The 57671-nt window shown below is 34.0% G+C and carries 63 protein-coding genes (1 of these 63 running past the window's edge); 7 read left to right on the top strand and 56 right to left on the bottom strand.

Annotated features, from left to right (window positions below; genetic code table 11):
• The 6 genes from GX308_06630 to GX308_06605 form a co-directional block, all read right to left on the bottom strand.
• Nucleotides 1-296: the 5' end (the start) of a protein-glutamate O-methyltransferase CheR gene (locus tag GX308_06630; GenBank protein NLK21750.1), read on the bottom strand. The gene continues 487 nt to the left of window position 1, outside the view; 296 of the gene's 783 nt are visible here — the first part of the coding sequence; it begins with the start codon at nucleotides 294-296; its stop codon lies beyond the left edge, outside the window.
• 62 nt (nucleotides 297-358) lie between these two features.
• The gene (rpsA, locus tag GX308_06625) at nucleotides 359-1453 is read right to left on the bottom strand and encodes a 30S ribosomal protein S1 (protein NLK21749.1); all 1095 of its coding nucleotides are present in this window, start codon (nucleotides 1451-1453) and stop codon (nucleotides 359-361) included.
• Between the two features lie 115 nt (nucleotides 1454-1568).
• Nucleotides 1569-2237, bottom strand: a complete 669-nt coding sequence (locus GX308_06620; protein ID NLK21748.1) for a (d)CMP kinase — start codon at nucleotides 2235-2237, stop codon at nucleotides 1569-1571.
• Nucleotides 2238-2322: 85 nt separating this feature from the next.
• Nucleotides 2323-2685: a chorismate mutase gene (gene aroH, locus GX308_06615; protein NLK21747.1), complete on the bottom strand. Its 363-nt coding sequence runs from the start codon at nucleotides 2683-2685 to the stop codon at nucleotides 2323-2325.
• An 11-nt stretch (nucleotides 2686-2696) separates the two neighbouring features.
• On the bottom strand, nucleotides 2697-3338 hold the full coding sequence (locus GX308_06610; GenBank protein ID NLK21746.1) for a histidine phosphatase family protein: 642 nt from the start codon (nucleotides 3336-3338) through the stop codon (nucleotides 2697-2699).
• 11 nt (nucleotides 3339-3349) lie between these two features.
• The gene (locus GX308_06605) at nucleotides 3350-4252 is read right to left on the bottom strand and encodes a MurR/RpiR family transcriptional regulator (GenBank protein NLK21745.1); all 903 of its coding nucleotides are present in this window, start codon (nucleotides 4250-4252) and stop codon (nucleotides 3350-3352) included.
• A 235-nt stretch (nucleotides 4253-4487) separates the two neighbouring features.
• On the opposite strand from GX308_06605, the gene GX308_06600 reads away from it, so the two are divergent.
• Nucleotides 4488-5129 carry a hypothetical protein gene (locus GX308_06600; protein ID NLK21744.1) on the top strand — a complete coding sequence of 214 codons (642 nt, stop codon included), beginning with the start codon at nucleotides 4488-4490 and terminating at the stop codon, nucleotides 5127-5129.
• A gap of 37 nt (nucleotides 5130-5166) precedes the next feature.
• On the opposite strand, the gene GX308_06595 is transcribed toward GX308_06600, so the two are convergent.
• The 20 genes from GX308_06595 to GX308_06500 form a co-directional block, all read right to left on the bottom strand.
• Nucleotides 5167-6582, bottom strand: coding sequence for an oxaloacetate decarboxylase subunit alpha (locus GX308_06595; GenBank protein NLK21743.1), 1416 nt, complete (start codon nucleotides 6580-6582; stop codon nucleotides 5167-5169).
• Nucleotides 6583-6605: 23 nt separating this feature from the next.
• Nucleotides 6606-7775, bottom strand: a complete 1170-nt coding sequence (locus GX308_06590) for a sodium ion-translocating decarboxylase subunit beta (GenBank protein ID NLK21742.1) — start codon at nucleotides 7773-7775, stop codon at nucleotides 6606-6608.
• 37 nt (nucleotides 7776-7812) lie between these two features.
• Nucleotides 7813-8181 carry a biotin/lipoyl-binding protein gene (locus tag GX308_06585; GenBank protein NLK21741.1) on the bottom strand — a complete coding sequence of 123 codons (369 nt, stop codon included), beginning with the start codon at nucleotides 8179-8181 and terminating at the stop codon, nucleotides 7813-7815.
• Between the two features lie 30 nt (nucleotides 8182-8211).
• Complete coding sequence (locus tag GX308_06580) at nucleotides 8212-8562, bottom strand: OadG family protein (GenBank protein ID NLK21740.1); 351 nt, start codon at nucleotides 8560-8562, stop codon at nucleotides 8212-8214.
• 19 nt (nucleotides 8563-8581) lie between these two features.
• On the bottom strand, nucleotides 8582-10126 hold the full coding sequence (locus GX308_06575) for an acyl-CoA carboxylase subunit beta (GenBank protein NLK21739.1): 1545 nt from the start codon (nucleotides 10124-10126) through the stop codon (nucleotides 8582-8584).
• A 119-nt stretch (nucleotides 10127-10245) separates the two neighbouring features.
• Nucleotides 10246-10809, bottom strand: coding sequence for a methyltransferase domain-containing protein (locus GX308_06570; GenBank protein ID NLK21738.1), 564 nt, complete (start codon nucleotides 10807-10809; stop codon nucleotides 10246-10248).
• An 8-nt stretch (nucleotides 10810-10817) separates the two neighbouring features.
• Nucleotides 10818-11690, bottom strand: a complete 873-nt coding sequence (gene speB / locus GX308_06565) for an agmatinase (protein ID NLK21737.1) — start codon at nucleotides 11688-11690, stop codon at nucleotides 10818-10820.
• A gap of 132 nt (nucleotides 11691-11822) precedes the next feature.
• Complete coding sequence (locus tag GX308_06560; protein NLK21736.1) at nucleotides 11823-12536, bottom strand: rRNA pseudouridine synthase; 714 nt, start codon at nucleotides 12534-12536, stop codon at nucleotides 11823-11825.
• Nucleotides 12537-12631: 95 nt separating this feature from the next.
• Nucleotides 12632-13795: a D-alanyl-D-alanine carboxypeptidase gene (locus tag GX308_06555; GenBank protein ID NLK21735.1), complete on the bottom strand. Its 1164-nt coding sequence runs from the start codon at nucleotides 13793-13795 to the stop codon at nucleotides 12632-12634.
• An 87-nt stretch (nucleotides 13796-13882) separates the two neighbouring features.
• Entirely contained in the window at nucleotides 13883-14368 is a 486-nt protein-coding gene (gene ytfJ / locus GX308_06550) for a sporulation protein YtfJ (protein NLK21734.1), read from the bottom strand.
• On the bottom strand, nucleotides 14295-14867 hold the full coding sequence (locus tag GX308_06545; GenBank protein NLK21733.1) for a hypothetical protein: 573 nt from the start codon (nucleotides 14865-14867) through the stop codon (nucleotides 14295-14297). Before GX308_06545 ends, ytfJ begins: the two co-directional genes overlap by 74 nt.
• 110 nt (nucleotides 14868-14977) lie before the next feature.
• Nucleotides 14978-15562 (bottom strand): SMC-Scp complex subunit ScpB, encoded by a 585-nt coding sequence (scpB, locus tag GX308_06540; protein NLK21732.1) that lies wholly within the window; start codon nucleotides 15560-15562, stop codon nucleotides 14978-14980.
• On the bottom strand, nucleotides 15543-16322 hold the full coding sequence (locus GX308_06535) for a segregation/condensation protein A (GenBank protein NLK21731.1): 780 nt from the start codon (nucleotides 16320-16322) through the stop codon (nucleotides 15543-15545). Before GX308_06535 ends, scpB begins: the two co-directional genes overlap by 20 nt.
• 29 nt (nucleotides 16323-16351) lie before the next feature.
• Entirely contained in the window at nucleotides 16352-16978 is a 627-nt protein-coding gene (locus GX308_06530) for a site-2 protease family protein (protein ID NLK21730.1), read from the bottom strand.
• A 218-nt stretch (nucleotides 16979-17196) separates the two neighbouring features.
• Nucleotides 17197-18387 (bottom strand): D-alanyl-D-alanine carboxypeptidase, encoded by a 1191-nt coding sequence (locus GX308_06525; GenBank protein ID NLK21729.1) that lies wholly within the window; start codon nucleotides 18385-18387, stop codon nucleotides 17197-17199.
• A gap of 333 nt (nucleotides 18388-18720) precedes the next feature.
• Complete coding sequence (locus tag GX308_06520) at nucleotides 18721-20022, bottom strand: pyrimidine-nucleoside phosphorylase (GenBank protein NLK21728.1); 1302 nt, start codon at nucleotides 20020-20022, stop codon at nucleotides 18721-18723.
• Nucleotides 20023-20090: 68 nt separating this feature from the next.
• On the bottom strand, nucleotides 20091-21266 hold the full coding sequence (locus GX308_06515) for a phosphopentomutase (GenBank protein NLK21727.1): 1176 nt from the start codon (nucleotides 21264-21266) through the stop codon (nucleotides 20091-20093).
• Nucleotides 21267-21371: 105 nt separating this feature from the next.
• Nucleotides 21372-22262, bottom strand: a complete 891-nt coding sequence (xerD, locus tag GX308_06510; protein ID NLK21726.1) for a site-specific tyrosine recombinase XerD — start codon at nucleotides 22260-22262, stop codon at nucleotides 21372-21374.
• 126 nt (nucleotides 22263-22388) lie between these two features.
• A complete protein-coding gene (gene spoIIM / locus GX308_06505; GenBank protein ID NLK21725.1) occupies nucleotides 22389-23006 on the bottom strand; it encodes a stage II sporulation protein M in 618 nt (205 codons plus the stop codon).
• A gap of 79 nt (nucleotides 23007-23085) precedes the next feature.
• Nucleotides 23086-23625: an NUDIX hydrolase gene (locus GX308_06500; GenBank protein NLK21724.1), complete on the bottom strand. Its 540-nt coding sequence runs from the start codon at nucleotides 23623-23625 to the stop codon at nucleotides 23086-23088.
• Nucleotides 23626-23749: 124 nt separating this feature from the next.
• On the opposite strand from GX308_06500, the gene GX308_06495 reads away from it, so the two are divergent.
• Nucleotides 23750-23902 (top strand): hypothetical protein, encoded by a 153-nt coding sequence (locus GX308_06495; protein NLK21723.1) that lies wholly within the window; start codon nucleotides 23750-23752, stop codon nucleotides 23900-23902.
• Here the strand turns inward: GX308_06495 and GX308_06490 are convergent.
• From GX308_06490 to proC, 4 genes are read right to left on the bottom strand one after another with little or no spacing between them, the layout of a single operon-like run.
• Nucleotides 23879-24430, bottom strand: coding sequence for a DUF3866 family protein (locus GX308_06490; GenBank protein ID NLK21722.1), 552 nt, complete (start codon nucleotides 24428-24430; stop codon nucleotides 23879-23881). The genes GX308_06495 and GX308_06490 overlap by 24 nt on opposite strands.
• Nucleotides 24427-24939 (bottom strand): DUF3866 family protein, encoded by a 513-nt coding sequence (locus GX308_06485; protein NLK21721.1) that lies wholly within the window; start codon nucleotides 24937-24939, stop codon nucleotides 24427-24429. The genes GX308_06490 and GX308_06485 overlap by 4 nt, the downstream gene beginning before the upstream one ends.
• A 55-nt stretch (nucleotides 24940-24994) precedes the next feature.
• A complete protein-coding gene (locus GX308_06480) occupies nucleotides 24995-25579 on the bottom strand; it encodes a ribonuclease HI (protein NLK21720.1) in 585 nt (194 codons plus the stop codon).
• A 10-nt stretch (nucleotides 25580-25589) separates the two neighbouring features.
• Nucleotides 25590-26390 (bottom strand): pyrroline-5-carboxylate reductase, encoded by an 801-nt coding sequence (proC, locus tag GX308_06475; GenBank protein ID NLK21719.1) that lies wholly within the window; start codon nucleotides 26388-26390, stop codon nucleotides 25590-25592.
• A gap of 269 nt (nucleotides 26391-26659) precedes the next feature.
• Between proC and GX308_06470 the strand changes: the two genes are divergently transcribed.
• Both GX308_06470 and GX308_06465 read left to right on the top strand, forming a co-directional pair.
• Nucleotides 26660-27103 carry an NfeD family protein gene (locus tag GX308_06470; GenBank protein NLK21718.1) on the top strand — a complete coding sequence of 148 codons (444 nt, stop codon included), beginning with the start codon at nucleotides 26660-26662 and terminating at the stop codon, nucleotides 27101-27103.
• A gap of 57 nt (nucleotides 27104-27160) precedes the next feature.
• Entirely contained in the window at nucleotides 27161-28114 is a 954-nt protein-coding gene (locus tag GX308_06465) for an SPFH/Band 7/PHB domain protein (GenBank protein NLK21717.1), read from the top strand.
• Nucleotides 28115-28139: 25 nt separating this feature from the next.
• Here the strand turns inward: GX308_06465 and GX308_06460 are convergent, their stop codons facing one another.
• A complete protein-coding gene (locus GX308_06460; GenBank protein NLK21716.1) occupies nucleotides 28140-29333 on the bottom strand; it encodes a pyridoxal phosphate-dependent aminotransferase in 1194 nt (397 codons plus the stop codon).
• 85 nt (nucleotides 29334-29418) lie between these two features.
• Nucleotides 29419-30357 carry a membrane dipeptidase gene (locus tag GX308_06455; GenBank protein ID NLK21715.1) on the bottom strand — a complete coding sequence of 313 codons (939 nt, stop codon included), beginning with the start codon at nucleotides 30355-30357 and terminating at the stop codon, nucleotides 29419-29421.
• Nucleotides 30358-30480: 123 nt separating this feature from the next.
• Between GX308_06455 and GX308_06450 the strand changes: the two genes are divergently transcribed.
• Nucleotides 30481-30657: a DUF1540 domain-containing protein gene (locus tag GX308_06450; protein ID NLK21714.1), complete on the top strand. Its 177-nt coding sequence runs from the start codon at nucleotides 30481-30483 to the stop codon at nucleotides 30655-30657.
• Nucleotides 30658-30674: 17 nt separating this feature from the next.
• On the opposite strand, the gene GX308_06445 is transcribed toward GX308_06450, so the two are convergent.
• The 10 genes from GX308_06445 to GX308_06400 form a co-directional block, all read right to left on the bottom strand.
• Nucleotides 30675-30935 carry a stage V sporulation protein S gene (locus GX308_06445; protein NLK21713.1) on the bottom strand — a complete coding sequence of 87 codons (261 nt, stop codon included), beginning with the start codon at nucleotides 30933-30935 and terminating at the stop codon, nucleotides 30675-30677.
• A 192-nt stretch (nucleotides 30936-31127) separates the two neighbouring features.
• Entirely contained in the window at nucleotides 31128-32639 is a 1512-nt protein-coding gene (gene rny, locus GX308_06440; protein ID NLK21712.1) for a ribonuclease Y, read from the bottom strand.
• 182 nt (nucleotides 32640-32821) lie between these two features.
• Complete coding sequence (locus GX308_06435; GenBank protein ID NLK21711.1) at nucleotides 32822-33289, bottom strand: regulatory protein RecX; 468 nt, start codon at nucleotides 33287-33289, stop codon at nucleotides 32822-32824.
• A 52-nt stretch (nucleotides 33290-33341) separates the two neighbouring features.
• The gene (gene recA, locus GX308_06430; GenBank protein NLK21710.1) at nucleotides 33342-34394 is read right to left on the bottom strand and encodes a recombinase RecA; all 1053 of its coding nucleotides are present in this window, start codon (nucleotides 34392-34394) and stop codon (nucleotides 33342-33344) included.
• Nucleotides 34395-34556: 162 nt separating this feature from the next.
• On the bottom strand, nucleotides 34557-35798 hold the full coding sequence (locus GX308_06425; GenBank protein ID NLK21709.1) for a competence/damage-inducible protein A: 1242 nt from the start codon (nucleotides 35796-35798) through the stop codon (nucleotides 34557-34559).
• A gap of 112 nt (nucleotides 35799-35910) precedes the next feature.
• Nucleotides 35911-37362, bottom strand: a complete 1452-nt coding sequence (locus GX308_06420) for a flotillin family protein (GenBank protein ID NLK21708.1) — start codon at nucleotides 37360-37362, stop codon at nucleotides 35911-35913.
• A gap of 18 nt (nucleotides 37363-37380) precedes the next feature.
• A complete protein-coding gene (locus GX308_06415) occupies nucleotides 37381-37911 on the bottom strand; it encodes a hypothetical protein (protein NLK21707.1) in 531 nt (176 codons plus the stop codon).
• A 129-nt stretch (nucleotides 37912-38040) separates the two neighbouring features.
• Nucleotides 38041-39138, bottom strand: a complete 1098-nt coding sequence (locus tag GX308_06410; protein ID NLK21706.1) for a rhomboid family intramembrane serine protease — start codon at nucleotides 39136-39138, stop codon at nucleotides 38041-38043.
• Nucleotides 39139-39255: 117 nt separating this feature from the next.
• Nucleotides 39256-39630: a superoxide reductase gene (locus GX308_06405; protein ID NLK21705.1), complete on the bottom strand. Its 375-nt coding sequence runs from the start codon at nucleotides 39628-39630 to the stop codon at nucleotides 39256-39258.
• A gap of 680 nt (nucleotides 39631-40310) precedes the next feature.
• The gene (locus GX308_06400; protein NLK21704.1) at nucleotides 40311-40943 is read right to left on the bottom strand and encodes a DNA-3-methyladenine glycosylase; all 633 of its coding nucleotides are present in this window, start codon (nucleotides 40941-40943) and stop codon (nucleotides 40311-40313) included.
• A 415-nt stretch (nucleotides 40944-41358) separates the two neighbouring features.
• On the opposite strand from GX308_06400, the gene GX308_06395 reads away from it, so the two are divergent.
• A complete protein-coding gene (locus tag GX308_06395; protein ID NLK21703.1) occupies nucleotides 41359-43125 on the top strand; it encodes a M3 family oligoendopeptidase in 1767 nt (588 codons plus the stop codon).
• Between the two features lie 29 nt (nucleotides 43126-43154).
• Here the strand turns inward: GX308_06395 and GX308_06390 are convergent, their stop codons facing one another.
• The 6 genes from GX308_06390 to GX308_06365 form a co-directional block, all read right to left on the bottom strand.
• The gene (locus tag GX308_06390; GenBank protein ID NLK21702.1) at nucleotides 43155-44504 is read right to left on the bottom strand and encodes a beta-glucosidase; all 1350 of its coding nucleotides are present in this window, start codon (nucleotides 44502-44504) and stop codon (nucleotides 43155-43157) included.
• 48 nt (nucleotides 44505-44552) lie between these two features.
• Complete coding sequence (locus GX308_06385) at nucleotides 44553-45563, bottom strand: LacI family transcriptional regulator (GenBank protein ID NLK21701.1); 1011 nt, start codon at nucleotides 45561-45563, stop codon at nucleotides 44553-44555.
• Nucleotides 45564-45677: 114 nt separating this feature from the next.
• Nucleotides 45678-46721, bottom strand: coding sequence for a hypothetical protein (locus tag GX308_06380; protein NLK21700.1), 1044 nt, complete (start codon nucleotides 46719-46721; stop codon nucleotides 45678-45680).
• A 52-nt stretch (nucleotides 46722-46773) separates the two neighbouring features.
• Nucleotides 46774-47328, bottom strand: coding sequence for a hypothetical protein (locus GX308_06375; GenBank protein NLK21699.1), 555 nt, complete (start codon nucleotides 47326-47328; stop codon nucleotides 46774-46776).
• 100 nt (nucleotides 47329-47428) lie between these two features.
• Nucleotides 47429-48790: an NOL1/NOP2/sun family putative RNA methylase gene (locus GX308_06370; GenBank protein ID NLK21698.1), complete on the bottom strand. Its 1362-nt coding sequence runs from the start codon at nucleotides 48788-48790 to the stop codon at nucleotides 47429-47431.
• Nucleotides 48791-48909: 119 nt separating this feature from the next.
• Nucleotides 48910-49191, bottom strand: a complete 282-nt coding sequence (locus tag GX308_06365; GenBank protein ID NLK21697.1) for a PilZ domain-containing protein — start codon at nucleotides 49189-49191, stop codon at nucleotides 48910-48912.
• 199 nt (nucleotides 49192-49390) lie between these two features.
• On the opposite strand from GX308_06365, the gene GX308_06360 reads away from it, so the two are divergent.
• Complete coding sequence (locus GX308_06360; protein NLK21696.1) at nucleotides 49391-49627, top strand: hypothetical protein; 237 nt, start codon at nucleotides 49391-49393, stop codon at nucleotides 49625-49627.
• A 39-nt stretch (nucleotides 49628-49666) separates the two neighbouring features.
• On the opposite strand, the gene GX308_06355 is transcribed toward GX308_06360, so the two are convergent.
• From GX308_06355 to GX308_06320, 8 genes are all read right to left on the bottom strand, one after another.
• A complete protein-coding gene (locus GX308_06355) occupies nucleotides 49667-50353 on the bottom strand; it encodes a serine/threonine protein phosphatase (GenBank protein NLK21695.1) in 687 nt (228 codons plus the stop codon).
• 228 nt (nucleotides 50354-50581) lie between these two features.
• Entirely contained in the window at nucleotides 50582-51118 is a 537-nt protein-coding gene (locus tag GX308_06350; protein NLK21694.1) for a M23 family metallopeptidase, read from the bottom strand.
• 469 nt (nucleotides 51119-51587) lie between these two features.
• Entirely contained in the window at nucleotides 51588-52556 is a 969-nt protein-coding gene (locus tag GX308_06345) for a TIGR01212 family radical SAM protein (protein NLK21693.1), read from the bottom strand.
• A 17-nt stretch (nucleotides 52557-52573) separates the two neighbouring features.
• Nucleotides 52574-53383 carry a TPM domain-containing protein gene (locus tag GX308_06340; GenBank protein NLK21692.1) on the bottom strand — a complete coding sequence of 270 codons (810 nt, stop codon included), beginning with the start codon at nucleotides 53381-53383 and terminating at the stop codon, nucleotides 52574-52576.
• Nucleotides 53376-54407, bottom strand: coding sequence for a zinc ribbon domain-containing protein (locus GX308_06335; protein NLK21691.1), 1032 nt, complete (start codon nucleotides 54405-54407; stop codon nucleotides 53376-53378). The genes GX308_06340 and GX308_06335 overlap by 8 nt, the downstream gene beginning before the upstream one ends.
• A 180-nt stretch (nucleotides 54408-54587) precedes the next feature.
• On the bottom strand, nucleotides 54588-55472 hold the full coding sequence (locus tag GX308_06330; GenBank protein ID NLK21690.1) for a carbohydrate ABC transporter permease: 885 nt from the start codon (nucleotides 55470-55472) through the stop codon (nucleotides 54588-54590).
• A 15-nt stretch (nucleotides 55473-55487) separates the two neighbouring features.
• On the bottom strand, nucleotides 55488-56393 hold the full coding sequence (locus tag GX308_06325; GenBank protein ID NLK21689.1) for a sugar ABC transporter permease: 906 nt from the start codon (nucleotides 56391-56393) through the stop codon (nucleotides 55488-55490).
• An 83-nt stretch (nucleotides 56394-56476) separates the two neighbouring features.
• A complete protein-coding gene (locus GX308_06320; GenBank protein NLK21688.1) occupies nucleotides 56477-57475 on the bottom strand; it encodes an extracellular solute-binding protein in 999 nt (332 codons plus the stop codon).
• Nucleotides 57476-57671 lie beyond the last annotated feature (196 nt).

Below are 57671 nucleotides of genomic sequence, written 5' to 3'. Positions count from 1 at the left end.
ATTTTTAATGTAGGGGACTTTTCTAATAAATATGGGAGAACATCTCTTTCTAATACCTCCCACTGAGCTGGATTCCTAAAAAATTCAGAAACATTAATAGTAAGATAATTTATAAATTCTGTATATAACTTCCTATCATCTTTTAGTGCATTGAGATATGAAGAATAATCCTCATAATTATTTTTTTTGATTAGAGCATCTATTCGTCTTTTCATTTGTCTTTCTTTATAACTATGCAAGTCAATTCCCGACATAATTAATACTTCTTTTTTAAAATCCTCATATGTTTTAGTCATGTATACCTCCCCGCATAAAGTATTATAGCTTTTTATATAATAAATGTGGCTATCGCCGCATTTTATTCTTCCTCAAAAGCACTTTGCTCCACTTGTTTTTTACTAAGACTAATCTTCTTTTTATCTATATCAATGTCAAGCACTTTTACTTCAACAATCTCTCCTATTTTTAGTTCATCCTCTGGTTTAACCACATGTTTATTAGCAATTTGAGATATATGGATTAATCCATCAACCCCTTCTTCTAATTCAACAAATGCCCCAAAAGGCGCCATCCTTACGATTTTACCTTTTATTACTGAGTCTACTGGATATTTCTCCACTACCTTTTCCCAAGGATTATCTTCATTTTTTTTCATAGATAAGGAAATTTTATTATTTTCTTTGTTTATTTCTGTTACGATTACTTCTACCTCTTGCCCTATCTTAAGAACATCCCCTGGTTTCTTTATCTTTTTCCATGATATTTGTGAAACGTGAACCAGTCCATCTATTCCACCTAAATCAACAAAAGCTCCAAAATCAGTTAAATTGCTTATAATTCCCTTTACCTTTTGCCCCACTTCAAGGGTGCTTAGTACCTCTTCTTTTTTCTTTTCTCTTTCTTTTAGGGAAATTTGCTTATGATCCCCTACTATCTTGCGTCTTCGCTTATCAAGTTCAATTATTTTGTATTCAATTACTTCTCCTAAGAATTGATTTAAATCTTGTATATATCTCGGTCCCATTAAAGAGGCAGGAATAAAGACTCTTACTTCATTGCTCATAACTATTACTCCGCCATTAACTACTTCAATAACTTTACCCTTTAATGCGGTCCCTTCTTCAAAAGATTTTTGTATCATATCCCAACCTTTTTGAGCATCTACTCGTTTTTTAGATAACTCTACAATGCCTTCTCCATCATTTACCCTCAGAATGTATACATCTATTTCATCCCCAATTTTAAATTCATCTTTAGGATTAATATTAGGGTCATTAGAAAGTTCAGTTTTAGTAATAATTCCGTCGGATTTATAACCAAGATTAACAGATACTTCTGTATCAGTTACATTAATAATAGTCCCTTTTACAATCTCTCCACTTCTTAATGTTATCAAAGATTGATTTAACAATTCTTCAAAATTTTCACTAGTGTGATTTTCCAAATCATTCATGCTGTAATAACCTCCTTTATTATACAAGCAGGAGCATACGCACCTACAATTATACCAATTTTATCACTAGATATGAAATTATTCAACTCTAAATTAGCAACCCTTTAAATAGTATTCATTGCACTGATTCTATGATTTTAATAATTTTATTGGCGACTTCTCCTATGGTGTAATGTGTTGTATCTATTTCAATAGCATCTTCTGCTTTAGTTAGGGGTGAAAATTTTCTTGTCGAATCGTTTTTATCCCTAGCTTCTATTTCACTTTTAATCTGTCCTTTAGTACATTCTATACCTTTTTGACATAGTTCTTTATATCTCCTTTGCGCTCTTTCTTCTACACTGGCAGTAAGAAATATTTTAATATTTGCATTGGGTAACACACAAGTGCCAATATCCCTACCATCCATAACAACAGATGTATCCTTAGCTATATCTCTTTGGAATTCTACCATTTTTATACGCACAGCATGGATTGTTGCAACCGTCGAAGCTGCCTTTGTAACTTCTTGTGTACGAATTTCTTCTGTTATATCCTTATTATTTAATAAAATTATTTGGTTATCTTCTTTGTATTCTATCTTAATGTTAATTTCATCTAATATTTTTTTAACTTCCTCTTGGTCATTATAATTAATTCCATATTGAATGCAGTATAAAGCAACTGCCCTATACATTGCTCCTGTATCAACGTATACAATATTTAGATGGTTTGCTACTTGTTTTGCAATTGTACTCTTTCCGGCTCCTGCCGGCCCATCTATTGCAATGGCATAATGCCTCATAAATCTACCTCCCTTTTATATAATACTGCTTAATAGGATAGGCCTTTATCCTGTCTAATTTTAAAGTCCAACCATAGCCTAATCCCTACAAAGATAAATCCGGTCTTAAAGATGATGCTCTTTTTAGATAGATATGTTTCATTTCTTGTTGGGATTTGACTGTTTTAATCTGAAGCATAACCCGTATGCACATTCTAAGACTTCCCATTACATTCATTTCCTGAAAACATAATAGGGCTGCATGGGTAATATTAAGATTTCTTGCAGCTACTGCTGGATAAGCTGCATCAATATCATTTGTTGCTGTAAATGTTATGGAAATAATATCATCTATGTTTATATTGTTCTTAGATATAATTTCTTTAAGAAGTATAACCGTGTTTCCTAGAATTTCTTCTCTAGTATTTTCTTCGATTGTTATTGCACCTCTTATGGCACCTATTGACATAAACTATTCTCCTAACTAATTGAAGGTTGTTTAGAAGGACTAGAAATTTGTAAGTGATTGCTATCATTCAAAAGACTTAGCACCCAGTTTCCAGTATCCTTTCTGTCTATAATGGATAAGGAAGTATTCCCTAACCAAAAACTTTTATAAAAGCCTAAATCCATATTTAGCAAGGTCAAAATCAATATTTTTAATACCCCTCCATGGGAGACAACCGCAATATTCCCTCTACAATGCTTATCTGTTATAATTTCAATTGCCTTTTTCATTCTCGCTTGAACAGCCTGCATGCTTCCTTCCCCCGGAAAATTATATTTATGGGGTTGAATTAAAAACCGTTCATAATCTTCACCATATAGTTTTTTTAATTCCCCTGTAGTATGACCTTCCCATTCTCCAAAATTAATTTCCCTAAGCTGTGGAATTATTCCCAAAGGTATATTCCCTGTTTTTGAAATATTTTCTGCTGTTTCGTAAGCCCTCAATAGATTCGAAGAAAAAACAGCATCTATTTTGTAGTTTTTCATCCTATCAGCCAGTAGTTTTGCCTGCTTAATTCCCGTACAACTTAAAGGGATATCCCGTGTTCCCTGGTACTTATTTAGGGAGTTCCATTCGGTCTCTCCATGTCTTATAAGAAATAACCTCAACATATTTAGCCACCTTATTTTTTATTTAATGAATAAGTTAAATTTAAATCCTCATCTTGATTATCGTATACTTGGTATTCTGTCCATATATTTTCTAATTTGCTTAATGTATCTGATATCTCCTCTTTTTTTCTTAGACTTAGGGCTACAATCAATGCATTAAGTACACTCATTGGGGCTACTAGAGAATCCACAAAGGATGCCATATCACTTCTAGCTAATAAACTATAATCGGCATACTGTGTCATTGGGGAAAGAGGACTATCGGTAATTGTAATAACAGCTGCTCCTTGGGTTTTAGCAAACTCCATTGCCTTTATAGTTCTTTTTGAATATCTGGGAAAACTAATTCCTATTACCACATCATCAGATTTAATCTTATAAATTTGCTCAAACATTTCACTTACACTGTTTGTATGAATTAATTTTATATTGTCAAACAAAAGATTAAAATAAAATCCAAGAAAACTGGCTAATGCAGCAGAACTTCTAACCCCTAGAATATAAATCTGGCGGGCATTTAATATGATATCTACAGATTTATCGAAGGTTTCTTCATCAATCTCTTCTAAAGTGCATTTGATTTTTTCCGCATCAGACTGAAGTACATGTTTTAAAACATGTTGCTGCTCTAGCCTATCAGATGCGACCTCCATTCTTTGAACAGAAGTAAGCCTGTTTTTTACCAATTCCTCTAATGCCCTTTGCAATTTAGGATAACCATCATATCCCAACTCGTTTGCAAAGCGAACCACTGTCGATTCACTAACTCCTACTATATTCCCTAGTTTTGCAGCAGTTAAGAAAACCGCCTTTTCATAATGATTTAGGATATAGTTTGCAATAAGCCTCTGTCCCTTACTTAATTTAGGCAGGCTATTATGAATCCGTTGAATTAAATCATTCTTTTTGTGCATATTGACCCCTCGCATACAATAATTAATTTTTATACATTTGAATCCTTGTTTGAAAATTATTTCATATTAATTATTATATATAAAAAATAAATTTTTACAAATAATATTATAAGAAATAAGAATTCTTTAATTGAAATTGTCATATTTTTATATAATAACTAGATTATTATTATGGTGTTTTGTATGATCTTCCAAATTAATCTTTATAATTGCCTGAAAAATGGAGTTGATTTCTTTGATTGAAATAGATGATGCCGGTAGTGGAAGCTTTATTGGTGGCACAATTATCGGAGTTTATCGTATCGAAACAAAAGAATATACCGATGAAATTATACCTCTTAATTACTATTCAAAAACAAATATGAAAAAGAAGGCCTATTTAAATTATGTTGTTAAAATAATCCAAAGAAGTTTTAAAAAATTAGATGTAAAAGAGAATGAATCCATAAAGATATGCCGTGGCTATATGTTTGATGGACTTAGAAAATGGCTTGATAAAGAAAACTATATATGGTCTAACACAGTTATCGACGGCCCCCTTCAAGAAAGAGTTGAAAAACGTTTCGAGGAATACGTTATTTCTTTAGGCTTTCCCGAAGCATTTATAAAGTATACCAAATACCCATTTCATTTTCATAGAATATTAAAATGGGTCTATGCAGATTACGACAAAAGAACAAAATTATGTAAAATAGGATGGAGAAGCTGGGATAAGTATGGAAATCTCCCTATAGAAGTAAGCTACGACTATCTCCCGCTAACACGAGAATACCATTGCCTTAAATGTGGCAAAAAAATGAATCCTTCTGAAAAAAGTAAGATATTAAGATTCAAAAGTAACCGGGTAAATGAGGTATACCTTCATAAAAATTGCTAAAAAGAACAAGCAAATTTGCTTGTTCTTTTTAATCTTTCTATACCGGATAAACCTTATTTTCTGCATCTGCTAAAATAGGATCGATTTTTGTTTTTTGTGCTTGACGGTATTTGAAAAAGTCTTCTCCAACCTGTGGGAATAATGCATAAGATAAAATGTCCTCATCTTGCTCTTTATATTGTTTCATTTCTGCTTCGATTTTCTTTAATTCAGGTTCTAGTAAATCTGCAGGTCTGCAAGTAATAGGCTCTTCGTCACCAATAATCTTCTTTCTTATTTCATCAGAAATCGAAACTGGTGTCCTACCATATTCTCCACGGACTATTGCCTTAGATTCCTTTGTAACCATCTTATATCTTTCACCCATTAATACATTAAGAACCGCCTGGGTACCAACAATCTGGCTAGAGGGAGTAACTAGTGGAGGATACCCAAAGTCTGCCCTTACCCTTGGAATTTCTTTTAATACATCATAAAAACGGTCTTCAGCATTTTGGTTCTTAAGCTGAGAAACTAGATTAGACAGCATTCCACCAGGTACTTGATACAGTAATGTTTGGATATCTACTCCTAAAACCTTTGGATTTAGAAGACCTTCATCCATAGATTTTTCCCTAAGCGGTCTGAAGTAATCGGCGATTTCTGCCAATATTTCTTGACCAAGACCCGAATCATATGGTGTCCCTCTAAAAGTCTCGACCATAACTTCGGTAGCGGGTTGTGCAGTTCCCATCGCAAAAGGAGACATAGCTGTATCAATTATATCAGCTCCTGCTTCTACTGCTTTAAGGTATGACATTCCGGCAACACCACTGGTATAATGACTGTGAATTTGCACAGGTATTTTAATAGCGCTCTTTAAGGCAGAAACCAATTCAAAAGCTGCATATGGAACTAATAATCCTGCCATATCTTTAATACAGATAGAGTCTGCCCCCATGTTTTCAAATTGCTTAGCAAGCTTAACATAATACTCTAGGGTATGAACTTCACTTAATGTATAAGAAATTGCAACTTGGGCATGGCCTTTTTCTTTATTTGCTGATCTAATAGCAGTTTCTAAATTTCTCGGATCATTTAAAGCATCAAATATACGAATAATGTCTATCCCATTAGCGATACTCTTTTGAACAAAATATTCTACAACATCATCGGCATAATGACGGTATCCCAGTAGGTTTTGTCCCCTAAGAAGCATTTGAAGCTTGGTATTTTTAATAGTAGCTCTTAGCCTTCTAAGACGTTCCCAGGGATCTTCCTTTAAGAAACGTAGGGAAGCATCAAAAGTTGCTCCTCCCCATACTTCCATAGAATAAAAGCCTACCTTATCCATTTTTTCTGCTATCTGAAGCATATCTTCAGTTTTCATCCTTGTTGCAATTAAAGATTGATGGGCATCACGAAATGTGGTATCCGTAATCTTTACCGGCCTATTTTTAAGTTGTTCTGACATCTTTCTACCTCCTTCTTAATTAATTAACCATATATCGATAATAACACTCCTGCAGCCACTGCAGAACCAATTACTCCTGCAACGTTTGGACCCATAGCATGCATAAGAAGAAAGTTCGATGGATTTTCTTCTTTTCCTACTTTTTGAACTACCCTAGCTGCCATAGGTACTGCAGAAACTCCGGCAGCACCGATTAAAGGATTAACCTTTCCTCCTGATAATTTGTGCATAATCCTTCCAAAAATCACACCAGTTGCCGTCCCTATTGAAAAGGCTATAAGACCTAGAGCTAAAATACCCAATGTCTTAGGATTTAAGAAGTTTTCTGCACTGGCTGTAGCCCCAACGGTAGTCCCTAAGAAAATAGTAATTATATACATCAACGCATTGGATGCTGTGTCTACTAACTTACTCACAACACCGCTTTCTTTTAGTAGATTACCAAACATAAGCATTCCTATAAGGGGTGCTGCTGATGGAAGTAATAGGGAAACTAAAATTGTAACGATAATTGGGAATAAAATCTTTTCATTTTGTGAAACCGGCCTTAACTGCTCCATTTTAACTTTTCTTTGTTCCTTAGTTGTTAATGCTTTCATAATTGGTGGCTGAATAATTGGTACTAAGGCCATATATGAGTAAGCTGCCACTGCAATAGGTCCTAACAAATGCGGAGCTAATTTTGATGTTAGGTATATTGCTGTAGGACCATCAGCCCCCCCAATAATCCCGATACTCGCCGCTTCTGCACCAGTAAAATGAATAGCCGGAATAATATATTTCAATACTAATGCTCCTAAAAAAGCAAAGAAAATACCAAATTGTGCTGCAGCCCCTAATAAAATACTTCTTGGGTTTGCAATAAGTGGTCCGAAGTCAGTCATTGCTCCTACCCCTAAGAAGATAAGCGGTGGGAAAATCCCTAACTTAACCCCTTGATATAAGTAATAAAGAATACCGCCTATCTCACCATTTTTCGGTCCTGCCATTAACCCTGCCAAAGGTAAATTAGTAAGTAGCATTCCAAAGGCAATAGGTAATAAAAGTAAAGGCTCATATTCTTTTTTAATTGCAAGATATAAAAGTATTAGTGAGACGCCTATCATAATTACATTGCTTATAGTTAAGCCGGCAAATCCCGAAGTAGAATATAATTCGCTTAATGATTCTACTATCATATTTATAAAGTCCATTTGATTTGCTCCCTCCTTTTCAAACGATGGTTGAATGTTAGCCGATGGTTGCGATTAAATCTCCTGTATTTACATTTGTTCCTTTAGAAACATTTATAGACGCAATTTTACCATTTTCTGTTGCTACGATTTCATTTTCCATCTTCATTGCTTCTAATATAACAATAGGATCTCCCTCTTTTACACTATCCCCCACATTAACTCTGATATCTAAAATGGTTCCAGGCATAGGGGAGGTTACTTTAATACCTCCTGCCGTTGTCGGTGCAGCAGCTGGTGCCGGTGCCGGTGCTGCTGCTGGTGCTGGCGCTGCTGGTGCTGGTGCTGCTGGTGCTTGTCCGCCTTGTAACTCTTCTACTTCTACTTCATATGAATTACCGTTTATAGTAACTTGAAATTTTTTCATTTTAACTCCTCCTTTAATATTCAAACTTGATTAAAATATTCTTTCGGTTTGATTTATACGTCCTACCTTCTTCCATTCCGAAACATTGGAATGAATTTTCCTAAAGGAACGAACCTTTAGGTTATCGACTGTAGTATCTAGACTAGCCGCTATTGCTGCAGTAATTACAGCAACTAATTCTAGATCTTCTTCCTTAGCTTCTTCATGGGTCCTTTTCTCAATAACTGCCTCTTCTTGTTCGGGCCCTTCTACCTTTTTTGGGGAAGAACCCTCAGCAATAATGCGGAATAAATCAAGAATATATGATAAAGCTGTTAATGCAAGAAATGTGATGCCCATACCAATGACTGTTACCATTAGGCCTTTCATAAGCTCATCCATTTTATCACCCCAAATTTATTTAAACGGTACTGTGTTTTTTTGCAGGTCGTTCTTCCCTCTTGCTATAAAGCATTTCTAATGCTGCAATTACACGTTTTCTTGTCGCTGCTGGCTCAATTATATCATCAATATATCCTCTGGTAGCTATAGCATAAGGGCTAGCTTGCATATTAGAAAATTCCTCTATTTTTGAACTCCTTAAGGCATTTGGATCTGGGGAAGTTTTTAATTCCTCAGCATACATTATGTTTACTGCCCCTTCCGGATTCATTACAGAAATCTGAGCAGTAGGCCATGCAAAAACAATATCGGCTCCTATATGTTTACTATTCATTGCTATATAAGCACTACCAAAAGCCTTTCTAACTATGATGTTTACCTTTGGAACTGTTGCATTAGCAAAGGCATATACTAGCTTGCTCCCACTTCTTAGTATTCCCCTTTGTTCTTCTTCGACGGAAGACTTAAATCCTCCCACGTCGGTAATAGAAACTATAGGGATATTAAATGCATTGCAAAAATTGACAAATCTTGCCCCTTTTTCTGCCGCATTACTATCTAATAGGCCTTCCTTTTCTTGGGATTGGTTTGCTATTATACCTACTGTGGCTCCATTAAGACGGATAAAACCAATTACTATATTCTTAGCATATTGAGCTTGAATTTCTATAAGTTCCCTCTCGTCTGCTAAAGATGCAATAATTGTTTTTATATCAAAGGAAATGTTTATATCATCTGGTATGATAGAATTCAGAACTGAATCTATACGATTTAAATCATCTGTAACTTCATAAAAGGGAGCATCCTCCATATTATTTGTTGGAAGATAGCTAAGGAACTTTCTTGCATTTTCAATGCTGTCTTGTTCATTGTCGTATTGAAAATGTACCATTCCGCTTTTTTCGGTATGTATATTAGTGCTACCGATAGTTTCAAAAGTGACACCTTTGCTTCCTGACTCTTCTATCGTGTTTGGACTATTCATAAATAATCTTGCATTTTTTGTGATCATAAAAGTAAAATCTGAAAGTCCAACTATACAGCCTGCTCCACCTGCGCACTCTCCCATTACTATGGTGATTTGTGGAATCACCCCAGAAGCTAGGGATTGTTTCACAAATAAATTACCATAGCCATTTAGGCCATCTACACTTTCTTGCAGTCTTAATCCCGCAGAATCCAAAAATCCAACAATAGGTGCCCCCATTTTAATTGCCTGGTCGTAAAGGGAACAAATTTTTTGTGCATGCATCTCACCAACTGAGCCACCAAGTACTGTAGGATCCTGACTATACACATATACTAATCTGCCTTCTACTGTACCATACCCTGTAACCACTCCATCCGCTGGGGTATCCTTTTGTGCCAAATTGAAATCTGTAGAACGATGATTCACAAATGCGCCTACTTCTACAAAACTACTTTCATCAAGAAATCTTTCAATGCGTTCTCTAGCTGTTAGTTTTCCAGCGCTGTGAAGTTTTTTAATCTTTTCTTCACCGCCGCCCATAACTATAGCAGAGCGACGCGCATTGAGTTCATTTACCTTAGACAATGTACTCATTTATAACCCTCCATTTTTAAATTTTAGGCTCTGTTAAAAACGCGACAATCGCCAAATATATTCTACATTATTCTATTACCCCGTGCAAGGGATTTGCCATAATAAAATAAATATAGAATTTAGATTCTTTCCAGAAAATATATAATAGGCGGATACCCCCCTCTATTAAGATAATTAAACTTAGCTGTTATAAATTTTTCACTTTCTAACTTACTTAAAAAATTTTCTACAGCCTCTTTTTCCTCTAATCCTCCTGGATGACCCCAGTAGCTTATAACACTTATAACTCCCCCAGGCATTAATAAAGAAGAAGCCTTTTCTAAAGCCTTCAGGGTTGAGTGTGCCTTAGTGATTACTTCCCCATCACCTTTAGGTAGATATCCCAAATTAAACATAGCCCCAGCAATAGGATTTGTAACATATTTATCTATATTACTATGGGAATCTTGAATCAGTTTTACTCTATCTAATAATCCCTCTTGCATTAATAAATCTTTGGTATTATAAATAGCCTTTTTTTGGATATCAAAACTTATTACCCTTCCCTTTTCCCCTACTGCCTTAGCTAGAAATATCGTATCAAAACCATTACCTGCTGTAGCGTCAATTACTGTATCCCCCATGTTAATCCTTGATTTTAATAATTCATGAACAATATCTGTTAATTTCGCCTTTAGGAACAAATTATCACCTACTTAGATACCATAAGCATTACTTCCCTAATAAGTTTTGCTGCTAAAAGTGAGGTTCTGTCAGCAACATCATATATGGGAGAAACTTCAACCAAATCAAAACCTACTATATCAAGGGAGGACATAAGTAAAATTGCATCTAACATTTCTTTAGAGGATATTCCTCCAGCCTCAGGTGTTCCAGTAGCAGGGGCATAAGCCGGGTCTAAGGCATCGATATCTAGGGTTATATGAATCGGCCTTTTTTGTAAATCTTTTATGCATTTTTTCAAGGGTTCTAATAGTTTAAAAGGATAAAAGTTAGTATTGCTTTTTGCATATAGATATTCTTCCTTCGTGCCGGAACGAATTCCAAACTGATATATGTTTTTGGAATTTATAAAATCACAACAGCGTCTTATGACTGTTGCGTGGGATCTGTTTTCACCAATATAGTCTTCCCTAAGATCTGCATGGGCATCGATATGTAGCAAAATTAAATCATCCCCATATTTGTTGTAAACTTCCTTTATGACAGGAAGGCTTATTAAATGTTCTCCGCCTATAACTATAGGAAACTTATTATCCCTTAAAACTTCAGCAGTGGCTTTGGATATCAATTCTAGACATTTGTCCACATTACCAATGGGAAGATCCAAATCTCCACCATCGTAATAGGAAATTTCTTCTAGGCTCTTGTTTTGATAAAAGCTGTATTCTTCTATTCCTATGGATACTTCCCTAATCTTCATAGGCCCTTGCCTTGTCCCAGGTCTAAAGCTAGTTGTAAAATCCATGGGCACCCCAAATAATATAATGTTTGCATCTTCGTACTTTTCCTTAGAACCTATAAAATTATAAAAGAGTGTTTGTTTAGTTTTTAATATATCCATACAACCTCCTACTTTGTTAATTATTCGACAGATTCCGATAGTATACAACTAGGTATACTATCACGTCAGATAGTCCCCAATAACATCTTTTTATCAAATTACAATCTTATTATTTTTTACCTTTTGGAAGTACTATAATGTTTTTAAGTAATGTACCTCTTCTTTTGTTAATCTCCTAAATTTACCAACAGGAACCTCCCCTAAAGAAATACCTCCGATGGCTGTTCTCTTTAAAGTTATAACAGGGTGGCCAATAGCTTCGCACATTTTTCTCACCTGTCTATTCCTTCCTTCGTGAATTATTATCTGAAGAACCGAAGTATTGCTAGATTTAGTTAGAATTTTTACTTTAGTAGGTGCTGTTTTATAGCCCTCTATAATAATCCCTTCTCTGAGCTTCTCTAGAGAATCTTTTTTGGGGATACCCCTTACCGTAGCAACATACGTTTTATCTACATGGTGTTTCGGATGAGTTATCTTATAGGTTAAATCCCCGTCATTGGTAAGAAGAAGAAGTCCTGATGTGTTGTAATCTAATCTTCCAACTGGATAAACTCTCTCCTCTACCATATGAAGTAAATCCATAACCGTAGGTCTATTAAACTGATCTTCAACTGTTGTAACATAGTTTTCCGGCTTATTCAATAGAATATATACTTTGCTATTTTTTATTTCGACTATCCTATTATCAAAGTGAACCCTATCCCTATTTGGATTAACCTTAATGCCTAGGACCGTAATAACTTCGTTATTTACCTTTACCCTGCCTTGTTTTATATACTCTTCCGCTTTTCGCCTTGAAGCAATGCCGGCATCTGCCAAATACTTTTGGAGTCTAATATCCATGGTACCCTCCTTAGTACACAAGAGTTCTTCTTTTAAAAATGAATCTTATTTAAAAAAGAGATGGAAGAATAATATCTTCCATCTGCTATTATACCTTATTTAGTTATTTTTAACCAATTGTTTAGCACTTTTTTCAAGGAAGTGGGAAAGTCATGACGTTCAATATCTCTATCCGCAATAAGAGGTATGACTTTGCAAAGTTCATCCCCTATATATATTTTTGTAACACCTATTTTTTGGCCTTTAGTGATAGGGGCCTCTATATAATCAGGAACCGTTATCTTTATTTTAATCTTTGATTTTTCTGATTCCTTAATGGTATATATGACTTTTTCATTGGAATATAATGAAATCTTATCTTCTCTTGAGCGCTTTACGGGTATGGTCTTTAAAAGTTTCCCTTTTTCTAAGAGCGTTTCTTTCTTAAAATTTTTAAAACCGTAATCCATAATTCTCCTTGTATCGGTCCATTTTTGCTCTTTTCCCCTTGAACCCCATCCGCTGGCTAGTACTACAGAGATAAGCTGCATCTCATTTTGTTTTACTGCCCCTACAAAACAATAGCCGGCTTTGCCCGTATAACCTGTTTTAACACCATTTGCCCCTGGAAAATCGTATAAAAATCTATTAGCATTGGCAAGGCTATAAGGAGGGTAATCACCATTTCCCCCGATAGTTAGGTGCTTTGTATTAATGATTTCGACAAACTTGGGGTTTTTCATTGCATATTGGGTGATTAGGGCCAAATCATAAGCCGTTGAACCGTGACCTTCTGCATCCAATCCATTAGAAGTTTTAAATACTGTATCCTTTGCTCCTAATTCCTTTGCCTTTTCGGTCATTTTCTCACAAAAGACTTCGACAGAACCACTTATATGTTCAGCGATTACAACTGCTGCATCATTAGATGATTTCATCATTAATGCATACAATAAATCTCCTAAACGCTGTTTTTCCCCCTCCCTTAATCCTAATTTGACCTGAGGAGCCCTAGCTGCTCTTTTACTTACGATTACTTCATCGGAAAGATTGCCATTTTCTAGGGCTATAATGCAGGTCATTATCTTGGTGGTACTTGCCATGGCCCTAGGTTCATAAGCATTTTTTTCCCATAGAATTCTACCGGTATCAGCTTCTATTAAGATAGCGGATTGTGATTCTACCTTAGGCTCTTTCACTTCTTCCCCATAGGTCAAAGAAGGACAAAAATAAAAGACTAATATAAATGTTGCAACCCAAGAGAATACTTTTTTCTTCATGACTAACTCCTTTTAAAAAACTCTTTGTTTCATCATATAAATATTTAACTTGTATTATGCAGGATTAGTCAAACATACTTACCCCTTTTATTCATCAAATTCTAAAACCTTCGTTATTATTTTTCCTTCCTGAGAATGTTTTTGACCCTTTTTGCTTTTTGCTTTTGAATCCAAATGACTGTAAAACTTAGTCATGAGATTAGGGGCTTCTTCCATAATTTTGGCCATGGTACCAAAATGATAATTTACATGGAGCATTTTAACACTGTCTTTGTCCATAACCATAAAAGCAACAGGCTGTACGCTAATTCCCGCTCCACTACCTCCTCCGAAGGGATATCTTCCCGTGCTGTTTTGAGATCCATCTTCCGGTTCTGAATCCTCCTTAGGCACTCCGTATTCAGCCCCTCCCGCTGTAAATCCAAGGGCTATCTTTGTTATTGGCATAATAATTGTTCCATTTTCTGTTTCAATAGCATCTCCTATAACTGTATTTACTTCAACCATTTCCTTGATATTTTCCATTGCCGTTTTCATTAAGGATTCTATCGGATGCTGATTTGCATTTGTCATATTTTTTCAACCTCCTCTTTATTGAAATATACTGGTAAAGCATATAAAATGTGCTTATGTTAACTACACCAGTGAATGATATCAAAGTCTTTTGAGAACTAAAAGTTGGTATGATTTTAATATAGTAATCCTTAATTGGGATTGTTTCATTTAAAAAATATATAGAGTTAGGGAGCACTCTATTTAAAATTCCATAAGCAAATGTCGTAGCTAGTGGATTTGTGGTGCCTATAATAGTTCTCAAATCAAAATAATCAATGGCCATATGTTTTTTTATCTTTTTTAATCTATACCATATTATTTTTGCTAAACATTTATAGTTTATGTATGAATTTATTGAAAAGGTATTGTTATTATCTCCCTCAAAATATCTTTTTAGATAGTACAAAAGCTGTTCCCTAGGATTTATTCTGAATATCTTCATGTATCTAAACAGGTATATACTGACCGTTAAAATTTGGTTGTGTTCTTTTTTTTTATAATCTATTATAAGCTTCAATTTTTCACCCGCTTATCAATTCTTATAGGTTTCCTCTTAAACAAGAATACACTCTATAAGCTTATATTCCCCTAAGAATAATAAACAATACAAAAAATGTTCAAAAGAACTTACTTCTTTTGAACATCAAATAATCCTATTTGTTTAACTTCGTCCTTTACCTCATCTTGTAATTTCAAAAGCAATTCTTCTTGAAGCTGAGGTAGTTCCTCGATAGATTTAAAACCAAAGTGCCTAAGGAAATCTTGAGTGGTTCCAAATAAAATCGGTTTTCCCGGGGCATCCATCCTCCCTATTTCGCAGATTAGATTGTATTCTATTAATTTATTTATGACATAGTCGGAATTAACTCCTCTAATCTCTTCAATGTGGGCTTTCGTTACTGGTTGTTTATAGGCGACAATGGAGAGGGTTTCTAAAACTGCCTGTGTCATATTAAATTTTTTAGGGGTTTGATAAAAAGATTGGATAATTTGAAAGAGTTTTGGACTTGTACACATTTGAAATGCGTTATTGATTTCAATAATTTGAATTCCTCTTTCTTCTTTTTTATATCTTTCCATTAGGGCTTCTACTATTTGCTTTGTTTTATCTATATTTTCTCCCATTATCTCTGATATCCTTTTTAAAGTAACTGCTTCTCCTGATATAAAAAGAATAGCCTCTACTGCGGCCTCAGCTTCCATCAACTTCATTTGCATCCATCCTATCATAGGTTGTAATAAAAATATTTTCAAAGGGATATTCTTGTTTAATTTTTACTCGTTTATGACGTATAAGCTCCAATAAAGCTAGAAATGTAACTACTATTTCCATTCTATCACAATTATCATAAAACAACTCATGAAAATATAAGGCAGGAGATAATACCAATAAATCTAGAATATATGTAACTTTATCTTCTATTTTGTAAATATCTCTCTGAATAGATTTAAACCCACTTCTTACAGTATCAATTTTGTTTTCTTTTCTTATTAATAATTCCTGAAACACACAAAACATTTTTTGAAGTGTAACACCTTCTAACACTTCCTCAATGTCTACTGGTACATCTTGTATTAAACTTTTTAGATGCTCCGGTAGGTCTGCAGATTTAAAAAATATCTTTTTAGCCTCTTTTTGTCTTTCTTTTAGTTCCTCAGAGAAATGCTTAATTTTTTTATATTCTAATAGCTTATTTACCAATTCCTCCCTCGGGTCTATATCTACTTCTTCATCTTCTTTAAGGTTTGGAAGAAGCATTTTTGACTTGATTTCCAAAAGAGTTGCTGCCATAACCAAAAATTCACTCATGTTTTCCATGTTTTTATCTTCTATAGAATCAATATATTCCATATACTGCTCCGTTATAAGAGATATGGGAATATCATATATATTAATTTTATTTTTTTCAATTAAATGAAACAACAAATCAAAGGGACCTTCAAAGACTTCTAACCTTACCGTAATACTCAAAATAAATACCCCATCTCAATTAAATTAATCTACATAAGCCCCATAAGAGTAAGTAGAAATTTATAGATATATGTAATAACAGGATTAATAAGCATAGGAATAATACCTGTAAGTAAAAGGATAATCAACAACATTTGAAGTATATATTCATACTGTATAATCTTAAAATAGGTTCGAGGAGGAATAATATTAAATAAAATCTTAGAACCATCCAAAGGTGGAATAGGAACTAAATTAAAAATTCCTAATACAATATTTATCATTATACCATAATTAACCATTTCAAAGGCCCAGTTATATTGAATTGCATTTATATGATATATATTCATGAGTTTTAATATAATAGCAAATATAGCCGCTACAAATAAATTCGCTATGGGACCCCCTAGGGAAACCAAAATCATAGCTTTCTTTTTGTTTTTGAAGTTTGAGGGGTTAGTGTGTATTGGCCTTGCCCACCCGAAATTCATAAATAAAAGCAATATTAATCCAATGGGGTCAACATGAGGTATAGGATTTAATGTTAGTCTTCCTTCTTTTTTGGGTGTCAAATCTCCAAAAAAATGAGCAATTATTCCATGAGTAAATTCATGAAAAGTAAGACCACATAATATTCCCGGTAATTTAATCAATATATCTAATATAGGATTTGTCAAATTTCATTCTCCTTTTTCCTTACTGTACTTTGATATTATTTGCATTAATTAGATTGCGTATGTTTTATTTGAATTACCCATAAAACATCTTCATCAACGCCGATGCCTACAGATATTGTAAACGGTAATTGCGGAAATTTCAAATAGTATTTATAGCTAAGTAGTATATCACCAATTAATAAAGCGCCTAAGAAAATTCTTAGACGCTTTATTAATATCTAATGCCATTGCTGTAATAGTAATTTCATCATTATTTTTAAATTTGCTTTTTTAACAGATTCAGCTGCTACCAAATCCGAACGTCCTACTTCTTTTCCTTGAAAGGTATAAATGATTTCTCCTACTTTCATCCCTTTTTCCACTGGGGCTTGAATAGTTTCTGGCAGTTCTATCTTCGATTCAATCTTTTGATCCGCAATATTTTTACTTACTAATAATTGAACATCCTTTTTGATTACACAATCTACTTTCGAAATATTACCTTTAGATACATCTATGGTTCCTACCACTTTCCCAACGGGATCTCCTTTTACGATAGCATAATTTGCAAATCCATAATTTAGCATCTTAGCTACTTCTGAGTTTCTGGTTTGTTTAGCTTTTGAACCCATAACAACAGCAATAAGATTTAATTCACCTCTTTTAGCAGTTCCAGATAAGCAATACATGGATTCTGGGGTGAAACCGGTTTTTAAGCCATTAGCTCCTTCATACCATTTGATTAGGTTATTAGTGTTGGTAAGACCGAATTCTTCTTCTCCCCGTCTTGTCTTATGAATAATACTGTCCTGCCATATAGTTGTGAGCTTATGGATATCCGGGTATTTTGTTATTAATGCCCTAGACATCAATGCTATATCATATGCTGTAGTAATATGATTATCATCATGTAAGCCATTGGTATTTATAAAATTCGTATCCTTCATCCCTAATGCTTGAGCCTTGTCATTCATCATCTTTACAAAGGACTCTACACTGCCAGCAATGTGTTCCGCCATGGCTACCGATGCATCGTTAGCAGATGCCACTGCAATACATTTAGTCATATCATGTACTGTCTGCTGTTCATTTAGTTCTAGATATACCTGTGATCCTCCCATACCTGCTGCACGTTCACTGACGGTTACCATATCTCCCCAGGAAATCTTCCCCTGTTCTACTGCTTCATATATAAGAAGAAGAGTCATAATCTTGGTGGTGCTGGCTGGGAAATGCTTTTCATTCATATTTTTTTCAAACAGTACTTTACCTGTTTTTGCCTCCATAAGTACTGCTGAGGGAGATTCTATTTGAAGTTCTACCTTAGCAGTATCTGTGGTTTTCTCTTCTCCCCTTACAATACTAAAAGACATCATATTAACTAATAATATAGCACTAAGTATAATAGCAATACGTTTATTCGATGACATCTTTGTGCCTCCTCATGCAGTTATTTTAATCTAATATTATGTTAGACTATTTTTGATAAAATATGCATATGAACACAGGAGATGAAATTGTTTCCATAATCATACGAATTTTTTAAAAGGAGTAGATTAACCTATTATCTTTATTTTCTTTTTAGTCCTATTTAAAATCCCCAACCTAAATTAACAACTACTACAATATCTATTAACTTCCCTTAAAGCTGAAGTTCCTCTTCCTACCCAATCGTTGATTTCCTCTTGTTTATAATATCATGAAATTTTGGTATAAGGGTCCCACCTTTTGACTACTAATATGAAAAATAGACAAGCTTAGTATTATTGAATTACTTCGTAAATATATTTTATAGGTTCAGGTTTTAGATCTGTTATGATAAATGCATCTTTTGCTATTTTTTTTGCTTCCTTAATTTTTTCCAAATTAGTGTGAAGTATACAAATTGTATCATCGAACTTTATTTTATCACCTATTTTTTTTACTATTGTTATTCCTGCTGAAAAGTCTATTTTGTCCTCCTTAGTCCTTCTTCCAGCCCCAAGTAGCATAGCAGCTATACCAATGTCTTCTGCGTCGATTGATTTTATATATCCTGAAGATGATGCCTTAATCTCTACATGATATTTTGCCTGAGGAAGTTTATTGGGATTATCTACTACTTCTTCGTTTCCCCCTTGGATTTTGATAAACTCTTTTAATTTGTTTATTGCTTCTCCGCTTTCGATTTTCTTTTCTAAATCTTCATAAGCCTTATCATAATCCTTGTAAGCTCCTCCAAGTACAGCCATATAGGAGGCTATGGTGAGGGCCACTTTGGTTTCATCATCTGAACCTTTACCTTTTAAGACGTTGATTGCTTCTTTTATTTCATTGGCATTGCCAACCTCATGACCTAGAGGCTGATCCATATTGGTTATGACTGCAATGACTTTTTTATTTAAAGATTTTCCTATATCAACCATGGTTTTTGCCAAATCTTTGGCATCTTCTAAGTTTTTCATAAAAGCCCCCGTTCCAACTTTTACATCTAATACGATAGCATCGGAACCTGAGGCAATCTTTTTACTCATAATGGAGCTAGCGATAAGGGGGATGCTATCTACTGTAGCTGTCACATCCCTTAGAGCATATATTTTTTTATCTGCTGGGGTCAGGTTGGCAGTCTGACCTACTATGGCCATTTGATAAGTATTTACATTGTTTATAAATTCATCGCTGTCTAATTCGGTTCTAAAACCTTCTATGGACTCTAACTTATCTATGGTACCACCGGTATGTCCTAAACCCCGTCCACTCATTTTGGCAATGGGTATACCCAATGTGGCAACTAGGGGAATAATGATTAAACTAATTTTATCCCCTACTCCTCCTGTTGAATGCTTATCTACCTTTATGCCTTCTATCGGAGATAAATCAACCATATCCCCTGAATCTACAAAAGCCATTGTGAGATTGGAAGTTTCTTCTTTGGTCATACCCTTAAAATATATGGCCATAAGCATAGCTGATACTTGATAATCGGGGATGTCTCCTGCTACGTATCCTTCAATTAAAAATTCTATTTCTTTCTTTGTTAAGATTCCACCGTTTCTTTTTTTCATAATAAGATCATATGCTCTCATCTAATCCGCCCTCCCTATAGCTTTTTATATGTTTTCTAAAATATTTCCTAGTTATTTCTATTCCTTTTTTACTTTTCAATCTCCTGTGCAAAGCTTACCCCATATTTTATGCTTGCAGTTCCTAAAAGTTCTCCTATGGTTTGTCCAATATCCGCAAAAGACTTCCTTGTTTTTAAATCTACATTTTGTTTAAGAGCTTTACCATATGCTATAAAGGGAACGTATTCCCGCGAATGATCTGTGCTTGGAGTGGTAGGATCACAGCCGTGGTCGGCATTTATCATTAATACATCTTCATTTCCCATGGCATTTAAAATTTCCGGAAGTCTTTTATCAAATTCTTCTAGGCCCTTGGCATAGGCTTTATAATCGTTTCTATGTCCCCATTTCATATCAAAATCTACTAGATTTGTAAATATTATTCCATGATTATCACTCTTAATATATTCTAGTGTTTTATCAACACCATCCATATTATCTTTTGTATGAACTGCTTCCGTAATTCCCTTCCCTGAAAATATATCTTCAATCTTTCCTACAGCAATTACATCCATGCCTTTAGCCTTAGCCTTATCTAAAATAGTGTCATGGGGTGGCACTAGGGCATAATCCCTTCTATTTGGTGTTCTTGTAAAAGCTCCTTTTTTATCACCTACAAAAGGCCTTGCTATTATCCTAGCTACCGCATGTTCTCCTCTGAGCAATTCCCTTGCCATGGAACATATTTCGTATAATCTATCGATAGGGATAATTTTCTCATGTGCTGCTATTTGAAATACGCTATCTGCAGAAGTATATACTATGGGGTATCCCGTTTTCATATGTTCCTCCCCTAGTTCATCTAATATAACTGTTCCCGATGCGGCTTTATTTCCTAAGGTTTTGGTTCCGATTGCTTTCTCAAAAGGTTCCATTATTTCCTTAGGAAATCCTTGGGGATAAGTAGGAAAAGGCCTTTCGGAATAAATTCCTGCCATTTCCCAGTGCCCAGTTACTGTATCCTTTCCATTGGAAATCTCAGCAAATCTTCCATAACAACCTAGAGGAGCATTTGTTTTAGATAATCCTATCATTCCCTCAATATTACCTAATCCTAAACTTATCAAATTTGGAATATCAAGTCCTCCAACCATTTTAGAAACATTACCAATAGTATTACTACCCTCATCTCCAAATTTATCTGCATCCGGCATTGCTCCCATTCCAACACTGTCTAAAATAATCCATATTATTCTTTTTACCATTATGGTACCACCTTCCTGTTAAATTCTTTATCTTATGTTATGAGTATTTCAAAATTTAATGTATGCAATTATACCTGTATATGCTAATGGAAACAAAAAAAGGGCTTAAGCCCTCGGATGTGCTTTCAAATAAACTTCTTTTAGTTTATTCTTATTTAATTGCGCATATACTTGTGTTGTTGATATATCAGAGTGTCCAAGCATTTCTTGAACAGACTGTAAATCCGCTCCATTAGCTACCATATGGGCTGCAAAGGAATGTCTTAACATATGGGGTGTTATGGCTTTTTTTATATTGGCCTTTTTTGAATAGACTTTTATTATTTTCCAAAAGCCTTGCCTAGTCATGGGCCTACCACTACAATTTACAAATAATGTTTTTTCTTTAGGGTCCCTAACCATCGCAAATCTTGCTTTTTCTATATATGTACTCAATGCATTAACAGCTGAAGTTCCAAGGGGTATAATTCTTTCTTTAGAGAGATTAGGATCCTTACATTTTACATACTCTAAAGTTAAGTTAATGCAATCCTCTTTTAGACAAATTAGCTCTGAAACTCTTATTCCTGTGGCATATAAAACTTCAAGCATCGCCTTGTCCCTAATCCCTTTAAGATTATTTTCACTAGGTTGTCTTAATAAGATATCTACTTCTTGTATTGATAAAACCTCAGGTAATTTCTTTTGTATTTTGGGAGATTCTAAGTTTAAAGTGGGGTCCTCATCCATTAAATCTGTCTTTTGTAAAAACTGAAAAAGCGAACGAATGGAAGCGATATTTCTTGATATAGTAGAAGATGCTTTTCCACTTTTTTGTAATTCCAGTAAATATGCAGTGATATTTGTCCGATTTACATTTTCAATTCTATTTATTCCTATACCTTGTAGAAATATAATAAAATTTTTAAGATCTCTCTGATAGGAAAGAATAGTATTTTCGGATGCACCTTTTAGATCCTTTAGATAATCTGCATATCTACCAACAACTTCTTCCATTTTTACGTTCTCCTTTGTGTTCACTATTATTTCCAATACCAATTCTAATTATAAAATATTTCGCATAAAAAGTCGATATTTTTTACAAAAAACCTATACAAAAGTAATGGGGCTTTATTGTTCAATTTAGTTAATCATATTATTCATAATCATTTTCATAAAAAGTGGTGAAATGAAGGTTTCAATAAATCCCGTTAAAATGATAATCAATATTCCAATTAATAAAACTAAACCATAGTCCATCCACTTACCTCTTCTTTCTTTAAAGTATTTTTGATTACTTTTATAATTAGCAACTGCAAAATTCATACTGGCCGCTGAAACAAATATTATTCCTGGAATCAGTATGATGCTTTGGGGTAAAAAAGAAGTAAGGCTAAATATAAAACCATCAAAACCATAATGGATAAGTAAGAATGATGACGTAAATCCATAGGAAAATCCTTTTGCAAATACTACAAGGAAAGCAAGTGGAATACCGACAACACCTAATCCAAAAACCCATAAAAGCGCTATGGTTCTTCCGTGGGAAAGTATGGACTGCTTTAATATATCTAAGTAGGAAATATTCCTATCGGGAAATCCCATAAAAAAGTTGTTCATATAATTTATGAGTTCTTGATTTTGAATATAATTCATATAGTTAGCAAATATAGCTCCGACACAAATTCCAAGTAATAATGCTAAAATACTGATGCCATACAATATTTCCTTTTTTGAAACAACCCTTTTTTTAGTCCTCACAGCTCTCTTCCTTTCGTAAATAGTCTTTAATAATATATGAAAACAAAAAAGGGAATAGAACTGCTTGTACTATAAAAGTTTATTTACTGTTCATTATATGATTGGCCCCTAATATACCCGATATGGTTTTACTATCTTTTATCCTACCATCAAATATCATTTTCATCGCCTCATTAAATGGATATTTCTCAACATTAACGAACTCGTCCTCATCAAGGTTTTGTTTCCCCATAATCAAATCGGTCCCTAGATAAATATGTATTATTTCGGTGCAGAAACCTACTGCGGTATACATCGAACAAATGTGGGTGAACTCATTTGCCTTGTACCCTGTTTCTTCTTCCAATTCCCTTTTGGCACATTCTAAAGGCTCCTCCCCCTCCTCTAAAGTACCTGCGGGAATTTCTAATATTTCTTCCCCTACTGGTTGCCTATATTGACGAACAAATAAAATGTTTCCACTTTCATCCATAGGCACTATAGCTGCTGCCCCGTTATGAAGCACCACATCTCTTTTCGCTGTTTTTCCATTAGGTAGGCTAATAATGTCTTGTACTAATGATATGATTTTTCCTTTGTATATTTCTTTTCTATTAATGGTTTCATGTTCAAAATCCATTTTTATTCTCCTTCCATTCATAAACTTGTCCTTTTAGGAATAAACTATATATAAATCTTGCTACAAACATGGTTCCCTTTTTATAGGACCTAGCTCTATCTATATTTTATAATGAGGTGATTGCTTGAAGGCTATTGTTTTTAAGAATCAATTTACATGTGTTGGAAAAATTGATGAAATCATTTCCTATTTGACAGAGTTAGAACTTCAATATAAAACAATTCAAGAATATATTGATGATAAACAAAGACCCTTAAACAAGAAATCCAGTCATTAACATTCCACAGGCTCCAGCAGTCCTAAAAAACTCAGGATCTTCTCTTATGGTTCTGCCCATGGTCTTAATGGATAAATCATATCTTTCCATTACAGAGATTGTGTCTTCTTCTACAAAATGAATAATATGCTTTTTGCCCAAATTGTATTTTTCATATTGACCCATAATATATTCTTTTTCATTATAGGCATAATTAGCAAAAGCCATATGGCATGGTATCAAACAATGCTGACCCATGGTAGTTAGGAAATGATGACTAATACCATAGTGCCTATTTCTTTTTTCACTAAAACTAACCCTTGGTATGCATATAGGGGTTCCTCCCATGGAATAGATAGTATGAGCATTATTAGCAAGCTCTACCCCGGTAAAACCTAGTTTTGTATGGGTACCCACATGACCTGGTCCCATTATGATTACAGCCCCATTACATTTTCTTATTAACTTTGCAGCAATTAATGCCGTATATAAATTTACTGTTTCTAAATCTCCTCCAAAGGCATTCCCACAGGTAATTGTGCAATCTATAAGTTTTTTTCTTTAAGCATACGGACTGTATTGCTAAAACTAATAGGTAGTGCTCCTCCATCAGTCATTATATACGCTATTTTTATGTTTGGATTTACAGATTTTGCTGCTGCTACCACTGGTGGAAGCATACTATGAATGCTTCCTGTTACTATTGGCATTCCATCTAAGGATTTAAAAGAATTAATACTATCTGGATATTGTTCTTCAATGGTATGGCATTTTATTTGAATAGGGGTATATTTTAATTTCATAATATGCCCCAACGGACCGGTTTTTAAGGTATTTATAGTTTTATTAAAAAGTACAAAATGATATCCGCCGGTTCCAAGATTCAAATCCACTGCTGTTGTGTTTAACCCTACTCTATCTCCTATAGACACATTTCCTGTAATATATGGGTATGCAATGGCTTTATGCTCTGTGCCATCCACATATACAGAGACTTCAATCATATCCTTATGGCTTCTAATAATTCTATTTACTATTCCCTCTTTTAAGTGGACCATGGAAGACTCCTCTTATTTAGCACTTTATCCGAATCTTTGCCATTTATTGTGGCTTTTATTCCAAACAATCGCCTTTTAATTTATACAATATGCTTTTAATCGAAGGTCTAATAGTTTCTTCGTTGCTTTCTAATAATTTGATTAAATCATTTTTCTCCCTACTACTTAAATGGAGTGTTGTTGTTTTTTCTACATTTTCATTCTTATTGTTTGGGATCGCTTCTACGGCCAATTTATCCACTTTTTCATTCCACTTATTTCCCGAGTGTCCCTTTACCTTAACCCATTCTACATTTCTTTCCCTTTCAAGATTCCTCATTTCCATCCATAATTCTTTATTCTCTACGGGTTTTTTTGCAGAAGTAATCCATCCATTTTTTTCCCAGCGTCCAATCCAATTTTGTTTAAAGCAGTTAATAACATATGCGGAGTCGGAATAGATTCTAATATTGCTATTTGGAGGAGTATTTTTTAGGGCCTCAATCACTGCTTTCATTTCCATTCTGTTATTTGTAGTTTTATTTTCTCCTCCTGATAAAGAAGGACCGTCTATAAAAACTGCGGCCCACCCCCCGGGCTGTAATCCTTCCCCTTGATTATTGGTACAGGCACCATCCGTATATACTTCAAGCCAGTCCATATATTCCTCCTTATTTTCTCATAGATTTTGTCTTTCTCATACATTCTTTCATAGCTTCTATAATACTGCTCCTAAATCCAAGCTTTTCCAAAGTTGCAACAGCTTCTATTGTAGTTCCTCCTGGGGAGCAAACGGCATCCTTAAGTTCCCCCGGATGCGCCTTGGTTTCTAGTATCATTTTTGCTGAACCCATTACTGTTTGTGCTGCTAATTTATAAGAAAGCTCTCTTGGTAGGCCGGCTAACACCCCACCGTCAGCCATAGCTTCAATCATCATATAAACATAGGCTGGAGAACTTCCCGATATGGGCACCACCGCATCCATTAAACTTTCTTCTATTTCTTCTACTTTTCCAAAAGTGGAAAATACTCTATGAACCTCATTTCTTTCTTTATCTTCAAATAAATCTTTGGAAAAACTTATAACACTCATTCCTTCGCCGATAAGTGCCGGGGTATTGGGCATAGCACGGACAACTCTTATATCTTCTTTTAATTGTGATTTTATGTAGTCTATGGTTATTCCCGGTGCTATACTTATTACTACATGATTACTTGTAAGGATCCCTTTGATTTCCTTAAGCACAGAAGAATAATACTGGGGTTTAATAGCTAATACAATGTATTTTGTTTTTTCTATCAATTCCTTATTGTTGGTAACGGATTCAATATGTAAGTTCTCCTTTACCAATTGAATCCTTTTGGTGCATACATCGGTAAAAATAATGTTTTCATTGCCTTTATAATTAAGTAATCCCTTCATCATGGCATATCCCATGTTTCCGGCTCCTATAAACCCTATTTTCTTCATTTTAATCCTCCCATTTATCCGATTTTAAATATTATATCATAAAAAGTTATTTTGCATATTTAAACCAAAGAATATTTCACTATTTGAGATTATTATTTATCCTTATCATGGATAATATATTTATAAACATATTATATCTAATAATTAATTTATGGTATAATGCCATTATAAAGCTTTTCTAAATATTATTGACAAGTAAACATTAATATCATATACTACTATTATAGAGTATCGCTCTACACTACATCATTTTAAGGGGGGGTGGTAATATGAATTACATGTGGGTTGTATGGCTTATATTTGCAATTGTATTTGCTTTGATAGAAATATCTAATACCAGCTTTTTTATAGTTTGGTTCTCAATTGGTTCCTTAGCAGCACTAATTACATCTTTATTTATTCCTATTGTAGCTATTCAACTGCTTGTTTTCCTTGTTGTGTCTACTCTACTGCTTATATTTACTAGAAGGATATCTAAATCTTTCTTTCATTCAAGACCTACTTATAAAACCAATATAGATACTCTAAAAAATGCTCTAGGGATTGTTACTCAAGAAATCGATAATGCCAAAGGAACGGGACAGGTTAAGATAAAAGGTGAAATTTGGTCTGCCATATCGGCTAGTGATACGATAATACCTTCAAACACCAAGATAATCGTCTTAGAGCTTAGGGGTGTAAAGCTGGTAGTAGAGCAGGATTTTGCATCCTAGCCTGTCCACATGAAATATCATATTATAATTTAGGAGGAATAAAATATGGGTTATTTAATTGTATTTGCTTTAGTTATTGTATTTTTCTTTATCCTTATCGTGGCTTTTACTAGCATTAGAATTATTCGTCAGTCAACCATAGGAATTGTTGAACGTTTAGGGCGCTTTCATAAAAAAGCAGACACTGGTGTCAATTTTTTAGTACCCTTTATTGACAGCATGAAAAGTATTGTTGACCTAAGAGAAAGGGTTGTCGATTTCCCTCCACAGCCAGTTATTACTAAAGATAATGTAACCATGCAGATTGATACTGTTGTTTATTACAAAGTTACAGATCCTATCTTTTATGTATATGAAATAGCAAACCCTATTTCAGCAATTGAATATCTTACGGCTACGACCCTCCGTAATATTATTGGGGAATTAGACTTAGATGAGACATTAACCTCAAGAGATATTATTAACTCAAAACTTCGTTCCATATTAGATGAAGCTACCGATAAATGGGGTATAAAAGTAAATCGTGTGGAACTAAAAAATATTAATCCACCAAAAGATATCCAAGATGCTATGGAAAAACAAATGCGTGCAGAACGTCAAAGAAGAGAATCAATACTTCGGGCTGAAGGGGAAAAAGGTGCTGCTATCCTACAAGCTGAAGGTAAAAAAGAATCTTCTATTTTACAAGCTGAGGCGGAAAAGGAAGCAAATATTCGCCGGGCTGAAGGGGAAAAAGAATCCAAAAAACTAATGGCTCAAGGGGAAGCTGAGGCAATTCTCGCCATCCAAAGCGCTAAGGCTGAGGGCCTTAAGAAAATATATCTTGCGATGAAAGAAAGTGCGCCTAATGATGCAGTTTTGGCTATTCGCTCCATGGAAGCATTAGAAAAAATTGCCGAAGGTAAATCTTCAAAATTAATACTTCCCTCTGAAGCTGTAAGCCTTCTAGGTTCAGTTAAAGGTATTAGAGAAGTTCTAAAAGATGCTGACGAAAGTGAAGAACAACAATAAAAGCGTGCAAATGCACGCTTTTATATTATAATTTATTATTAACAAAGTCTTCTATTCTATCCAAGCCCTTTTTAATACTTTCAAGTGAAATCGCATAGGATAATCTAATACAATTAGAAAATCCAAAATCTGTACAGGAAACTACCGCCACACTTTCTTTTTCTAACAAAATATCAGAAAAATCATCTGCATTTTTAATGATTTTTCCTTCAAATTCTTTACCTAATATATTAGAAATACCAATCACTACATAAAAAGCACCTTGAGGCTTTATTATTGTAAGCTTAGGAATTTTATCTAGCCTTTCCACCATATAATTTCTTCTTATTTCAAACTCCTTGCGCATTTTTTCTACACAATCCTGAGACCCTGTTAAAGCTGCTAAAGTAGCTTTTTGTGCAATGGAATTGGGATTGGATGTAGCATGGCTTTGCATATCAGCAATAGCCTTTGCAACATCCGCAGGTGCTGCAAGATATCCTATTCGCCAACCTGTCATAGCATAGCTTTTAGATACTCCGTTGATTACGATGGTTCTTTTATAGATTTCATCATTGAAAGAGGCGATACTTACATGTTTTTTACCATCATATATTAACTTTTCATATATTTCATCAGATACAACATATATATCGTGTTTTACAGCGAAATCTGCAATCTCTCTTAGTTCTTCTTCGGAATATACGACCCCTGACGGATTACTAGGACTATTAATTACAAGGGCTTTGGTTTTATCCGTTACAACCTGTTCTAAATCCTCCACGGTAATTTTAAAATTATTCTCTTCCTTAGCATATACAATTACCGGTACCCCATCACTTAATTTAACCATTTGCGGGTAGCTTAGCCAAAAAGGTGCTGGAATAATAACTTCATCCCCTGGATTTAAAATTGCCATAAATGTATTGGTTAGAGAATGCTTTGCACCATTGCTAATAACAATTTGATTCGGCAAATATATTAAGCCATTTTCATTCTTGAATTTTTCACAAATTGCTTTTTTTAACTCTATAGTTCCTGCAGCAGGGGTATATTTTGTAAAGCCTTCTTCGATTGCCTTAATTGCTTCTTCCTTTATAAAATCAGGAGTATCAAAGTCCGGTTCTCCTGCACCAAATCCTACAACATCGATTCCCTCAGCCTTCATTTGTTTCGCCTTGGCAGTAATAGCCAGTGTTGAAGAAGGTGTAATGTCCATTGCTTTATTTGAAAGTTTCATGTGTTTCACCATCCATTTTCATTTTTTAATATTGTAAAACATTTTTCTGATATTTGCAAGATATTAATTTAAAATATTCTTTTTTCTATTCATCCCATACTTCTTTTATAACCCGTAAAAAGTTTTTCCCTAATATTTTTTCTGCTCCCTTATCCCCATATTTTTTCCTTAGATACCTGCATACTTTGCCAATTTTAGATACATCTTCTATCCCCTCTGTAAAAATGTCGATACCATCAAAATCACAACCTAATCCTACATAGTCTATGCCTATTAATTTTATAATATAATCTATATGAAGAAAAAAATCATCTATCTTAGCTTTTCCTGACATATTAAGAAAAGGCGGGTATGTGTTTATTCCTATAACCCCTCCTACGTCCGCAATAGCCTTTAGCTGCTCATTACTTAAGTTTCTCGGATGATTGCATAGTTCCCTAACATTAGAATGACTAGCTATGAAGGGTGTTTGAGATATGTTTTTTACTTCCCAAAAACCACTTTCAGACAAATGTGAGACATCTATAATCATTCCTAATTTATTCATTTCTTTTATAACCTCAATACCAAAGTCAGTAAGCCCTTCCTTGTTTTTTTCCATTGCCCCATAGGCAATATTATTTTTATAATTCCAGGTTAGAGTCATGCTCCTAACACCTAGCCTATAAAATATCCTAAGAATTTCTATCTGCCCTTCTAATGCCTCACCACCCTCTATGGATAAAATAGCACTTATCCTTTTGCCGGATATGTTTTTTTCTATTTCTCCTAAAGAAGTAGCCAGTCCTACTATGTCCTTATTTTCTTTGATTTCTTTGTAAAAATAATCTATTCCCTTTAGCGTTTCAATAATCGGATTTTGATAAAACCTTGGATGGGTCCAAATAGCAAAAAACTGTATAGGATTTATAAAACTCTGCAGCCTTTCTAGGTCTACCTGATATTTATTTTTATACAAACTTTTATTTTGGTGCATTATTTTTGTAATTGTGTCACAATGGGCATCAATTATAAGACTATCCATTTTATAGCCTCCTATGTGTATGGATAAATTATTGAATAAAAAACTGTAATATGTAAATAATAATATGGAGTCTATATTTCATATATAGTTTCAATTTTACCATGTAGAACAATTTAAAAGGAGATGATTATATTGTCACGTCCAAGTTCCCAAGTAATTAAATGCAGCGTAAAATCTTGTAAATATAACGATAAAGTTAAATACTGTACTTTAGATGATATTCTAGTAGGCGAACATGTTACTAACGCAAAAAGTAAGCATGAAACTGATTGTATGAGTTTTGAGCCTGATGTAGAATAAATAAAAAATACAAGCTCTTAACGAGCTTGTATTATTAATTTTATAGCTGTTCTTTCTTCCCCATTAATCTCAATGTCCGCAAAAGCTGGAACACAGATTAAATCAATTCCCGAGGGTGCTACATATCCTCGTGCAATAATCACTGCCTTTAGTGCTTGATTAAGAGCTCCTGCCCCTATTGCTTGCAGCTCCGCCCCGCCCTTTTCACGAATAGTGTTAGCTAAGGCACCTGCAACAGCATTGGGATTTGATTTTGTGGCAACTTTTAATACTTCCATTTTTGTGACCCCCTTTATTAATATAAAATTAGATTCTTTATATTATTCTCCATTTTTTACCTAATACCTTTTAAAAAGCCATATATTATATAAAATATATATAACTACATAATATTACAGTTAATGTCTTTGTGTTCTTTCATAAAATAATCCAAATAAAGAAGGCGTATCACTACGCCTTCTTTATTTGGATTATTTTGCATATTCTATTGCTCTTGTCTCACGAATTAAATGTACCTTTATTTGACCTGGATATTCCAGTTCGTTTTCAATTCTCTTAGCTATCTCTCTCGATAGTAATACCATTTCTGTATCATTTGTTTCATCAGGTATAACCATAATTCTAAGTTCTCTACCTGCTTGAATTGCAAATGATTTCTCAACACCTTTAAATGAATCCGCAATTTCTTCTAACTTCTGCAAACGTTTAATATAGGTTTCTAAAGTTTCTCTTCTTGCACCTGGTCTTGCAGCAGAAATTGTATCTGCTGCCTGTACAATAACAGCAATAATACTTTCTGGTTCTACATCCCCATGATGGGCTTCAATTGCATTAAGAATTATACTTGTCTCTCGATATTTTCTACATAATTCAACACCGATACTGATATGAGAACCTTCCATCTCATGATCCACCGCTTTACCTATATCATGAAGCAGTCCTGCCCGTTTAGCTAGTCGAATATCGACCCCTACTTCAGCAGCAATTAAACCACATAAGTTTGAAACCTCAATGGAATGTTTTAATACATTTTGACCATAGCTAGTCCTAAATTTCAATTTACCCAACAGTCGAATAAGTTCTGGATGGAGCCCATGTACCCCTGTTTCAAAGGTGGCTGATTCTCCTTCTTCCCTAATTAATGTTTCCACTTCTTTTTTAGCTTTTTCAACCATTTCTTCAATTCTTGCCGGATGAATTCTTCCATCAACTATTAATTTTTCCAAGGCAATCCTTGCAACCTCTCTCCTAATAGGGTCAAATCCTGATAAGATAACTGCTTCAGGGGTATCATCAATAATTAAGTCAATCCCTGTTAGGGTTTCTAGGGTCCTGATATTTCGACCTTCTCTACCAATAATTCGGCCCTTCATTTCATCATTAGGAAGAGGTACAACAGATACAGTTGTGTCTGCAACATGGTCAGCAGCACATTTTTGAATGGCATTTGTTATAATATCTCTTGCCTTCTTATCTGCCTCTTGTTTTACTCTGTTTTCAATTTCTTTAATCAACATAGCTGATTCATGTTGTACTTCACTTTCAATAGTCTTTAACAGGTATTCTTTAGCTTCCTCGGAGGTGAGTCCGGAAATTCTTTCTAACTCCTGTATTTCTTTTTGTTGAAGAGCAGTAACTTCATTCCTCATTTCTTCAATTTGTTCCACTTTTTCGTTAAGAGCTTCTTCTTTTTGAATAATTCGTCTTTCTAAGCGCTGCAATTCTCCTCTTCGCTCTTTCACTTCTTGATCGAGTTCATTCTTTGCTTTTAAAGTTTCTTCTTTTGCTTCCAACATAGCTTCACGTTTCTTTGCCTCGGAAGTAGTTATTGCATCGTCTATGATTTTACTTGCTTTTTCCTCAGCAGAACCAATTTGCGCTTCAGCAATACGTTTTCTATAAGAAACACCCATAGCAAAGGCGATTGCTCCAACAACAATTGCAGTAATCAAAAAAACTATTGCAATCTCTAATGCATTGATAGGTAACACCTCCTTTATTCAGTTTTCATAGTTCGGGTTATTATAGAATAACATATTGATTGTATTACTTTTTAAAAATCATGTCAAGTACTACAAACATTAGGAAATGACCTTGTAATACTAATGTTCTAAGCCTTTTGCCATTTTCTAAATAAATTTTATATCAAATTAAGAAATATAGTTCATTCTATCATATCTTCAGCATAAAATTTTTCTAAGGCCTGTTTTATAATATAATAATCGAATCCCCTTCTTGATAAAAATTGATATATTTTTTGCTTTTCTTTTATATCTAGGGTGCTATTGGGTGCCTTCTTCCTTATTAACCTTAAAGCGGAGTCCAATTCATTTAAATCGGTGTTATCTAGAACATGGTCAATTATTTCATTACTTATTCCTTTTTGTTTTAATTCATAGGCTAATTTTTTTCTTCCCACAGGTTTAAACCGATTCTTATCTCTAACATAACTATCTGCAAATTTCTTATCATTAACATAATCATATTCCTTCAAAAAATCAATCACCTTATCAATAATGGATTTATCATATCCCTTTGATGATAATTTATCCACTACTTCCTTTTCACTCCTGGCTCTATAACCTAAGTAATAAATAGCAATATCCTTGGCCTTAGAATAGGCTTTTTCCAATCTTATCACCCCTATTATAAAAACCCCTTTGGAATTCAAAGAGGTTTTATAGCTATTTTACTATTGTTTCTAAATTTGGTTGAGCTTCTTCCTCTGTTTGCCCTATAGGAGTTGTTAAAGGAAGTTCATAATGTTTTCTCACCATATTTTCTAGTTCATTGCATAGATCGGGATTTTCTTTTAAAAATATTTTTGCATTTTCCCTTCCCTGTCCGAGACGAATATCCCCATAGGAAAACCATGCTCCACTTTTATTGGCAATATCTAGTTCAACGGCTAAATCTAGTATATCACCTTCTTTTGAAATTCCCTGACCATACATAATATCAAATTCCGCTTGTTTAAAAGGGGGTGCTACTTTATTCTTAACCACCTTAACCCTTGTACGGTTCCCTATAAAATCATTGCTTTGTTTTAGGGAGTCAATTCTTCTTACATCAAGTCTAATAGAAGAATAGAATTTAAGAGCACGGCCTCCTGTTGTTGTCTCTGGACTTCCGAATACAATTCCTACCTTCTCACGGAGCTGATTGATAAATACCACAATACATTTAGATTTATTTACGATACCTGTTAATTTCCTAAGGGCCTGAGACATCAAACGTGCTTGAAGACCCATATGACTATCCCCCATTTCTCCTTCTATCTCTGCCTTGGGGACTAAGGCCGCTACTGAATCCACAATAACGATATCAATAGCTCCCGATCGAACCATCGTTTCGGCAATTTCTAGAGCCTGTTCCCCATGATCCGGCTGAGAAATATATAAGTCATCGATATTAACTCCTAATTTCTCTGCATAGGAAGGATCTAAGGCATGTTCCGCATCAATGAATGCTGCAATTCCTCCTAATTTTTGTGCTTCGGCTATCATATGAAGAGCAACTGTAGTCTTACCTGAAGATTCAGGCCCATATACTTCAATAATTCTTCCTCTAGGAACTCCCCCTACTCCTAGAGCAACATCTAGACTCAAAGAACCAGTTGGAATGGTCGAAATATTATTTTCTGTAGTTTCTCCAAGTTTCATGATGGAACCTTTTCCAAATTGCTTTTGGATTTGGCTTATTGCTGCATCTAATGCCTTTTGCTTTTCTGATACCATATTCCTCCCGATAGATAATTATATCTTTCGGGAACACCACCTTTCGTAATTTTATAGTAAAATCATATCCATTTTTAGACTATTTAAACAGACGAACTTATGTTCTTATTATATCTTATTTCCATGAATTAGTCAATAAAAAATCCCCAGATTAGGATATCCTTATTTATATTTTTTGTTTAATTCTCTCCTAACCCAATCTAAAGCAGATATCACTGCTCGTTCCCTTATGTTTTGCCTGTTTCCTCTAAATTGAAATCTCTTATAGTTTACTTCACCATCGATGCATAACCCTACATATACAAGCCCTACTGGCTTTTGTGTAGTTCCTCCTTCAGGTCCTGCAATTCCTGTAGTAGAAATGCCTATATCGGTTCCACCGGTCTTGCAAATCCCTTTTGCCATCTCTTTTGCTGTTTCTTTACTAACAGCCCCATGATTTTTTAGGGTATCTGCATTTACTCCTAAGCGGCTAACCTTTGCTTCATTAGAGTATGTTACGGCCCCCTCCTTAAAAACTGCTGAAATTCCTGGATAATTTATAAGTTTTGCAGCAAGCAGCCCTCCGGTACAGGATTCAGCCACTGCAATTGTTTTATTGTTTTTTATCAATAAGTTTGCAACCACATCTTCTAAGGATACAATCCCTTCTCCATAAATATTATCCCCTAGAATACTTCTGATTTTTTCATCAATAGGTTTTATTAATGCATTGGCATTTTCCTTTTTAGGTGCCTTGGCTGTTATACGAATGGTTACCTCTCCCGTTTTTGCATAGAGGGCGATGGTGGGATTTGTTTGAATATCAATTAAATCTTTTAGCATGTCTTCTACTTGACTTTCACCAATGCCGCAAATCCTTAATACCTTAGAAACAAGTATACCTTCTTGAAATGGAATTAGATATGGGATTACACTTTCCTCGAACATAGGTTTCATTTCTCTTGGCGGTCCCGGAAGAAGGATAATTTTCTTTTCCCCAACTTCAATAGCACATCCTGGAGCTGTTCCATTATTATTATGAAAAATAGTGGCTCCTTTCGGGAAATAGGCTTGCTTTATATTGCTTTCGGTCATTGTCCTACCTATCTTTAAAAAATAGGATTTAATCCACTCTAAAGACTCCCCATCCATAACCATATCTTTTCCTGAAATCATTGCTGCTATTTCCTTAGTCAAATCATCCTTTGTAGGTCCTAACCCTCCCGTTGTAATAACTATATCGGCCCTTTTAAGAGCTAAACTAAAAGCATCATATAAACGGGATTCGTTATCTCCAACAACTGATTGATGATATACTCCTATCCCAATATCAGCCAGTCTCTTTGCAATATATTGGGCATTGGTATTTACAATATCCCCAAGTAAAAGTTCCGTACCTACCGACAGTATTTCTGCATTCACATTTATCCTCCTCTATAGTATAAAAATAATAACATATTAAACTAGAAAATCTTTATTAATATTCTATAATATTTTATTCTAATATAAAAGAAAAAATCGGCAAATTGCCGATTTAATTTTTTTCTTCTGATGTAACAACAATTTCTTCAGTATTAACTGGTAAGTCCTTCATAGTCCCCATGATATCTACGTTTTTTAGAACCTTTTTAAGATCTACCCCCGTTAAGGCCTCCATGGTTTCAGGAAGAGTGGACATGATTTCTGTTACATATCCTGTTACCTTTGAAGCCCCCTTGCCTTCACCATTTCCTGAATCCACAATAACAATTTTTTCTACTTTTGATAAAGGTTCTGCAATGGACTTTGCTATATCAGGAAGTTTTTCTATAATCATCTGGGTAACAGCCGCATCGTTGTATAGTTTGAATGCCTCAGCTTTTTTAAGCATAGCTTCGGCCTCGGCTTTACCTTTTTCACGGATAATATCAACCTCTGCCATACCTTCAAGACGATTGGCTTCGGCTTTAGCTGCCCCTGTAGCTTTGATAGTTTCGGCTGCTGCTAGGGCTTCTTGAATTTCTTTATATTTTGCTGCGTCGGCTCTTTTTTCTGAGCTATATTTTTCTGCATCCGCTTGTTTTTTTACTGTTGCTTCTAATTCTTTTTCCTTTCTAGCTGCTTCCTGTTCTGCCAATTCAATTTCTTTTTGTTTTTTTACAATCTGAATCTGCATTTTTTCCTTTTCTACTTCTTGTTGAATCTTACTTGTTTCTATTTCATATGCCAGGTCTGCCTTAGCCTTTTCTGTTTCTTGGTCTTTCCTATAAGCCTGCACTTTTAGTTCTTTTTCCTTAGCCGCTTCTGCTATTTGGGTCTCTGCTTGGAGCCTTGCTTCTTCTCCATATCTTGCTGCATCGGCAGTTTTTATTTTAGTTTCTTTTGTCGCTTCTGCTTCTGCTATTTGAGCGTCTCTTTTTACTTCTGCAATACGTTTTTTACCTAAGGCTTGTAAATACCCGTTATTATCAGAAATATCCCGGATGGTAAAAGCTTTTATTTCAAGCCCCATTTCTGCCAAATCCATAGCCGCTACTTCTTGGACTTGAGAAGCAAATTTTTCTCTATCTTTATATATTTCTTCCACGGTCATTTTAGAAATGATTTCTCGAAGTTTTCCTTCTAATACGTCATTGGCTGTATCCTTAATTACCTCAATAGTTCTTTTTTCTGACCCTGTGTTAAATTGCTCAACAGAGGCAAGGATTGATTCCTTATCTGATTTCACCTTAATAACTGCTACACCGTCTGCTATGATATCAACCCCTTGTTCGGTCAGGGCCCCCTCTGTCTTTACAACAATCTTCATATTCTCTAGCGAAATTACATCAGTTCTTTCTAAAAGGGGTACTACAAATCCCCCGCCACCGGAAATTACCCTCTTTTTCAGCCCAGTAATTACAAGTGCTTTATCCTGAGAAACCTTTTTCCACATGGTGCTAATACTAATCATTAGGACAATGATAACCCCTACAATTATTGCAGCAATAGCAATCGTTGATTCCATTCCCATTTTATACCCTCCTCATATTTTTTTAACATAAAATGCGTTGTTCCTAATTTCTACAATCACGACCTCTTCCCCTTTTTCAATAAGTTCATTTGTATCAGATTTCGCTGGTGCTGAATAAGTATTGCCATTTACAACATAAATAATCTTTCCAAATTGTCCTTCCCTGATAGTTAGAACTACTTTGGCAATTTGGCCTATTAGCCCCTCTTTATCTACCGGCCCCTTGCTTTGAAGTTTGTATAAAGGAACCAAGACAAACCTGAATATAAGAAAAGAAACCGTCAAAGCAGAAACTAAAGCAATAAATAAACTTATGTAATCCCCTAAGTTGCTCTTTTCAGTAATGATACCAACACCACCGAAGACAGTAACAAATGCTGCAATTACAACTGGTTTTAAGGGAGAAATACCAAAACCAAAAAAATCACCATCAAAGCCAAATTCACCATCTAGTCCTATAAAATCAAAAACCTGACCTAGGATAAATGAAGCAGCTGTATATATAATCCCTGTATAGAAACAAATATAGAAAAGTTTTTCCATGGCCCATTCCTCCCTTAAGATACTTTAGATACATTTAACTCTTGTCTTAACCTCCTTATATTATCGAGTTTTTCTCTACGACCTATATTGTACAACTCTATCGTTCTATTGTCAAGTACTTTTAGGGGGCTATGTTTTTTTCCCTTGATTAAGCATTATTATTCCTGTTAGAATGCCTGTAAATAATCCTGCTAAATGTGCAGCATTGTCTATAGAAGGCATCACCCAGCCCATACCAATACCTGACATAATCATAATTAAAATGATATAGGAATTTAACCCGTCTATTTCTTTATTTGTCATATAAGCCAAAACCAACAGTGCTCCTAAAATTCCATATATTGCTCCAGAGGCTCCTGCAGATATGACATCACTAAAAAATATGCTTGCTATACTTCCTATTATACCAGTGATAAAATAAATAGCTAAAAATTTTATTTTACCAAAATATCTTTCAACCCTTGTTCCAAATAAATAAAGGGCTAAATTATTATACAGTAAATGGCTAATTCCAATATGCAATAATGTAGAAGAAATCAATCTCCAATATTGATTTCTTTCTAATATCAAAAATCTATCGTTAGCCCCAAATAAGAGCAAAGTATTAATATTAGTTGATCCTCCGTTTAGCTCCATCAAAAGCCATAAAATAATATTAAGCATTATAAGCCCGTAGGTAAGCGAGGTGTTTTTACTTTTTTGTTTTAGGATAATCTTCTTCTTCATTCGATGGCCATACTTTGATAAATCTGAATCCTTCAGGTCAAATTCCGGATAAATAATATTGAAAACCTTTTGTATTAATTCCCTTATATTAAGAACCTCATCTATTTCTTTTTTAGGAACAATGATTTTCTTACTGTACAAATCTACAATCCATGAAATCATGTATATTTCGTTATTCGGCTGGAACTCTACAGGATTATTTAATGTTATTTCTTCCTCTGTTATTAATAAATTAAGCACCAAAAGATAGCTGCAATTTAATTCTTTAAATAAGCCTTTTAATCTCTGCTCATAGGAATCATTTCTAAATTTTAATGTTTCTAAATCGGTGTTTTGCATATTCCAAACATTGACAATATACAACATTGTATTCTGCCTTTTGATTAATCTTATTACATCCTTCTCCTTTGAAAATATATCTACTTCACTTTCATTAGATATCAGTTCAAAGCCTTCTTCAATAAAAATAGGATAGGCATTATGTATGAAGTTTGTAAACATACGTCACTTCCTTATTTGGTTCTTTAGTATTATCTTAATACATTATTAAACAAGTATCAATCAAAAAAGCGTGCAAAAACTGCACGCTCCTGTGAATCTAAGGGATAAGACCCTACTCTAATCCAGTTTAATCTCTGCTTTATTTTCCCATAGCCCATGTATATTACAATAAGCCATAGCATAAATAAATCCAGATGCATTAAGTTTAACATTTACACTTCCTATTGGTTCACTAATAACTCCTGCTTCTCCATGGGAAACAAAATCAAAGGAAGCAATTTCAACAGGAAATTTACCATCTTCCTTGAAATAAAATAACTTTATCCATTTGATATGATGCTCTAACTCATTAGGATGTTTAATTTCGTCCCCTATGGATACCTTAAGCTCAAAGGCCTCCCCCCCAGTTATGTTTTGAGGAATGTGGATTATAGGCACATGTTTCTCCCCCTTCCAATCACCGCTTTGTAATAATTGTCCTAAATTTTGCATTGTAATGCCTCCTTATAATAATTTATTTTATTATTTCCTTCTATGCAAACTAATATAGTTTAGGTATAATATATGTATAAATAAATATATTATTTCAACTATAGAAAGAGGAATTTCCCTTGAAAAAAATAAATGTATTAATCTTGATTATCTTATTTCTTTATATACTGATATATCCTGTAAGTATCAGACAAACTTACATATATTCTTTACAGAATGAACTTGCGCTGATGTCATATGTGCCTGATATGGATTCCATATTATCCTCTTTAGAGTTAAGCAGAATATGGGATAAAAGATTTTTGTTTTCTATAATACGATTAATTATTTTATTTGATATGCTCGTCTTTTCTTATTTTACACTTTATAGTTATCAAAGGAAAAACCAAGGTGTCTTAGATAAAAGAAAATATATTTTAAAGTTGTTTCCATATTATTTCGAAGGGAATATTAAAAAGTGGACATATCACCTATTTTATATACGATTATAGGGAGGTGAGTTCATGGGTACAGATATCTTCGTTGTTGTGTTTTTAGTTATAGCAGGAATTGCAACTGTATATCTAACAATAAAGGCTCAAAAAACCAATGATAAAGAACAAGAAAATAAGAATAATGAAAATTAAAGTTAAGTAATAATCATTATAAGATAAGTAGGGGGAAACTTCAAGGGTTTCTCCCTATTCTTTTTTTAGGCTTTTTTTAACCGATACATAGGGATTACCCTTTATATAAAATCTCCAAGGATATTCTGCCGCTTCTTCTGCATAATCTATATTTATTCTTTTATCTTCTATTATTTCAAAATTAAGGTTTTCATTTTCACCGCATATAAATAATTTATCCCCGCAAAGGTCTAAACCATAATCTTTTACTGTGATTTTAAGGGCCATACAAAGCTTCCCAGGGCCATTACTTAAATTTCTTTTTTGTGTTGTATTAAGTTTTTCATAGGGTTTATTAAATCTTATTTTTGCCATTTTTTCTAAACCTTTATAAGGTTCTACTGCCCTAAGAAGCACTCCACAAGGATTTCCCTCTTCTTCAGTAATTATATTCATACAATAGTACATACCGTAAATCAAATACACATAAGCATATCCCGAAGGTCCATACATAATCTCAGTTCTAGGGGTTCTCTTATTTTGATAACTATGGGCAGCCTTATCTATTGCTCCCTTGTAAGCCTCTGTTTCTACAATTCTACCTATTAAATCTTGCCCGTCTATTTTATGCACAATATATTTACCCAGTAATTCCTTAGCAACTATTAGTGTATCTCTATTATAAAACCTTCTTTCTAGCTTTTTCATAATTTCACCTTATCCGTTTATAATGTTATTTTGTATCGCCTAGGACAATAAAGTATATTTGGATTAGAATTTTATTATATTAATTTTAGTTAGTTTATGTTTTAGAAAGATAAATTATAAATATATATCTAAATAAAAATTTCTGCTATAAAATCAAATAACAACAGTAAATATGTCTAGTAAATTCATTATAGCCTATGAAGTCTGGGAAGGAAAAAATGCTGCTTAATGTGATATTATCAATAATTATTTAAAACCACAACATTATTCAGGGAAACTTTTTAAGGATCTATATTACACATGTTTGATCTCCTAGATAAAGATTAAGTTAATTTTCATTGTTCTATTGTAGTTTGGCTTATTACGGGGTATCATATAAAATGAAGATTTTATATATAAATCAGGAGGAATTATTATGGATATGCACTGGAGCCTTAAGGAATTATATTCTTCATTTGGTTCGGAACAATTTGAAAGTGATTTAGAAAAGGTTTTTGAACAAATTGAAAAAATTAAATTATGGGCATTGGATAATCTCGACACAACTGATAGCTCCGTTTCCAAGATAGAGGCTTTTATTAAAATGCAAATTGAATTCGGGAATACATACAGCCGTTTATATGAATATGCTTTCCTTACCATTAGCGTAGATGCGAAAAATGAAAAGGCACTACAAATAATTGAATCCTTAGAAAATATGATAACTGATCTTGCAGAACCTTCTGTAAGGTTTAAAAAATGGCTAAGTAGCCTCGAAAATTTGGGCACCCTAATACCCTGTTCGGATCTTTTAAAGGAACATACCTTTTATCTTAAAGAATTAATTTCTGAAAACAAATATTTATTAAATGACAGTGAAGAAGTAATTTTAGCAAAAATGAAGAATACCGGTTCAAAGTCTTGGGAAAAATTGCAAGAGCTTGTTTCATCTACTCTTCTTGTAGATATAACCTTAGATGGTATAGATAAAAAACTCCCACTTTCTATTGTAAGAAATATGGCCTATGAAAAAGATGCCGTTCTTAGAAAAACAGCCTATAAAGCTGAATTAAAATCCTATGAAAAGATTGCAGAATCCTCTGCTGCTGCCCTTAATGGAATAAAAGGAGAAGTCATTACAGAATGTAAATTAAGAGGTTATTCTTCTCCCCTTGAAATGACACTTATTCACTCTAGGATGGACAAAGAAACCCTCGATGTTATGTTTAGAGCCATCGAGGAGAGCTTACCTACCTTTAGGAGATATCTTAAAAAGAAGGCAAGTTTACTTGGATATAAAAATGGTCTTCCATTTTTTGATTTATTTGCTCCTATCGGGGAAACTGATATGAAATTTACCTATGAAGAAGCAAAAGATTTTATCATAAAAAACTTTACTAAATTTAATCCTTCTCTAGGTAGTTTTGCAAAAAATGCTTTTGAAAAAAATTGGATTGATGCTATGCCTAGAGATGGAAAAAGAGGTGGCGCCTTTTGCTCTAATATTCACTCTATAAGAGAAAGTAGAATTTTAAGCAACTTTACTGGAATGTTTAATGATGTAATAACCCTTGCCCATGAACTAGGCCATGGTTATCACGGAGAATGTCTGAAAAATGAAACTTACCTAAATAGTGATTACCCTATGCCTATTGCTGAAACTGCTTCTATCTTTGCAGAAACAATTATAATAAATGCTGCCCTTGAAGAGGCTTCTAAGGATGAGGCCCTAAGTATTTTAGAAAGCGATTTAATGAGTTCCACGCAAGTGATTGTGGACATATACAGCCGTTTCTTATTTGAAGACAGATTGTTCAAAATTAGAGAAAAAGCTTCCTTATCAGTAAAAGAATTGAATGAATTAATGCTTGATTCCCAGAGAAAAGCCTATGGTGAAGGGCTTGATAATAATTATCTCCACCCCTATATGTGGGTATGTAAGCCCCATTATTACTCTGCTGAGTATAATTACTACAACTTCCCTTATGCTTTCGGCCTTTTGTTTTCCAAGGGTCTCTACGCCCTTTATCTAGATAAAGGAGAGGAATTCATAAAGGATTTCGATATTTTACTAATGTCTACAGGGAAAAATAACTTAATTGATGTGTCAAAAAGGATGAATATCGACCTTCACTCCTTAGAGTTTTGGGAAAATTCTCTTGCATTAATAAAAAAAGATATAGATAAATTCATTAATATATAAAAGGGCGCAATATTGCGCTCTTTTATATATTAAAATCCGTTATTTTTTATGACTTTCCCATACCAGTACCCGCTCTTTTTTAATATTCTTTCTTTTGTTTTATAGTCAATATAAGTTATCCCAAACCGCTTACTATATCCATAGGTCCATTCGAAATTATCCATAAAAGACCATACATAATAGCCCTTAAGATTTACTCCATCATTTATAGCCTTATGCGCTTCTCTAAAATGCCTATACAGATAATCCAAACGATTATAATCATTTATCTTTCCCTCGTAATCAACTATATCATTAAATGCTGCCCCATTTTCCGTAATCATCAAGGGAATGCCCCCATACTCTTTATGAAGTCTTATTAATAAATCATAAAGGCCTTCTGGATATATTTCCCACCCCATTTCCGTTTTATCCCTACCGGTGGAAACTCTTTCTGCTTTCAATAAATTATTATTAGCATCAAACTTATTAACATGGGCAGAATAGTAATTTACTCCTAAAAAATCTATAGGTTGATAAATTTCTTCGAGGTCTTCTTGGGTAATCTGTGGTAATACCAAGTTATTAGAAACAAAAAGTTCAAGTATATCTTTGGGGTAATTTCCCTTTAAAAGGGGGTCTAAAAACCATCTGTTGGCAAATCCATCTTGATTTCTAGCAGCTTCGATATCATTTTCGTCATTAGAGTTAGAATACTCTGTAGATAAATTAAGGGTAATACCTATTTGACCTTTTAGACCCATCTTTCTATATAATTTTACAGTCCTTCCATGGGAAAGCATCAAATGATGTGAGACCAATAAAGCAGTGGAAATATCTTTTATTCCCGGAGCATGTACGCCAAACCCATAACCTAAAAAAGATACAACCCAGGGTTCATTATGGGTAATCCATATGGGAACACTTTGACCAAATTCTTCAAATATATAAGAAGCATATTCCACATAATAGTTTACTACTTCTCTGTTGGCCCATCCCCCGATATCTTGAAGTTTTTGTGGTAAATCCCAATGATATAAGGTTACTGCCGGTTTTATCCCATATTTATTCAACAAACTTATTAAATTTCTATAAAATTCAACCCCTTTTTCGTTTGGGTTTCCCCTCCCCTCAGGAAAAATCCTAGGCCACGAAATTGAGAAACGATAAGTCTGCACCCCCATTTCTTTTAAAAGTTTTACATCTTCTTCATATAAATGATAGTGGTCACAAGCAATATCCCCATTATGATCATCAAATATATTATCGTGTATATGGCTAAATCTATCCCATATTGATTCACCTTTACCACCCTCCTTGTAGGCCCCTTCTATCTGATAAGATGCAGTGGCAACCCCCCATAAAAAATCTTTAGGGAAAATATGTTTCAATTCCTTCATAATAATCTCCTCCTTCTGTATGTGAGCGCTCCCATATATCCTAAAAAATTATAGGTAGCGTGTAGAATCGCGAATTATTAATTCTGTTTGAAAAATTTTATTTTCTTCTACTTTGTTTTTATTGATTTGATTAATAAGTGCGGCAACTGCATATTCTGCCATTTGATTACGGGGCTGCCTGATAGTAGTAATAGCTGGCATATCCTTTAAAAACAAGCCACTTTGATTGATATCATCAAATCCTACAACGGAAATATCTTTAGGTATGGATATGTCTTTTTCTAAAGCTGCATGCATAAATCCTGCTGCGATATTATCACTGGCACAAAATATTGCTGTCATAGGACTAGCAGAAGCTAAAAGTTCTTTTCCACAATGATAACCATCTCTAAAAGAAAAGCTTCCCTGTTTGATAAGATTATGGTCTATATCTAACCCATAGTCACTTAGGGCTTGTTTGTATCCTTCAAATCTATCTAGGGCTTCAAAGGATTTCCTATCTCCTATAATATGTGCAATTTTTTTATGTCCCAGCTGTATAAGATGTCTAGTGGCGCTATATCCTCCTTGAAAATTATCAATATTTACATTAACTACCCCCGGGATATTTGTATTATGCTTATTAAATATGGATACAACAGGATATCCCCCATCAATAAAACGAATAAGATTACTTCTTTCTACTGTCTTTTCCCCTATAAAAATAATACCATCCACTTTTCCAAAAAGGATACTTAAATAGTTTACCTTAACTGTGTTCTTAGAGTTATGTTTACAAAATAGACTCCCATACCCCATTTTATCGGAACATGTATATATTGCATCAATGATAGGAGCATAAAAATTATCAGTTAAACCTGCAGCAACAACCCCTATAGCATTATTGGCTTGCATAGCCAATGCTCTAGCAGCAGAATTAGGGTTGTAATTTAATTTTTCGATTGTATTCATTACCTTTATTCTTGTTTCTTCTTTTACTTCTTTTCTACTATTAAGGACCCTAGAAACGGTGCTTCTAGATACCCCTGCTTCTTTAGCTACATCATAAATTGTAATCATTATTTCACCACTTCTTATATTCTTTTACATGGTACCATGTTTCGAGAGCGGTTTCAATATGTTATCTGCAAAAATTTCTATACTGTAAGGGACGCATACCATGCGTCAATCTTTTTATAACTTATTTCCACATTCACTACAAAACTTTGACCCACCTTCCACTTTGGCCCCACATCCCGAGCAGAACTTAGGAGTCGTTGATACGGCTTCTTCTACTTTTTCGCCACAGCTGGCACAAAATTTCATATTAGGGGTTAGGGGTTCATAACACTTCTTACAAACCGGACCTTTCTCAGTAGGAGTAGTATTTGTTGTGGCGTGGGTTTTTGCCATTTGTTTAGCCATTTCCATTCCCATACTTAGGCCCGCTCCGACTTGAAGAGTACTTCCTATGCCACCTCCAGGATTTTTTTCTAGGGAATCGACCATTCCTATATGTTGATATTTACCTAAATCTCCAACCATTTCATAGGAAGCATTTTTTTCTATCATTTTTTGAATTTTTTCGGGATAGTTAAAACTAGAAATAGCTAAATCCGTAATTGTTAGTCCTATTTTAACCATTTCCATATCCAAATCTGATTTGATACCTTTTGCAATGTCGTAGGCATTGGCTTGAAGGTTAAACATATTTTTACCTTCTTTTACAATCCACTTCATAAGTAGTTGATCTAAAAGAGTTAGGGTACGCTCCTTTATATCGTCTATAGTAAAACTTTGTTTGATTCCTGCTATTTTATCGATAAACATTATATAGTCATCTACCTTAACACTAAAGGTTCCAAAGCTCCTGATAGGAATTCCTCCCGGCATATTAGGAGCAGGAATATTAACTGGATTTTTGGTTCCCCAACGAACTAAGAACTCTTTAGTATTTACAAATATTACCTCTGCTCTTAGACCACTGTTAAACCCAAACTTAAAACCTCTTAAGGTACTTAAAAAGGGTATAATCTGTGTTTCAATTTCATAATTCCCCTCATCTTTGAATATACCTTCAATTTTACCATTGCATAAGAATATGGCATCTTGACCCGGTTTTATAATAAGTCTACTTCCTTTTTTAATTTCATTATTGTTCCATTTCCAAAATAAAACATCATCTCTAGTTTCATTCCACTCGATTACATTTAACAACTGTTTCCCAAATAGCGCCATAACTTAACCCCCTATATTTTATAGATTTTTATTAGAACTTTAAAGTAACTATTTAAAAATTGCCTCTTTCTATTTCATTAAGTTCTGCCATAGCTTCTGCTTCATCAAGTATACGAGTGGCATCTTTTTCCATATCTGTAAAAGTACCTGAATTTATATCATTTAGCTTTTCCTGTAATTTAGCTTTTTCTATTTTTATATCTATAGATGTTTTTCTTTCCCTTAAATCTTCTACTTTAGAAGTCAGAACTTCCTGAGATTGATTCATTTTTAATTGATTGCTTGCCATTCTTTCATAAGTAGTCTTTAGTGCCTTTTCTTTCTCCTCTAAATCTTCCTTTTTAGTAATATATATTAATGCCTCACTTTCGTTTCCTGATTGCCTTGTCTTTTCTATGTATGTTTCCATTTTTCGTTTTTCATTTGTACATTCGTCTAATTCTCTTTTTAACCTATTCCTTTCTACTTCAGTTTTTGAACTTTTAATTTTGATATTCGCTAAATCTTCTTCTATAGAATGAATAAGTTTTTGAACTTCTTTATTAACTTTTTTTTCTTTGTTTTCGCTTGAATTTGTAAGATTTGAAATCCTTTTTAAAATTGACATTTGTAAGCCCCCTAATCTATTTTTCATTATACATGAATTTTACTAACTTTATAATACTTTTTTATATCTTAATACTTATATATTCTATATCTTTATCCTACTAATTCCATCTCCATCCTGGGGAATACTTGTTTTTTAATTTATTATCTTTAATTTTACCCCAGCCCAAAGGATATCCATCAACGCAGACTAAATTCCACCCATCTTTTCCTTCTACTTGAAGAGTTTCACCTTTTAGATAACGAATTACATTTGAATCCTTTAGGGTTAAGTTGATTACATTTTTCACCTGCTCTTTTATAAGCCCCATTGCCATGGCTTGTGAAGGTTCAAAACGACCTTTTTTAAGGTTTCCAATTAACCAGCCTGACCTTACAACTCTTAGCCCTTTAAGATCTGGTACATGGTTTGGGAGCATATAAAGTCCATCCCCATGAATTTCAAACTCTCCCTCTAGTTTAACATTTATATTCTCATTTATAAAGTCATAAAAACTATATAATTCTTTCTTAGGTACTGTCCTCTTAGGTATAGAGGTTCCTCCTTGAAGAAGGCTTTCTCTTTTACGAAGCAGTACTAAAAAATGTCCTTCTCCCTTTAATTTATGAGGCCATAACCTAGCAGCGTCTTCTAGGGCATGTCTTGCTCCTATCCACTCCGGTCTTCCCCTATCAAATCCGTTTTTGTGGGGTATGGGTATTATCTCAAATTCTTCATGAGTCTTTAGAAACTCTTCTATAGTGCCCTCATTTTCCTCCGGAGAAAATGTACAGGTAGAATATAGCATATATCCCCCTGGCTTTAGCATTTTCGCAGCATGAGGTAGAATACTTCTTTGGATACCGCAACAAAACTCAATTCCATGGGTTTCCCAGCTTTTCACCGCTTCAGGTTCCTTCCTAAACATACCCTCTCCTGAACAAGGGGCATCAATTAGTATTTTATCAAAATATCCTATAAGCTTCTGCGATAGCCTTTCTGGTGTTTCATTAGTTATTATTACATTCTTTATTCCAAATAATTCGATGTTTTTGACCAATGCCTTAACCCTGCCTGCGCTGACATCATTAGAAAACAATACCCCCTCTCCCCCTAATTTAGCTGCGATATGGGTACTCTTTCCCCCTGGGGCTGCACATAAATCCAATACCTTATCTCCGGGATTAATATATAAGACTTCCCCTGGCGCCATAGCACTGGGCTCTTGGATATAATACAGCCCCGCATGATAGTATGGATGCTTTGCAGGCTTATCTGTTTCTAAATAGTAAAATCCTTCATTGCACCATGGAACAGGAGTTAATTTGAAATCCACCTGATGAACAAGATCTCCCGGTATTATTTTTAATGTATTTACCCTAAGCCCATAATATCTTTCATCACTAAATGACTGGATATATTCATCGAATTCATCTTTAAGGAGTGCTTTCATTTTTTCCCCAAACTTTTTTGGCAGATTCATATTCTATTTCTCCCTCTTATAATAAAAATTATTATAAATAGTTTCTCAAGTCTTGCTCTATATATTCATATTTAAGATAATCATAAGAAAAGCGTGCACAAAGGGCACGCTTAAAATCATCAAGAAAATAATTCAGTATCTATGAATTCAAAACCTATACCACTTTTTTCATCCTGCCATTTAACCTTTGTCTTAGTTACGAATTTTCCGCAAGCAAATTCAATGACTACATCTACGATTTGTTCTATTTCAAAACCCTTAACATAATCGATTCTAAATCCCCCCGCTGAAAGGTCTTGCATTGGATATGAAAAAGTATCATCTCCTATTTTAATTTTGATTTCCTCTTCATTAACAAAACGCAAAAACCTTCTTTTTTCATTGGTTTCCAACGTTTTCACACCCCTTTATTATAAATATGATAATAATGTAATCCTATAAATTTCCACCAATATCTTTATTTTATATTAATTTTCCCATTAATACAATATTATTTATTAAAAATCAGATTTTTTTAAAAACATACCAGGTATTTTTTCAAAAAAACTACATAAAACATTGTATATAAGCAATTAATCTTCAAAGTAAAGGAGACATCAAATGGCTACTGTAATGACTATAACTGAAATCAATATTATCACTGTGGATAAATCAGAAGAAACTTGGGTCATCGAAGGTGAAATAACTTTCGAAGAAGAATTAATAACTACTTTCCAGGCTACCTATAACCCTGAAATAGATGAGTTCGAAGAATTAGTCCTAGAAACTGATCCTAAGGATTATGATGAAGACGATTTAAAGGAAATGATTTTAAAATCTGTGGAAGAATATGATTAACTTTAAATAAAGTGCGCCTAGGACGCACTTTATTTAATTCTATCCAATTTTTACAGGTCTAAAGTCAATATAATCACTAGATACTAATATATATTCAACGCCATTCTTCCTTCCTTTTAATCCGGTATCAAAGGAACTCTGACCATGAAGATGACCATATATCACCTTTTCTACCTTATACTCTTCAAACAACTGAGTAAAGTCCGAAGGTTCTAAGTTTTCATTAGTAGGGGGATAATGCATCATTGTTATTATTTTTTTATTTGATTTGGTTGCTCCTTCCAGGGAAAGCCTTAACCTCTTTACTTCTCTTTCATATATCTTTTTATCATGGGTGGTAAAACTGGTATCATTAGGACATGTCCAGCCCCTACTTCCACAGACAATAAACCCTTCTACTTCAACAAAGTTATTCTGAATAAAGAACATATCCTCGTATAGGGTATTTAACTTAGTTATAGAATGCCACCAATAATCATGGTTGCCTTTAATAAATACCTTTTTCCCGGGCAAGTCATGAATCCATTCGAGATCAATTCTAGCTCCTTCTAATGTCATTGCCCAAGAAATATCCCCAGGAATTAAAACTGTATCCATTGTTTTAACGATATTTGACCAGTTTTTTTTGATTTTCGTCGAATGATTTTCCCAATTTTCTCCGAACTTATCCATGGGCTTATCAACAGAACCACTTAGGTGCAAATCACCTATCGCATACATTGCCATAGTCTCCCTCTTTCCTTAATCATTATCTCAATTTTAACTCTATCAAATATAAGATTCGCAAATAAAAATCGGATTATTGAAGTTATAATATTTACTAATCCAATTACTAAAAAAGTTACATCTATACTTTTTAATTCAAAACTTATATCATCAGCTACATTAACTTTTTTTATTTTTTTGTAAGAGTTTGTAGTTATAAAATAGGGGCCTTCTTTACAGATGAAAACCTTATGATTCTTCATCCTGAGGGTTCCAATTGACCTTATTATATTCCGCAAGACCCAAAATATTATAGGGGTTGACCCATACTTCTCCCTTAACAAAAGAAATATCAAGCATTATACCCAAATGAAGATGCACTGGAAAGTTTCCTACCGTTCCTGGTTCTTTCCCATATCCTGAATCTCCCATATATCCTATGCACTGCCCCGCCTTTATTTCCATTCCTTCCTTTATCGCATGGGAGAAGGAATCCAGGTGAGCATAGTAAAAGTAAGCACCACTAGGAGCACGAATTCCTACCCTCCATCCCCCTTTTTCGTTCCATCCCATTCTTTCTACAACTCCATCCGTCATGCTTACAATCGGGATATTTCCTCTACTGTTATTAATATCAATAACATCAGTCCCCAAATGCTTCCTAGGGCCCTTATAATCTCTGTTTGCTTCCCAAGAATCAGCATATATATATTGGGCTTCATTGGGTATAGGAAACACTCCTATATCCTTTAGCATTTGTTTATACATTAGATATAATCTTTTCATATCTTTCTTTTTATATTTTTTACCGATATTTTTTGTTTCTTCTATGCAAAATTTATATAATTCCTTCTCAGTGATAGAATTATCCTTAGATACAGTAAAATTATTCTTTAAGGAATATAAAGTGATGATTTCAATATAATCTTTATCTATCTGACTTGAAATCTGTTTAAGCTGATATAGGATATCTCCCGAAATATCAAATGCAGAAGCCCCCTCTACTAAAGTTGGTAGAACATCTTTGCTTTTTTCCGTACATTTTTTTAAAAGTAGTAATAATAGTAAAACTGTGCCCAAAATTATTAAATACCTAATATTTTGCTTTCTTCTTTTTTTATGTTTTCTTCTCTTCTTAATCTTATTTACCCCCCAATCCACTTGAAATAAGACAGAGCAATGGCTCTGTCTTATTATATGCTGGGGTAATCTGTATTCATGAATTCTTATGGATTTCTTATTAAAGCCTAAGGTTTTATTCTTTATCGTTGAAAAAATGTTTCACGGCTCTACCATTTAAATAGTTACATAATCGTCCTTGATACTTTCCTCTTTTTATCATTTCTTCTTCAATCTCGTCTCTAATTTTCCACCAGCTCATATTCCAGTTTACGAACAAGGTATTCTCCTTTGGAGCCCTTCCTATAAGCCTTTGAACTACAATGTTAGAATCGAGATGCTCTAAAAAGTTTATAACTCTTTTCTTATATTCTTGAACAGATATCATATCAAATTCTTTGTTTTTAAACTGTCTGCCCATCTTGGTATTTTCTATAATATATAAAGAATGAAGTTTTACTTGTTCTATGGATAGAGCAGAAAGGACTTTGGCACTTTCTACCACATCCCTATCGTTATCCCAGGGTAGGTTTAGTATCAAATGAGTGCAAATTTCAAATCCATATTTTTTAATCCTAAGGACTGCATCAATAAATTCCCCTAATGTATGGCCCCTATTAATTTTATATAGGGAATGATAATTAGTAGTCTGAAGGCCTAATTCAATTGCGATATCAATGCCCTTTTCATCTTGCATTTGCTTTAGAAATTCTAGATATTCATCCCTTATGCAATCAGGTCTTGTCGAAATTGCAATCTGTACCACATCTTTGATTATTGCTTCTTCTATGACAGTTTCGAAATCTTCTAGGGGCATATAGGTATTGCTAAAGTTTTGAAAATAAACAATAAACTTATTTGCATTATATTTTTTGCCAATATACTCTTTGTTTTTTGAAATCTGGTCTCGAACTGATATTTGGTTTGATAGATTTTCAAATCCTGCTCCTTTTTCACCACAAAAAGTACATCCTCCACAACCTGCTACACCTTCCCTATTGGGACATGTTATTGGTAAGTTTATAGGAAGTTTATAAACCTTCTCGCCATACCTTTCCTTTAAATAATCTGAATATCTTCTATATAAATTGTTTTTATTTACCATCTTATCCTCCAAAAATTCTAGAACCTTCCTCCCCCACCGCCATGACTTCTTCCACTACTTCCGCTATGAACGCTACTTTTATTGCCTGAACTACTTTCAATCCGTGTTTTTGTGGTAAATTGTCTTATATAATAATCCCCGCTATTGGAAAGGGCGAAGGAATTTTTCCCCTCATAGGTCTGATGGTTGATTGTGGTCTTACCTTTACTAGAAAATGAAACAACGATCGTAGCAATAAGTGAAATAACTACGGCAATTGCATAGGTTACTGGCAATGTAAGAAGTCTTTTTACCCTATACAAATAGGGGATGCTTTTATTTTCAACAGATTCTTGGTATTGTCCTATAGGAATACCCTCTTTTGCGTAGTATCTAATATCGCTGACAAATGCTTGAGCGGCTTTGTAGTATTTTCCCTCAGAAAGAAGAGGAGTTATATTATTTATCATATCTTGGATTCTGCCATCGGTAAAAATGTCGATAGCTTTACCTGTAGTAGATATGTGCATTTTTCTTTCTCCCATATTAACTAACAAGAGTAAGCCTGAATAATCACTGCCAATTCCATAATCATTATTATCATAATAATCATCTGCAAAGGCTTGTGATGTTTTTCCTTTTGTATCATCGGTAATGACAATGACAGTATCTAGCTCGTATTCCTTAGCAACATCATCAATGGATTGTTGCAAGTCCTTTATCTCTTCCTGATTAAGATAATCTAAAAAATCAATCACATTACTGGTTATATCTGCTTTTACCTGAACGTTTCCCATAGTAATAATAATCGAAAAAACAAATAATAAGATTCCTATTTTTCTAAACAAATAAGGCACCCCCAAAAATGGTAATTATTAAAGTCAGGATAAAAACAGCCCCAGCAAAGCCGATTTGCCCTAATAAACTTACAGGAGTTTCCCCCACGACCTTACCTGTCTGACCATTAATTATAAACATATGGTCCTTATCTTTATATCTGTTATTAAGTAAATAAATAGGTAGCATTGCATACTCATGAGAAGTGTTTGATATACTTACGCTTTTATTCTGAACTGTAAAGGAAGAATAGCCATTTACTGTTCCTCTTAATCTGTCTTCAAAATATCTTTCCACTCTCTTTTTCATAGTTAATTCTGCTTCAGGGGAATCAACATCATATTTCTCAGCCATAAATCCGGACATGTATTTCATGGAAAAGTCAAGTAGACCACCATAATTATAGGGCTCAATCAGATGCATAAATTTATCATCTAACTTTTTGGAACCATCAACAGGAACCCTACTATAGCCCGCCCTTCCTTCTCGAACAACCCTATAATATTTTGTTTGTGTATACCTATACTTTCCATCGCTCCAGGAACTTACCCTAGTCCCTTCACCTTCAATCATCCCATGGGTTTTACAGTCAAATAACCAGAAGGGGGCATATATTCCCGTTATCTTTTCTATCTCTTCTTTTTTCTTAAACTCCTTAGGAGCAAGTATGCGTTTTTTTATCCATTTCTTGTATATGTCTGCCGCTTGTTCCTTGGTCAATCTAAAGGGAAGCACACTTTTCGGCTTAAACTTCCCTGAAATTCTTGACTTTATGATATTGTGATTCCTACAATATAGGCAAAATGTAGCCGATGTAGTACTATCTGCAATTAACTCGGCGCCACAGCTAGGACAACGGTAAGAATCTAACTCTTCCATATCCTCATTTAAGGTTTCCTCTTTTGGTAAAGTAGTATTTAACTCTCCTTTGTTAAATTCTGTGAGACAATAGCTACATTTCCAATTCTGAGTAATAGGGTTAAATTCTAATCCCGCCCCACAACTGGGGCATTTATGGTCTTTTATAGTATCCATAGGCATTCTCCTTTTTTACAAACTCATCTATATTTTAACTTATATATATTAGAATACAAGTAAAATTTAAAAAAACAATATCAGCGGAGACATTTTATAAATAATATGCCGCCGCTGATTTAATAATAATGGGTTTTCTATTTAATTTAAGCACTGTTATCTTCCTATTATAAAAGTTTTTTATTCTTTAACCGATCCTGCTACCATTCCGCCTATAATATATTTAGAGCCTATTGCAAAAACTATCATTATCGGAATAATCGAAAGGGCAATTACTCCGTATACTGCTCCTAAATCATTTCTATAAAACCCTCGAACATTTTGCATAATAATAGGTATAGTATACATTTCCTTTTCCGTAAATACCACAGACGCCTGTATTAGGTTATTCCAAACTGATATAAAGTTTAGAATACACATTGCGGCTATCGAAGGTATAGATATAGGCAATACGATTCTGTTAAAAATATGGAATTCACTACAGCCATCGATTTTTGCTGATTCGATTATTGAATCAGGTATTGCCGAGTCCATATACATTTTTACAAAAAACACCAGGTTCGCCATAGCTGAATTGGGTAAAATCAAAGCTAAATGATTATTTATTAACCCTAGAGAATTACAAACTTGATAATATCCAATAAGGCCTAGTTGAGCAGGAAACATCATAGAACCAATTACTACCCAAAATAATACTTTATTCCCTGGAAAATGATATTTTGAAAATCCATATGCTGTCAATGCACCTATATATCCCCCAATGATTGTAGTGGATACTGCTACGATTAAACTGTTTTTAAACCCGTTTATAACATTTTGTCCCCTTTGTGCTCTTAAAATATTCGAAATAAATGCATTACCAGGTAATAAGTTAAGTTTTGTACTTATCTCTAAACTTGTATGGGATGCATTAATGATCATTATATAGAATGGAAAAAAAGTAATTACCGCTAGGATGATTAAGCCAATATATAAGAAAACCCTGCCAACACTTATTTTTTTCTTTCCTAAATTACTTTCCGGTAAAACTATTTCCCTAGTTAATCTAACATTATTATCCGACATTATAATCACCTTTTTCTATCCTTGTTGTGTGTTTTTCATTAACATGTTATATGCGACAGAAACAAATAACATAACCATTATAAATAACCCCATAGCAATTGTTGCTGCATAACCTACATTGTAATTTCTAAATCCTAAATTATACAAATGCATAACCATAGTTAATGTAGATGACTGAGGTGCCCCTGCTGGAGAGACTACTGCTGCAACGTCATACATTGTTAATCCACCAATAATTGATGTTACTATATTGTAAGTTATTGTAGGTTTTAAGCAAGGAAGTGTGATGTATTGAAATGCTTGCCACTTATTAGTTCCATCCACTACTCCTGCTTCATAATATTCAATGGGTATTGCTTTAATTCCTGCCATAAATATAACCATAGTATAACCAAACCACATCCAACACAATGTTATGGAGATTGTAAGTCTAGCAATTGTTATTTTTTCAAGCCACTGAATTTGTTCTTGAATAATTCCTATACTCATTAGCATCTGGTTGAGTATCCCTGTTTTCCAATCCATGATAAAAAATACTAAATTACCTACTGAAGCCATTGTAACTAATACTGGTAAAAAATAAATCCATCTAAAGAATCCTTTTCCTTTTATATTTGTATTAGATAAAATAGCAGCTAAACCAAGGGATAAAACCAGTTGCGGAATAAAACTAATTCCCCAGATAACCCAAGTATTGATGATACTTTTTATAAATAATTTATCTTTAAATAAGAAAATATAGTTTTTCATTCCTATAAATTCAGGCGCTACAATACTTCCATCCCATTTATGAAAACTCAAAAAAACTGAATATCCTATGGGATAAATGATAAATATACTTAAAAGGATGAAGAAAGGCAAAATAAACATAATACCATAATACTTTCTCCTGCTGATAGTAGAACTTTTATTCGAGCGCATCAATTATCCTCCTTAGAATCTATGCCTTATTAGACAAATCTAATAAGGCATAGATAATCTTAAAGAATTACAACTTAGATATATTATTCAAAAGCAATATCTTCCCCTTGCAATTGAGATTGTAATGTTTCTTTAAATTGTACAAACATTTCATCCTTGCTGATTTCTCCTGCAAGATATGAATTCATGCAGTTTAAAAATGCTGTTTTTATGGTATCGTCATATTGAGTAATGATACTACCATCAATCTTATCTGCAACATCACCATAAACTTGGTAAATGTTTTGGTTTACAACTTTATTAATAAAGCCGTTATCTGCCTTAAATTTATCAATCATCTTTGTATTACTTACAAAGTCCCCTGCTTCTGCAAGTTCTGCTAAGTAATCTTCGTTACCAGTAATAAATTTGATGAATTCCCAAGCTAATTCTGGGTTCTTAGCATTTTGAGAAATACCAAACCATGTTCCACCTTCATAATATGGGATAGGTGTTGTTATTGCCCATCTTCCGCCGGTTCCGCTTTCTGGATGATCATCGCTTGTCATAACCATGATATCGTCGGATTCACGGCAGTCAATAATCCATTGTATTCCCCAAGTTGGAACTGCGTAGCACATATGTATGTCATCTTGAATAGAGTTTGCCCAAGCCTCTTGCCATTGTGGAAGTCCACCTTCAAGATTTTCTTTACGTAATACTTCAGCTATATCAAGGAATTCATAAATTCTTTCGTCTATAACGAACTTTCCGTTTTCAACCCATCCTTTTTGACGAGAACCAACGTAGATTTTAAATAATTCTTCAGTACCAACCCAAAGTTTAGCTTTTCCACCACTTGCATCTTTAAGTTTACGTCCTGTTTCAAGCATGTTTTCAGGTTTTAACATTTCTCCTACTTCTGCAGGATCATCGGTTCCAAGGTATTGCTTAGCCATTTCTCTTTTATAAGCAATAGCACCTGCTGCTGCTTGGTGAGATAAAGCTACTAATTCTCCGTCATTATTTGTACCGATTCCTGCTACAAAAGGTACTACATTAGATACAACATCGTTAACTCCATCGAAACTAGATAAGGACATGTATCCACCAGGCATATTTACAAAACGTTTTACAAAAGCATTTTCTGCTGCATAAACATCAGGTAAATCTTGGTGTTAGTATATAACTATGGACACGGAAAGTTGAACATTCTATAATATAACAAAGGAGTGTTCAATCATGGCAAAAAAGCAAAAATCCTATACACCAGAATTCAAGCAGCAGATTGTAGACCTG

This window comes from Candidatus Epulonipiscium sp. (genome assembly GCA_012519205.1).
GTDB lineage: Bacteria > Bacillota > Clostridia > Lachnospirales > Defluviitaleaceae > JAAYQR01.
This window is presented reverse-complemented; position numbering and strand designations above follow the sequence as displayed.

Coding starts and splice junctions, on each gene's coding strand:
- rpsA (NLK21749.1), bottom strand. CDS start 1,453: ATGAATGATTTGGAAAATCACACTAGTGAAAATTTTGAAGAATTGTTA.
- GX308_06620 (NLK21748.1), bottom strand. CDS start 2,237: ATGAGGCATTATGCCATTGCAATAGATGGGCCGGCAGGAGCCGGAAAG.
- aroH (NLK21747.1), bottom strand. CDS start 2,685: ATGTCAATAGGTGCCATAAGAGGTGCAATAACAATCGAAGAAAATACT.
- GX308_06610 (NLK21746.1), bottom strand. CDS start 3,338: ATGTTGAGGTTATTTCTTATAAGACATGGAGAGACCGAATGGAACTCC.
- GX308_06605 (NLK21745.1), bottom strand. CDS start 4,252: ATGCACAAAAAGAATGATTTAATTCAACGGATTCATAATAGCCTGCCT.
- GX308_06595 (NLK21743.1), bottom strand. CDS start 6,582: ATGTCAGAACAACTTAAAAATAGGCCGGTAAAGATTACGGATACCACA.
- GX308_06590 (NLK21742.1), bottom strand. CDS start 7,775: ATGGACTTTATAAATATGATAGTAGAATCATTAAGCGAATTATATTCT.
- GX308_06585 (NLK21741.1), bottom strand. CDS start 8,181: ATGAAAAAATTTCAAGTTACTATAAACGGTAATTCATATGAAGTAGAA.
- GX308_06580 (NLK21740.1), bottom strand. CDS start 8,562: ATGGATGAGCTTATGAAAGGCCTAATGGTAACAGTCATTGGTATGGGC.
- GX308_06575 (NLK21739.1), bottom strand. CDS start 10,126: ATGAGTACATTGTCTAAGGTAAATGAACTCAATGCGCGTCGCTCTGCT.
- speB (NLK21737.1), bottom strand. CDS start 11,690: ATGGATATATTAAAAACTAAACAAACACTCTTTTATAATTTTATAGGT.
- GX308_06560 (NLK21736.1), bottom strand. CDS start 12,536: ATGGATATTAGACTCCAAAAGTATTTGGCAGATGCCGGCATTGCTTCA.
- GX308_06555 (NLK21735.1), bottom strand. CDS start 13,795: ATGAAGAAAAAAGTATTCTCTTGGGTTGCAACATTTATATTAGTCTTT.
- ytfJ (NLK21734.1), bottom strand. CDS start 14,368: ATGACAAATGCAAATCAGCATCCGATAGAATCCTTAATGAAAACGGCA.
- scpB (NLK21732.1), bottom strand. CDS start 15,562: ATGAAGTTGATGGAAGCTGAGGCCGCAGTAGAGGCTATTCTTTTTATA.
- GX308_06525 (NLK21729.1), bottom strand. CDS start 18,387: ATGTCATCGAATAAACGTATTGCTATTATACTTAGTGCTATATTATTA.
- GX308_06520 (NLK21728.1), bottom strand. CDS start 20,022: ATGAGAGCATATGATCTTATTATGAAAAAAAGAAACGGTGGAATCTTA.
- GX308_06515 (NLK21727.1), bottom strand. CDS start 21,266: ATGGTAAAAAGAATAATATGGATTATTTTAGACAGTGTTGGAATGGGA.
- xerD (NLK21726.1), bottom strand. CDS start 22,262: ATGGAAGAAGTTGTTGGTAGATATGCAGATTATCTAAAGGATCTAAAA.
- GX308_06500 (NLK21724.1), bottom strand. CDS start 23,625: ATGGATTTTGAACATGAAACCATTAATAGAAAAGAAATATACAAAGGA.
- GX308_06485 (NLK21721.1), bottom strand. CDS start 24,939: ATGGTCCACTTAAAAGAGGGAATAGTAAATAGAATTATTAGAAGCCAT.
- GX308_06480 (NLK21720.1), bottom strand. CDS start 25,579: ATGGACTGGCTTGAAGTATATACGGATGGTGCCTGTACCAATAATCAA.
- proC (NLK21719.1), bottom strand. CDS start 26,390: ATGAAGAAAATAGGGTTTATAGGAGCCGGAAACATGGGATATGCCATG.
- GX308_06470 (NLK21718.1), top strand. CDS start 26,660: ATGAATTACATGTGGGTTGTATGGCTTATATTTGCAATTGTATTTGCT.
- GX308_06460 (NLK21716.1), bottom strand. CDS start 29,333: ATGAAACTTTCAAATAAAGCAATGGACATTACACCTTCTTCAACACTG.
- GX308_06455 (NLK21715.1), bottom strand. CDS start 30,357: ATGGATAGTCTTATAATTGATGCCCATTGTGACACAATTACAAAAATA.
- GX308_06450 (NLK21714.1), top strand. CDS start 30,481: ATGATTATATTGTCACGTCCAAGTTCCCAAGTAATTAAATGCAGCGTA.
- GX308_06445 (NLK21713.1), bottom strand. CDS start 30,935: ATGGAAGTATTAAAAGTTGCCACAAAATCAAATCCCAATGCTGTTGCA.
- recA (NLK21710.1), bottom strand. CDS start 34,394: ATGGTATCAGAAAAGCAAAAGGCATTAGATGCAGCAATAAGCCAAATC.
- GX308_06420 (NLK21708.1), bottom strand. CDS start 37,362: ATGGAATCAACGATTGCTATTGCTGCAATAATTGTAGGGGTTATCATT.
- GX308_06415 (NLK21707.1), bottom strand. CDS start 37,911: ATGGAAAAACTTTTCTATATTTGTTTCTATACAGGGATTATATATACA.
- GX308_06410 (NLK21706.1), bottom strand. CDS start 39,138: ATGTTTACAAACTTCATACATAATGCCTATCCTATTTTTATTGAAGAA.
- GX308_06405 (NLK21705.1), bottom strand. CDS start 39,630: ATGCAAAATTTAGGACAATTATTACAAAGCGGTGATTGGAAGGGGGAG.
- GX308_06400 (NLK21704.1), bottom strand. CDS start 40,943: ATGAAAAAGCTAGAAAGAAGGTTTTATAATAGAGATACACTAATAGTT.
- GX308_06395 (NLK21703.1), top strand. CDS start 41,359: ATGGATATGCACTGGAGCCTTAAGGAATTATATTCTTCATTTGGTTCG.
- GX308_06390 (NLK21702.1), bottom strand. CDS start 44,504: ATGAAGGAATTGAAACATATTTTCCCTAAAGATTTTTTATGGGGGGTT.
- GX308_06385 (NLK21701.1), bottom strand. CDS start 45,563: ATGATTACAATTTATGATGTAGCTAAAGAAGCAGGGGTATCTAGAAGC.
- GX308_06380 (NLK21700.1), bottom strand. CDS start 46,721: ATGGCGCTATTTGGGAAACAGTTGTTAAATGTAATCGAGTGGAATGAA.
- GX308_06375 (NLK21699.1), bottom strand. CDS start 47,328: ATGTCAATTTTAAAAAGGATTTCAAATCTTACAAATTCAAGCGAAAAC.
- GX308_06370 (NLK21698.1), bottom strand. CDS start 48,790: ATGAATCTGCCAAAAAAGTTTGGGGAAAAAATGAAAGCACTCCTTAAA.
- GX308_06360 (NLK21696.1), top strand. CDS start 49,391: ATGGCTACTGTAATGACTATAACTGAAATCAATATTATCACTGTGGAT.
- GX308_06355 (NLK21695.1), bottom strand. CDS start 50,353: ATGGCAATGTATGCGATAGGTGATTTGCACCTAAGTGGTTCTGTTGAT.
- GX308_06350 (NLK21694.1), bottom strand. CDS start 51,118: ATGAAAAGATTATATCTAATGTATAAACAAATGCTAAAGGATATAGGA.
- GX308_06345 (NLK21693.1), bottom strand. CDS start 52,556: ATGGTAAATAAAAACAATTTATATAGAAGATATTCAGATTATTTAAAG.
- GX308_06335 (NLK21691.1), bottom strand. CDS start 54,407: ATGGATACTATAAAAGACCATAAATGCCCCAGTTGTGGGGCGGGATTA.
- GX308_06330 (NLK21690.1), bottom strand. CDS start 55,472: ATGTCGGATAATAATGTTAGATTAACTAGGGAAATAGTTTTACCGGAA.
- GX308_06325 (NLK21689.1), bottom strand. CDS start 56,393: ATGCGCTCGAATAAAAGTTCTACTATCAGCAGGAGAAAGTATTATGGT.
- GX308_06320 (NLK21688.1), bottom strand. CDS start 57,475: ATGTCCTTATCTAGTTTCGATGGAGTTAACGATGTTGTATCTAATGTA.